This window comes from Streptomyces sp. JH34 (assembly GCF_029428875.1).
GTDB lineage: Bacteria > Actinomycetota > Actinomycetes > Streptomycetales > Streptomycetaceae > Streptomyces.
In genome coordinates this window covers 5,464,881-5,521,266 of sequence record NZ_JAJSOO010000001.1, presented here as the reverse complement: position 1 = coordinate 5,521,266, position 56,386 = coordinate 5,464,881, and the positions used below count along the sequence as shown (strand labels likewise).

Here is a 56,386-nt window from a genome sequence, read left to right as displayed (position 1 = left end):
ACGGAGAAACGCCGGTCCGGTGGAATTCGATCCCCCCGAATTCCACCGGACCGGCGTCCGGTACCGCCGCGGAGCCCTCCCCCGTGACCCCGTGTCCCCCGTGGTCCCGGAGCTCCGCGCCGTGTGCCCCCGTCACGTCGGGGGTGCCGCGCCGTTCCGCCGCCCCGTGCCGGCGGTACCGGCGCCGCGCCCCTTCCGTGGTCCCCACTCTGCCGTCCCCGCAGGTGAGGGCTCATCCGCGTCCCTACTCATCTCGCGCACTGGGTAGGGATACTCAGGACTGTGCACAAGGCCCCGGCCGGGTGCCCGCCGGACTGGTTACGATCGCGTCCGTGTCCGTACTCCCCCTGGTGTTCACGAGCGGCTGGGCCAGTGGGATCAACGCCTACGCGGTGGTCCTGCTCTTCGGTGTCTTCGGCGCGACCGGTCTCACCGACGAGGTGCCCGAGTCCCTGCAGCGCACCGACGTGCTCGTGACCGCCGGGGTGCTTTTCCTGTTCGAGGCGGTGGCCGACAAGATCCCGTACGTGGACTCCGTATGGGACACGGCGCACACGGTGATCCGGCCCGTGGCCGGCGCGGTCGTCGCCGCTTCGCTGGCCGGCGAGAGCGGGTCGCTGCCCGAGCTGGCGGCGGGAGCCGTCGGCGGGTCGACCGCGCTGGTGAGCCACCTGGTGAAGGCCGGCACCAGGATGGCGGTCAACACCTCACCCGAGCCGTTCAGCAACATCGGGGTCAGCGTCGCGGAGGATCTCGGCGTCGCGGGGGTCATCACCTTCGCCGTCTTCAACCCGGTGGCGGCGGCCGTCGTCGCCGGGGTCCTGCTCCTCCTCGGCGTGGTGACACTGCTCTTCCTGGCATCCCGGATCCGCAGGTTCCTGCGCCGCGGGGCGCAACGCCGCGAGGAGAAGCGCCTGGCCGGGACGGGCAGGCACCGGCCGCCCGAATGAGCTGTCGGCGGCACCCCTTAAGGTCACTGACATGGCACGAATTGCGGTGATCGGCGCCGGGACCGGCGCGATGGCGGCGGCCGCCCGGCTCTCCGTGGCAGGCCACCGGGTGACGGTGTACGAGCGGTCGGAGACCTACGGCGGCTCGCTCGGGCGGTTCTCCCGTGACGGCTTCGTCTTCGACACCGGCCCCGGGCTGCTGCACCTGCCCGCGGTCTACCGCGACCTGTTCGTGAAGACGGGCAAGGAGAGCCTGGAGCAGTGCGTCACTCTGACCCAGGTCGACCCGGCGAGCCGTCATCTCTTCGCCGACGGCACCGCGGTGTCGCTGCCCAACGCCTCGCGGGCCGGTGTGACCGGTGCGCTGGACCGGGCGCTCGGCGCGGGGGCCGGGGCCCGGTGGGGCGACTTCCTGGACCGGGCGGGCAGCGCCTGGAACCGGTCGCGCAGGCCCCTGCTGGAGGAGCCGCTGCCCGAGGACCCGCAGGTGCTTGCCCGTGACCCCTACCCGGCGGTGCGCACCCGGAGGCTGCTGCGCGCGGCCCGGCAGGCGGGGACGGTGGCGGAGGTCGGTGCCTGGGAGCTGGCGGACCCCCGCCTGGCGGCCCTGCTCGACGGATACGCCCTGTCGTACGGCCTGGACCCGCGCCGGGCCCCGGCGGCCGCCGCCCTCCTCCCATACATGGAGGAGACCTTCGGCAGCTGGTACGTCTCCGGGGGCATGCGCGCGCTGGCCGACGCCGTGTACGCGCGCTGTCTGGCCCGCAGGGTGGAGTTCGTCTTCGGCGCCGAGGTGGTCCGGGTGGCCGGGAAGGACGGCCGGGTGGCGGGCGTCGAGCTGGCGGACGGCGGCAGTGTGGAGGCCGATCACGTGGTCCTCGGCGCGCAGCCGGCACCCGGGCTCCTGCCGGTCCCGGACGGAGCGCGGCCCGCGGGGGGCGCCGGCCGTGCCGGGCCGCTTCCTCGTCCTGCTGTCCCTGCGCGGCGCCCGGGAGGCCGACGCCGTCCACCGGACGGTGGTGCACACCTCTGACCCGGGTGCGGAGCAGGAGGCGGTGTTCGGCGGCCGGACGGCGGATCTGCCCACGGTGACGGTCCTGCGCCCGGACGACCCCGCCACCCGCCCGGACGACGAGCACGAGGCGGTGACCCTGACGGTGACGGTGGCGCCGCACGGACCGGTCGACTGGACGGACACGACGCTCCGCGAGCGGTTCGCGGACACGGTGACCGGCCGGGCCGCCGAAGCCGTTCCCGGCCTCCGTGAGCGGATACTCCACGCGGAGGTCCGCACACCGGCCGAGACCGCGGCCGACACGGGCGCCGAGGGTGGCTCGGTGCCGGCACCGGCGCTGGCCGGAGCCGGGGGCTCGTATCTGCAGGCGGCGAACCGCACCGCGCTGCCCGGGCTGTACCGGGCCGGCGGCTGGTCGCATCCCGGCGGCGGGATGGCTCACTCCGGAATGTCGGGCGCCCTGGTCGCGGGGCTCGTCGTGGAGGGTGACGGCTTCCGCGGCTCCCGGTGACACCGCCGCCGGAGTGTCGGCGGCCCGCGTCCACCCGGCGGCCCGAACCGGCCGCCGGGTGCCGTCAGCCCGCCGGTCAGTAGCGGTACTGCTCGTTCTGACCGGTGTCGTAGCCGTTGCCGTACGGCGCGGGCCGGACGGGGGCCTCCGGCGGCAGCGGGGGGTACTGATCGCTCTCGCGCTGCTGCGGGACCCAGACCCCACCCGGCGGGGTGTCCGTGTACTGCGCGGCGTACGGGTCCTCGGGCTGCTGCTGACCGGCGGGGTAGGAGGAGGGGTCGTAGCCGGTGCCGTACGCGTCGTAGGGGGTGTACTGCCCGGTGCCCGTGGTGGTGCCGGAGCCGGTGTACGGGTCGGAGTAGGCGGGGTAGCCCGTCCGGTCGGTGCCGTGGTCGTACTGGCCCGCCGTGTAGGTGTCCTGGCCCTGGTAGGAGCTCTGGTCCTGGTAGGCGTCCTGGCCCTGGTGTGTGGTGTCCTGGCCCTGATAGGAGCCCTGGCCGCCGTAGGGGTCCTGGGAGGCCTGCTGGCCGTAGCCGTTGTACGGGTCGTAGGCGGCGTACTGGGGCTGCTGTTCGCCGTGCTGGTCCTGGTGGCCGTCGCCGCCCGCCGGGGCGGGCTCGTTGTAGACGCCGTACTGCCCGGTGTCGTCCGGCATCGGTTCCGTCGCGTAGACCGCCGCGGGGGCGGATTCCGTCTGCTGGGACGCGCCCTCGTACTCGACGCCGGAGACCTCGAGCACGGGTCCCCGGCTCTCCGCGCCGCCCGACCTGCGGCGGCGCCGGCTCTCACCGGGGCTGCCGCCGATGGCCCAGCCGGTCGAGAAGCCGCGGCGGAAGGAGAGCGTCACATAGGTCTGGCCCGTCGCGAAGGCGATGGCACCGACGACGATCACCAACACCGAGGGGATCAGCACGCCCAGGACCACGCCGAGGAAGCCCGCGAAGGCGAGCAGCCTCCAGCGCAGGCGCGCCTTGTACTGCAGGAGCACCTCGCCCAGCAGCCACAGCGCCACTATGCCGAATGCGATGTAGAGGACCGTCCAGCCCACGCCCGCCCCCTCCTACGGCCACCGCCCCGGTTGGTGGCGGGTACGGCCGGTCACGACTGCTTGTGCAGTCCGAGATTCTCGTAGATCTCGAGTGTCGCCGTCGAGTTGTTGAGCGTGATGAAGTGCAGCCCCGGGACACCCTCCGAGAGCAGTTTCGCGCAGAACTCCGTGGCGAACTCGATGCCAATGGAGCGTACAGCGGCCGGGTCGTCCTTTGCGGCGAGGATGCGCTCTTTCAGCGAGGAAGGCAGAGACGCGTTGCTGAGCTGCGCGAATCTCTCCAGCTGTCTGACGCTGGTGAGCGGCATCACCTCGGGAATGACCGGGGTGTCGCAACCCGCAGCGACGACGCGGTCACGCATCTGCAGATAGCTTTCCGGCTGGAAGAACATCTGTGTGATCGCGTAGTCGGCACCGGCGCGGCACTTGTCCACGAAATGACCGATGTCGGAGTCCCAGTCGGTGGACCGGGGATGCATTTCGGGAAAAGCCGCGACGCCGACACAGAAATCGCCGGCTTCCTTGATCAGCCGGACGAGGTCCGCCGCGTAGCGCACGCCCCGCGGGTGCTCGACCCACTCGCCCATCGGGTCCCCGGGCGGGTCGCCGCGCACCGCGAGGATGTTGCGGATCCCGGCGTCGGCGTACTGCCCGACCATGTTGCGCAGCTCGGCGACCGAGTGGTCGACGGCGGTGAGGTGAGCGACCGGCGTGAGCGTGGAGTCGGCGGCGATCTGCTGGGTGGCCCGGACCGTGCCGGCGCGGGTGGAACCACCGGCTCCGTACGTCACGGAGACGAAACTCGGCGCCACGGCCTCGACCCGGCGCAGGGCGTTCCAGAGGTTGCGCTCGCCCTTCTCGGTCTTGGGCGCCCAGAACTCGAACGAGAACGACGTCTCACCGGTCGCGAGCAGCTCACGCACGGTCCGCGCGTGATCCGTCCTGGTGGAAGGTGTGCCAAGGGCCATACTGGGAGGTTAACCAGGGCCCGGCGGTACCCCAACCAGAGAGCCTGAATTGACCGGAATGAGGTGCATTTTGTCCACCCCTCGGACAGCTCTGCCGCACACCCCGGTTCAGACGGCGCGCTCACGGACGCGCCGGGCGAGCGACGCGGCGGCCTCGGCCGGATCCGCCGCCTCGGTGATCGCCCGGACGACGACGACGCGACGGGCACCGGCGTCCAGCACCTCGTCCAGATTGCCGGCGTCGATCCCGCCGATGGCGAACCAGGGCCGGGTCGTGCCGAGCGAGGCGGCGTAGCGGACGAGGCCGAGGCCCGGGGCGTACCGGCCGGGCTTGGTCGGGGTGGGCCAGCAGGGACCCGTGCAGAAGTAGTCGACGCCCTCCTCGGCGACGGCGGCGTCGACCTCGGCCTCGGCATGGGTGGAGCGGCCGATCACCACGTCGCCGCCGATGACGGCGCGGGCGGCGGGCACCGGCAGGTCCCCCTGTCCGAGGTGCAGCACGTCGGAACCGGCGGCGTGGGCGACGTCGGCCCTGTCGTTCACCGCGAGGAGCGCGCCGTGGCGCCTGCAGGCGTCGGCGAGGACAGCGAGGTGTTCGAGCTCCTCGGCGGCCTCCATGCCCTTGTCCCTCAGCTGCACGACGTCCACGCCGTTGGCCAGCACGGCGTCGAGGAACTCGGGGAGGTCACCCTGCCGCTTGCGGGCGTCCGTGCACAGGTAGAGCCGGGCGCCGGAGAGCCGGCTGCGAGGCGTGGACATGATGAATTCCCCCCGTGGGTGCGTGGATGGATCACTGGTGCGGTGACGAATCGCCCGTACGTCGGTGGGCCGCCGCCGTGCGGCGGACCGCCGCGCCGGCAGGTCCGGTAACGGCGGAGTGCGGGCCGTGGATGCCACGGCCCGCACTCCGCTCACGGTCCTCCGGTCAGACGGCGAGCGCCTGGGCGCGGCGCTTCACCTCCGTACCGCGATTCTCGCTCAGGGCCTGCGCGGGGGTTCCGGGCAGGCTCGGGTCGGGAGTGAAGAGCCAGTCCAGCATCTCTTCGTCGTTGTAGCCGTCGTCCCTCAGGAGCGTCAGGGTCCCTACGAGGCCCTTGACCACCTTGTCGCCGTCGATGAAGGCGGCAGGCACCTGGAGCGCGCGGTTCTCACCACGTCGTACGGCGATCAGCTGGCCTTCCTTGACCAGCTGCCGTACGCGCGTCACCTCGACATCGAGCATTTCCGCGATGTCGGGAAGGTGGAGCCATGCGGGGACGAGAGCATCGATCTTTGCGTCAATCTCGGTCACAGGGACAAGCGTGCCATCCCGGACCGACAGTCGGTAGCCGGGCCGGGCGTACGGGGCCGTGCCCGCCCCTAGAGGGCCGCCGATTTCAGCGGTACGGAGGAGTCCGCCGCCCGTTCCGGATCGATCCGTGCCCCGGCCTCGACGAGCTTGCGCCCCTGCGCCAGGTCGCGCGGCCTGCTGACGGCCAGCACGGCCACCAGCACCCCCTGCCGCAGCCAGCAGACCGTCCAGGCCGGGTCCGCGGGGTCGCCGCGCCACAGCAGCGTGTCGGCGCCGGCGTGATGCCCCGCGTACTGGACGAAGCGCCCGAACTGCTCGGACCAGAAGTAGGGCACCGGGTCGTACGCCCCCTCCGCACCGCCCGCGAGGGCGGCGGCGACCGTCCGGGGCCCCTGGAGCGCGTTGTCCCAGTGGTGGACCAGGAGCCGCTCCCCGTAGCGGGCGGAGGGGAAGGACGCACAGTCGCCCACCGCGTGGACGTCGGGCAGCGAGGTGCGCAGCGAGCTGTCGGTGGTGACCGAGCCGTCCGGGCCGAGGGCGATGCCCGAGCCCGCGAGCCACGCGGTCGCGGGCCGGGCGCCGATGCCGACGACCACCGCCCCGGCGGGGATCACCCGGCCGTCGGCCAGGTGGACGGCGCCCTCCTCGACGCGTGCGACCCGGGCGCCGGTGAGCAGTTCGGCTCCGCTCTCGGCGTACCAGCCGGCCATCGGGGCGGCGACCTCGGCCGGCATCGTGCCCGCGAGCGGACGGTCGGCGGCGTCGACGACGGTGACCGCGCATCCGGCCGCGCGGGCCGCGGTGGCGAACTCGGCGCCGATCCAGCCCGCTCCCACCACGACGACGTCGTGCTGCCGTTCCAGGACGGGCCGCAGCCGCGCCGCGTCGTCGAGGGTGCGCAGCAGGTGGACTCCGGGTACTCCCCCGGCGCCCGGCAGCCCTACGGGTTCCGCGCCGGTGGCGAGGACCAGCGCGTCGTAGGCGACGGGGCCCTCGGCGGTGTCCAGTTCGTGGGCCCCGGCACGCAGCCCGGTCACGTCGAGCCCCAGGCGGAGTGTGATGTCCAGGGCCTCGAAGTCGACGTCGAAGGCGGAGTCCTCGGCCTTGCCGAGCAGGACCGCCTTGGACAGGGGCGGTCTGTCGTACGGCTGGTGCGGCTCGGCACCGATCAGGGTGACCGGGCCCGTGAAGCCCTGTTCGCGCAGGGCGACGGCCGTCTGCACACCGGCCATGCCGGCGCCCACGATCACGACGTCCCGCGGCCGTTCCCGCGCTGCCGGGTCCTGCGTCTGCTCGCTCACCGGTCCACCCTAGTCATGTGACGCGACGTCATCCGGCGACCTCCTCCACCACACTCGTCCCGCTGCCCCGCAGCGACTCCCACTCCCATGTCTCGTCCAGCCGGACACGGCCGTCGGCCAGGTCCGTGACGGTGGAGACGCAGTGCCCGGACGAGGTCGTCCCGTCCTGCTTCAACTGGACGTAGCGGAAGTCCAGGGTGTCCCCGTCCCGGGTGCCGACGAGGTGTCCGCGGACGATGTCGCCGCCCTCGTACTCGGCCCATATCCGGCTGTCCCGCTCGTGGTAGGTGAACCGGGTCCGGGTCCCGACCTGGCCGGGTGCCTGGTCGGCGACGGGTGAGAGGACGAGTCCGTCGAGCGAACGGGCCATGGCTGCTGCTCCCTTACTTGCCGCGGGGGGCGGGGTCTAGGCTGGCCACCGTAAGGCAACCGCGGGAGCCCGGACGCACCGGGCTGAGAGGGAGGCTGACCGGCCTCCGACCGTACGAACCTGATCCGGGTCATGCCGGCGAAGGGAGGGGCTGGACGCCCATGCGTATCTCCGAAGACAGTTCCGACGTCCTGGTCGTCGGAGGCGGCATCATCGGTCTGGTCACCGCCTGGCGGTCGGCCCAGCGGGGTCTGCGCACCACGCTGGCCGATCCCGAACCGGGCGGCGGGGCCGCCCAGGTGGCGGCCGGGATGCTCGCCGCCGTCACCGAGCTCCACTACGGCGAACAGACCCTGCTGGGCCTCAACGTCGCCTCGGCGGAACGCTATCCGGCGTTCGTGGCCGAGCTGGAGGAGACGAGCGGGCTGACGACCGGCTTCCGCTCCTGCGGCACCCTGTCCGTCGCGCTGGACTCCGACGACCGGGCGCATCTGCGGGAGCTCCACGCGCTGCAGCAGCGTTCGGGGCTGGAGTCCGAGTGGCTCAGCGGCCGCGAGTGCCGCCGTCTGGAGCCCATGCTCGCGCCGGGTGTGCGCGGCGGGCTGCGGGTCGACGGCGACCACCAGGTGGATCCCCGGCGACTGGCCTCGGCGCTGGTCACCGCGTGCGAGCGGGCGGGGGTCCTCCTCCGCCGTGCCCGGGTCCAGCGGCTCTCCGTGACGGGCGGCCGCGCCACGGGAGCCGTCCTGGCCGACGGTACGGAGCTCGCGGCCGGACAGGTGGTGCTCGCCGGCGGCAGCCTCAGCGGCCGTCTCGCGGGCCTGCCCGAGGCCGTCGTGCCGCCGGTGCGCCCGGTCAAGGGGCAGGTGCTGCGGCTGACCGTGCCCTCCGCGTACGCCCCCTTCCTCAGCCGGACCGTGCGGGCCGTGGTGCGCGGCAGCCACGTCTACCTGGTCCCGCGTGCCGACGGTGAGCTGGTGGTCGGTGCGACCACCGAGGAACTCGGCTGGGACACCACGGTCACCGCCGGCGGGGTGTACGAGCTGCTGCGCGACGCCCATGAGCTGATACCTGGCATCACCGAGCTGCCGCTGACCGAGACCCGGGCCGGTCTGCGGCCCGCGTCGCCGGACAACGCGCCGCTGCTGGGCCCGACCGCGCTGCCCGGTCTGCATCTCGCCACCGGGCACCACCGCAACGGGGTGCTGCTGACCCCCGTCACCGGTGACGTGATGGCCCACGTGCTGACCACGGGTGAGCTGCCCGATGTGGGCCGCCCCTTCTCACCGCGCCGGTTCGCCCCCGTCCCCTCCGGGGCCGGCCGGAGACCCTCCCCCGAAGACACCGCCCCCGCGCCGCAGGAGCAGCCCGTATGACACAGTCCGTGCCCGCCGCCGTCCCCGTCCACGTCTCCGTCAACGGGGAACGCCGCGCCCTTGCCGCCGGCACCGCCCTGGACACCCTGGTCGGGCAGCTGACCACGGCTCCCTCCGGTGTCGCAGCCGCGGTGAACGAGACGGTCGTGCCACGTTCCCGGTGGTCCGCGACCGAGCTCGCCGACGGCGACCGCGTCGAGGTCCTCACCGCGGTCCAGGGAGGCTGAGCATGTCCGACGATCTCCTCACCCTCGGGCCCGCCACGTTCGCGTCCCGGCTGATCATGGGAACGGGCGGGGCACCCAGCCTCGACGTGCTGGAACGCTCCCTGATCGCCTCGGGCACCGAACTGACCACGGTGGCGATGCGCCGGCTCGACCCGACCGTCCGGGGTTCGGTGCTCTCCGTCCTGGAACGCCTCTCCATCCAGGTCCTGCCGAACACCGCCGGCTGTTTCACGGCCGGTGAGGCCGTGCTGACGGCCCGGCTGGCCAGGGAGGCGCTGGGCACCGGCTGGATCAAGCTGGAGGTCGTGGCCGACGAGCGGACGCTGCTGCCCGACCCGGTCGAGCTGCTGGACGCCGCCGAGATCCTGGTCGACGACGGTTTCACGGTCCTGCCTTACACCAATGACGACCCGGTCCTGGCCCGCAAGCTCCAGGACGTGGGCTGCGCGGCGGTCATGCCCCTGGGCTCCCCCATCGGCTCCGGGCTCGGTATCCGCAACCCCCACAACTTCCAGCTGATCGTCGAGCAGGCCGCCGTCCCGGTGATCCTCGACGCCGGCGCCGGGACGGCGTCGGACGCGGCGCTGGCGATGGAGCTGGGGTGCGCCGCCGTGATGCTCGCCTCGGCGGTGACCCGGGCGCAGGAGCCGGAGCTCATGGCGGCGGCGATGCGGCACGCGGTGGACGGCGGACGGCTGGCGTACCGGGCGGGGCGCATCCCGCGCCGCCATTTCGCCGAGGCGTCCTCGCCGTCGGAGGGCCGCGCGGTGCTGGACCCGGAGCGCCCCGCCTTCTGAGGCCGGCCCGCCGTCGGCCGTCCGCTGGTCACAGCACGTGCATACCCGTGTCACGGCTCGGCACCGGACGGCCGCGGGGAGGCCCGGGGCCGTCCGGTGTGTCCGTGGCAGCTCGTAGACTCGCCCCGTGGACACGACCCTCCAGGACCCCCTCGTCGGGCAGCTGCTCGACGGCCGCTACCGCATCGATGCGCGCATCGCCGTCGGCGGTATGGCCACGGTCTACCGGGCCGTGGACACCCGGCTCGACCGGGTGCTCGCCCTCAAGGTGATGCACCCCGCGCTCGCGACCGACGCCGCGTTCGTCGAACGCTTCATCCGCGAGGCCAAGTCCGTCGCCCGGCTCGCGCACCCGAACGTGGTGGGCGTCTTCGACCAGGGCGCCCAGGGCGCGTACGTGTACCTGGCGATGGAGTACGTCGCCGGATGCACCCTGCGCGACGTCCTGCGGGAGCGCGGAGCCCTGCAGCCCCGGGCCGCCCTCGACATCCTGGAGCCGGTGCTGGCCGCCCTGGGCGCCGCGCACCTGGCGGGCTTCGTCCACCGCGACATGAAGCCGGAGAACGTCCTGATAGGGGACGACGGCCGGGTGAAGGTCGCCGACTTCGGTCTCGTGCGCGCGGTGGGGACCGCCACGGACACCACCGGGTCACTCCTGGGCACGGTCTCCTACCTCGCCCCCGAGCAGATCGAGCAGGGCACGGCCGACACCCGGTCCGACGTGTACGCCTGTGGCGTCGTCCTCTACGAGATGCTGACCGGCGGCAAGCCCCACGGCGGGGACACGGCCGCCCAGGTCATCTACCAGCACCTGAACGAGGACGTCCCGGCGCCGTCGGGCGCCGTGCCGGGTCTGGCCGCCGGGCTGGACGCGCTGGTGGCGGCCGCCGCCGCACGCGACCCCGACGTCCGTCCGCCCGACGCGGTGGCCCTGCTCGCCCTGTCCCGTGAGATCCGGGAGGCCCTCACCGAGGAGCAGCTCGACGCGACGCCCCCGCAGGCCGTCGCGGAGACGCACGACGCCGCCGAGGACCGTACGAGCGTGATCCCCCGGGTGATACCGGCGGGCCAGGGCACCGCCCACCACACCAGCAGGCTGGAGATGCCCCCTGCGTCGCTCCCCGAGCCGGGGCCCGGGCGGCGTGTGCCGTTCGCCGGCCGCGGCCGGCGCGGGATGCTCGCCGTGCTCGTGGCCGTCCTGCTGGCGCTGGGTGCCGGGGCGGGCGTCTGGTACATCAACTCGGGTCAGTTCACCCGGGTCCCCTCGCTCCTCGGCCAGACCCAGAGCGCCGCCGAGAAGCGGCTCGCGGACGAGGGACTCGATCTGAAGGGCGTCGAGCGCGCCTACAGCGACACGGTGAAGCGCGGCACGGTGATCAGCAGCGACCCCGGCTCCGGGGAGCGGATCCGGGGCAACGACGCGGTGAAGCTGGTGGTCTCGCGCGGACCGGAGACCGTGAAGGTCCCGGATGTCGAGGGACTCGCCCTCGCCGACGCCCGGCGCGAGCTGAAGCAGTGGGGTCTCGCACCCGGGATGGTGACCCGGGAGTTCAGCGAGGAGATCGACCGCGGCAAGGTGATCCGTACGGATCCCCGCACCGGCACCGAGCGGCACACGGACTCGGCGGTCGCCCTGGTCGTCAGCAAGGGAAGCCCCGTCGACGTACCCGACGTCACCGGCCTCTCCGTCGACGACGCCACGGCCGCACTGGACGAGGCGGGTCTGAAGGCCGAGGTGCTGACCGGGCGGGTCAACTCCGCCGAGGCCGAGGGCGAGATCGCCCGGCAGGCGCCCGGCAGCGGTGCGGAGGCCGCCGAGGGCGACACCGTGGAGCTGACGGTCTCCAAGGGCCCGCGCATGCTCCAGGTCCCCGATGTCACGGGGAAGGACGTCGACGAGGCCCGGAGCGCACTGGAGGACGCGGGGTTCGAGGTCAAGGTCGACCGCCCGTTCCTCTCCTTCAGCGACACGGTCGGCAGCCAGTCGGTCGCGGGCGGCGAGAAGGCCGCCGAAGGATCCACGATCACCATCAGGACCAAGGCCCTGTAGACCCACCGAGGACTGGCGGCACATGCGCAACCCGATAGGCGGCCACGTTCCCGTGGCCGGCGGACTCGCCAAGGTCGGACTCGGCTACGCACGGGAGCTGGCGGCGGAGACCGTGCAGGTCTTCGTCGCCAACCCGCGCGGCTGGGCGACACCGGCCGGGAACCCGGCGCAGGACGAGCTGTTCCGCTCCGAGTGCGCGGCGGACTCGGTCCCGGCGTACGTCCACGCCCCGTATCTGATCAACTTCGGCTCGCACACCGAGGCCACCGTCGAGCGGTCGGTCCTCTCGCTGCGCCACTCGCTGCGCCGGGCGAGGGAGATCGGGGCGCTGGGCGTGGTGGTGCACACGGGCTCGGCCACCGGTGGGCGTCCTCGTGAGGAGGCCCTCGCCCAGGTGCGGACGCACATGCTCCCGCTGCTGGACGAGCTGACCCACGACGACGATCCGTTCCTGCTGCTGGAGTCGACCGCCGGACAGGGCTCCTCGCTGTGCTCGCGGACCTGGGACTTCGGCCCGTACTTCGAGGCCCTGGACTCCCATCCCAGGCTGGGTGTCTGTCTGGACACCTGCCACATCTACGCGGCGGGCCACGACCTGACCGGCCCGGCGGGCATGCGGCAGACCCTGGACCTGCTGGTGGACACCGTGGGTGAGGGCCGGCTGAAGCTGATCCACGCCAACGACTCCAAGGACGTGGTGGGCGCGCACAAGGACCGGCACGAGAACATCGGCGCGGGTCACATCGGCGCCGAGCCGTTCCGTGAGCTGTTCCGGCACCCCGCGACCGAGGGCGTACCGCTGGTCATCGAGACGCCCGGCGGCAGGGACGGTCATGCCGCGGACGTGGCGCGGCTGAAGGAACTGCGCGGCCGGGCGGCCCCGTGAGGGTGGCTCCGGCCGGTCAGAGTTCGGGGCCGTCCCCGAGCTCCTCCTGGTACGAGTAGCGCTGCTCGCTCCAGGGGTCACCGATGTTGTGGTAACCCCGCTCCTCCCAGAACCCCCGTCGGTCCGCCGTCATGTACTCGATGCCCCGGACCCATTTGGGGCCCTTCCAGGCATACAGGTGCGGCACGACGAGGCGCAGCGGGAATCCGTGCTCGGCGGTGAGCAGTTCGCCGTCCTTGTGGGTCGCGAACAGCGTCCGGTCCGAGGCGAAGTCGGCGATACGGAGATTCGAGCTGAATCCGTATTCGGCCCAGACCATCACATGGGTCACCCCGGGTCCGGGCGGTGCGAGTTCCAGTACCTCACGGGCGAGGATTCCGCCCCATTCGGCTCCGAGCATGCTGAATTTGGTCACGCAGTGGAGGTCGGCGACGACGGACGAGAAAGGCAGTGCCGTGAATTCCTGGTGATTCCAGCAGTGCTTGTCGCCGTCGGCCGTGGCCCCGAAGACCCGGAACTCCCAGCGGTCCGGTTTGAACTTGGGCACCGGCCCGTAATGGGTGACCGGCCAGCCTCGCTGCAGCCGCTGCCCCGGTGGAAGCCCGGCCTGTTCTGCTGTGCCGCGTTCCCGGCTTTCCGGCTGACCCATGCCTCCATGGTGACAGACAGGCAGGGGTGGTCATGACCAGGGGAGAGCCGATTGGGGCAACTCATACTAAGCGTGCACTTACTGGACTGCCGGGTGGCTCGATGCGAGGATGCGCCGGAAACCTGCCCAGTTCACCGGTTGGAAGGAGCCTCTGCGATGCAGGGCGACCCCGAGGTCCTCGAGTTCCTCAACGAACAGCTGACCGCCGAATTGACCGCCATCAATCAGTACTTCCTGCACGCGAAGATGCAGGAGAACTTCGGCTGGACGAAGCTCGCCAAGTACACCCGGTCGGAATCGTTCGACGAGATGAAGCACGCGGAGATCCTCACCGACCGGATCCTGTTCCTGGACGGCCTGCCCAACTATCAGCGGCTCTTCCACGTCCGGGTCGGGCAGACGGTCACCGAGATGTTCCAGGCCGACCGGCAGGTCGAGGTGGAGGCGATCGACCGCCTCAGGCGGGGCATCGACGTGATGCGCGGCAAGGGCGACGTGACGTCCGCGAACATCTTCGAGTCCATCCTCGAGGACGAGGAGCACCACATCGACTATCTCGACACCCAGCTGGAGCTGATCGAGAAGCTCGGCGAGGCGCTCTACATCGCACAGTTGATCGAGCAGCCGGAAAGCTGATCCCCGCGGGCTCCGCGGTGATCCCGTGGTTCCGGCCGGGACTCTCAGGCGGCGTCGGAGAGCCTGACGTCGGGCGTGGCGCCGAGGGCGGCGGGCGCACCCGCCGGAGCGCCCGTCGGTGCCGTGCGGCCCTCGGTGAGATCACGGCGAGGGCAGTCGCCGCGGCCGAGCAGGGCCTGGATCCTGCGGACGCAGCCGCCGCAGTCGGTGCCCGCCTTGCAGGCGGAGGCGATCTGCCGCGGCGTACACGCTCCGCCGTCGGCATGCTTCTTGACCTGGTCCTCCGTGATGCCGAAGCAGGAACATACGTACACGCGGTTCACCTCCCGGCGGATCGATCGCTTGGCCGTCCCGATTTCCCGGTGAGGCTAACCTAACCTTACCTGTGCGCCGCTGGTCGCAAAAGCCCCGGTACGCCTGTGGGGCACGGATCACATCGATCCGTGCCCCACAGGTGTCGTCCGGGGTGGTTCCTACTGGTCGCGGTACATCTCGGCGACCAGGAAGGCCAGGTCGAGGGACTGGCTGCGGTTGAGGCGCGGGTCGCAGGCCGTCTCGTAGCGCTGGTGCAGGTCGTCCACGAAGATCTCGTGGCCGCCGCCGACGCACTCGGTGACGTCGTCACCGGTGAGCTCGACGTGGATGCCACCGGGGTGCGTCCCGAGCTGCTTGTGCACCTCGAAGAAGCCCTTGACCTCGTCCAGGACGTCGTCGAAGCGACGCGTCTTGTGGCCGGACGCCGCCTCGAAGGTGTTGCCGTGCATCGGGTCGGTCACCCACACGACCTGGGCACCGGACGCGGTGACCTTCTCGACCAGCTCGGGGAGCTTGTCACGGACCTTGCCGGCGCCCATGCGGACGATGAAGGTGAGCCGGCCCGGCTCGCGCTCGGGGTCGAGGCGGTCGATGTAGCCGAGCGCCTCGTCGACGGTGGTCGTCGGGCCGAGCTTGATCCCGATGGGGTTGCGGATCTTCGAGGCGAACTCGATGTGCGCGCCGTCCATCTGGCGGGTGCGCTCACCGACCCAGACCATGTGGCCCGAGGTGTCGTACAGCCGGCCGGTCCGCGAGTCGGTGCGGGTCAGCGACGACTCGTAGTCCAGCAGCAGCGCCTCGTGCGAGGCGTAGAACTCGACGGCCTTGAACTCGGCCGGGTCCGTGCCGCACGCCTTCATGAAGTTCAGCGCGTTGTCGATCTCGCGCGCCAGGGCCTCGTAACGCTGCCCGGACGGCGAGGACTTCACGAAGTCCTGGTTCCAGGCGTGCACCTGGCGCAGGTCCGCGTAACCACCGGTGGTGAAGGCGCGCACCAGGTTCAGCGTGGAAGCGGACGCGTGGTACATCTGCTTCAGCCGCTGGGGGTCCGGGATGCGGGCGGCCTCGGTGAACTCGAAGCCGTTGACGGAGTCACCGCGGTAGGTCGGCAGCGTCACGCCGTCGCGGGTCTCGGTCGGCTTGGAGCGCGGCTTGGAGTACTGCCCGGCGATACGGCCGATCTTGACGACCGGCACGGAGGCCGCGTACGTCAGGACGGCGCTCATCTGGAGCAGGGTCTTCAGCTTGGCCCGGATGTGCTCGGCGGACACGCCGTCGAAGGCCTCGGCACAGTCGCCGCCCTGCAGCAGGAACGCCTCGCCCTTGGCGACGGCTCCCAGGCGGGCGCGCAGCTGGTCGCACTCGCCCGCGAAGACGAGCGGAGGATACGACTCGAGGTCCGCGAGTACGTCGCGCAGAGCCTCGGCATCGGGGTACTCGGGCTGCTGCGCCGCGGGAAGGTCTCGCCAGGTGTGGCCACCGGCGACGGAGGTATTGGCGTTCACGGTCACCTTGACAACATTACGGGGTCGGCGGCCGCGTCCCGCCCGGCCGCTCAACACATGAGACGCGCGCTCATCCGTCCACCACGTCCGTTAAGGTACGTGGCATGTTCGCGCAGACGACCCAGAACTGGTGGTGGACCGCTCATCCGGCGGCCCGCTGACTCATCGCGCGTACAGACTTCGCGAAGGCCGCCCGAGGGGCGGCCTTCTCTGCGTTTCCGGAGCCGGGAGCCGTTCCTCCGTCAGGAAGAGGAACGCCCATGCCCGAGCCCCTGCCCCAGCCCATGTCCGAGCCCGGCCGCGCCGCGGACGTCGGGTCGGTCCTGTCCGCCCTGCTCCGTGACGACGCCCCGCCCTTCGCGCTGCTGCGCAGGCGCACGCCCGGCCGGGACCACGACACCGTCGAGGTCCTGACCGGCGAGGTGCTCGAGGTGGACCGGCTCGCCGGCATCCCGGTGGGTGAACTGCCCTCGCTGGCCCTGGTGCCCTTCCGGCAGATCGCCGAGCGCGGCTTCGACGTGCGGGACGACGGGACCCCGCTGGCCGTGCTGGTCGCCGACGAGGTGCGCGAGCTGCCGCTGGCCGAGGTTCTCGCGCGGCTGCCCGGTCACGACGTACGGGTCGAGGACGGCGCGTTCGACGTCCCCGACGAGGAGTACGGGGACATCGTCCGCCGGGTCGTCGAGGACGAGATCGGACAGGGTGAGGGCGCCAACTTCGTGATCCGGCGGACCTTCGGCGGCGAGATCCCCGGCTTCGGCCGTGCCGACGCGCTGGCGCTGTTCAGGCGGCTGCTGGCCGGTGAGCGCGGCGCGTACTGGACGTTCGTCGTCCACACGGGGAACGCGTCCGCGTCGGGGCGGCCGGGCACGGGCGGCCGCACACTGGTCGGCGCCAGCCCTGAGGTCCACGTGCGGATGTCCGGCGGGACCGTGGTGATGAACCCGATCAGCGGGACCTACCGCTACCCGGCCGAGGGGCCGACCGCCGAGGGCCTGCTGGCCTTCCTCGGCGACCGCAAGGAGACCGAGGAACTCTCCATGGTGGTCGACGAGGAGCTCAAGATGATGTGCACCGTCGGCGACATGGGCGGGGTCGTGATCGGGCCGCGGCTCAAGGAGATGGCCCATCTCGCGCACACGGAGTACGAACTGCGCGGGAGGTCCTCGCTGGATGTGCGCGAGGTCCTCAGGGAGACCATGTTCGCGGCGACGGTCACCGGCTCCCCCGTCCAGAACGCCTGCCGGGTGATCGAGCGGTACGAGCCGGGGGGCCGCGGCTACTACGCGGGCGCGCTGGCACTGGTGAGCCGGGAGCCCGGCGGCGCGCAGACGCTGGACTCGCCGATCCTGATCCGTACCGCCGACATCTCGGCGGACGGCCGGCTGCGCGTGCCGGTGGGGGCGACACTGGTGCGCCACTCCGATCCGGCGGGTGAGGTGGCCGAGACCCACGCGAAGGCGGCCGGGGTGCTCGCGGCGCTGGGCGTCCGGCCGGGCCGTCCGGAGTCGGAGGCGGACCGTCCGCGGCTGGCCTCCGATCCGCGGGTCCAGGCGGCCCTGGACGACCGGCGCGGCGGGCTGGCCCCCTTCTGGCTGCGCATGCAGGAGCGCACGCGGGACCTCTCCGGCCACGCCCTGGTGGTGGACGCCGAGGACACCTTCACGGCGATGCTCGCGCATCTGCTGCGCTCCTCGGGCCTCACCGTGTCGGTACGCCGGTACGACGAGCCCGGACTGCGCGGGACCGTGCGGGCCCACGAGGGGCCCGTGGTGCTGGGCCCCGGCCCAGGGAACCCGGCGGACACCGCTGATCCGAAGATGCGGCTGCTGCGGGAGCTGACCGCCGAGCTGGTCCGGGACCACCGGCACGGCCTGCTCGGCGTCTGCCTCGGCCATGAGCTGATCGCGGCGGAGCTGGGCCTGGAGATCGCGCGGAAGGCCGTGCCGTACCAGGGGGCGCAGACCCGGATCGATCTGTTCGGAAGGCCCGAGACCGTGGGCTTCTACAACAGCTTCACCGCGCTCTGCGACGACGCGGCGGCCACGGAACTGGGTGCGCACGGCATCGAGGTGAGCGGGGACGCGGTGTCCGGCGAACTGCACGCGCTGCGGGGCCGGGGCTTCGCGTCGGTGCAGTTCCACCCGGAGTCGGTGCTGACACTGCGCGGCGCGACGATCGTGGCCGGGCTGCTGGCGTCGCTGCCGGTGCTCGGCTGAGGGAGGCACCAGGGGTGTGGGCTCCCGCCGGGCTAGCGCGGCGGGAGCGCGGGGACCAGGAAGTTGTCGCTGCGGCGGCCCGCCAGGTAGTCGGTGACGTTCTGCACGGTGGCGTCGATGATCTGTCCCACGGCGTCCCGCGTGTAGTACGCCTGGTGTGAGGTCACGATGACGTTGGGGAAGGTGACGAGCCGGGCGAGGGTGTCGTCGTCGATGCCCTCCACGGACTTGTCGACGTAGAAGAGCCCTGCCTCCGCCTCGTAGACGTCGAGCCCGACCCCGGTGAAGCGGCCGGCCCGCAGCTCCCGGACGAGCGCGCGGGTGTCGATGAGGCCGCCCCGGCTGGAGTTGACCAGGATGGCGTCGTCCTTCATCGCGGAGAGGGCCTCCTCGCCGATGAGGTGCTGCGTGGCCGGGAGCAGTGGCACGTGGAGGCTGATCAGGTCGGCCTCGGCGAAGAGCTGCTCCTTGTCCACGTAGGTCATGCCGAGTGCGGTGCAGGCGGGGTTCTCGGCGACGTCCCAGCCGAGCAGGTCCATGCCGAAGCCGTGGGCGATCCGGGCGAACGCCTCGCCGATCTTCCCGGTGCCGAGCACACCGGCCGTGCGGCCGTGCATGTCGCGGCCGAGGAGTCCGTCGAGCCGGAAGTCGAAGTCACGGGTGCGGCTCACCGCGCGGACGATGCGGCGGTTGACGGCCATGGCCAGGGTCCAGGCGAACTCGGCGACCGAGTAGGGCGAGTAGTACGAGACGCGGGCGACGCGCAGGGCGAGCCGTTCGGCGACGTCGAGGTCGATGTTGTTGAAGCCGGTGGAGCGCTGGGCGATCATCTGCGTGCCGCCCGCGGCGAGGGTCTGCAGGACCCGGCTGCCGAGATCGGCGTTGACGCTGGTGGAGATGATCTCGTGGCCCGCGGCGATCGGGGCGGTGTCCTCGGTGAGGAAGACGTCCAGGCAGCGGACGTCGTGCAGGCCGGCGAAGGCCTTCTCGATCAGCGGCTTCTCGTCGGACTGCACGCCGAATGCCAGGATTTCCACGACGTCTCCCTGGTGAGGGGGTGGGGCCGGTCCACGCGAATATACGGCCCGCGCCCCCGGGATGCCGCCCGGCCGGGCGAACCGGACCGAGGAGCCGGCCGAAGAGGACCCCGCCTCCGCGTACGGGGGCGGGATCGACCGGGGTCAGACGTCGTCGAGACCGGCCTCGATGGCGTAGCGCACGAGCTCCACCCGATTGTGCAGCTGGAGCTTGCCCAGGGTGTTCTGGACGTGGTTCTGGACGGTGCGGTGGGAGATGACCAGGCGCTCGGCGATCTGCTTGTACGAGAGTCCCTTGGCGACCAGCCTCAGGACCTCCGTCTCGCGGTCGGTGAGCTGCGGGACCTTCGGCTGGTCGGGCGCGGCGGGGGCCGGGTCGGAGGCGAGCCTGCGGTACTCGCCGAGGACGAGTCCGGCGAGCCCCGGGGTGAAGACCGGGTCGCCCGCCGCGGTGGCGCGCACGGCGTCGGTCAGTTCGCGGGTGCTTGCCGACTTGAGCAGGTAGCCGGTGGCGCCGGACTTCACGGCCTCCAGGACATCGGCGTGCTCCCCGCTGGCGGAGAGGACGAGGACGCGCAGCCCGGGCTGCGATCCGACGAGCTCCTTGCAGACCTGGACGCCGGGCATCCCCGGCAGGTTCAGGTCGAGCACCAGGACGTCGGGCACGGCGGCGTGGGCGCGGCGGACCGCACCCGGGCCGTCCCCGGCGGTCGCGACCACGTCGAAACCGGACTCGGTCAGATCGCGGGCGACGGCGTCGCGCCACATCGGATGGTCGTCGACGACCATCACCCTGATGGCCCGCTCCTGGGACTCCTGCGTGTTCGGTGTACTCATCGGGCCGATCCTGCCTTCCCCCGTGAAACCTTCGGAACCTTCAACTCGACCTCGGTTCCCTGGCCGGGTACCGAGATCAGCTCTGCCGTGCCGCCCAGGTCGCGCAGCCGTCCGCGGATCGACAGGGCGACGCCGAGCCGGCCCTCCCCCTCCGCCTGGACCAGCCTGCCCTCCGGGATGCCCGGGCCGTCGTCCCGGACCGTGACGATCACCTCGTCCGGCTCGTCCTCCACCAGGATCCACGCCTGGGCGTCAGGCCCCGCGTGGACCCGGACGTTGTCCAGCGCGGCGCTCACCGCGGCGGCGAGCTCGCGTGCCGCCTCCGCCGCGAGCACCACCGGGGCACCGGGTTCCGCGAAGGTGACCCTGGAGCCCGCGTGCGGAGCGAGCAGGGCACGCAGGTCGCACTCGGCGCTCTCGGCCTCGTCGGTGTCCACCGCGCGGACCACCGCGCCCTCCGAGCTGTCCTCGGAGACCCTGGTCGTGGGAACCAGGCCGCTGGAGACCAGGGTCCGCAGCGCGACCTCCTGCTCCCCGGCCATCCGGCCGAGCTCGGCGGCCTCGCCGCCCAGGGCCGTGCCGCGCCGCTGGACCATGGCCAGGACCTGGAGGACGCTGTCGTGGATGTCGCGGGCGAGCCGTTCCCGCTCCCGGGTCGCGGCCTCGATCTCCAGGGCGCGGGCCAGGGTGCGCTCACTGGCGCGGGCCACCTCGACGACGTAGCCGATGGCGATGGAGGCGACCCAGACCAGGACGACGTTGTGGAAGGTGTCCCTGCTGGGCTCGCCCCGCTCGATGATGTTGGCGACGGCGACGAGGGTGGAGGCGAAGGCCGCCCAGCGCCAGCCGCCCTTGAGCGCGAAGGCGAGGACGGAGCCCGCGGTCCAGATCGACGGGAGCGTCGGGCCGTCCATGTGCTGGGCGTCGAAGTCCGCGAGCGGGGTCAGCAGGATCCCGGTGAGGGCGACCGTGAGGTCCAGGCCGAGGAAGCGCTTGGTGCAGTTCGCGGCGTTGGCCACCCTGGGCAGGGTGGCGAGCGTCCAGAGGGCGAGGAACGCCAGGAAGGCCAGGGCCACCCAGGGCCGCTCGTACTTCCCGCGGCCGAAGCCCGCCAGCAGCGCCGCGTAGAGAAGGGTCAGCACGCGGTACGCGGTCAGCGCCCGCCACAACGGCTGCTCGACCGACATCCTTACGACCCGTTCACGCCCGGCCATGTCCTCTGGGTCCCCTCCCCCGGTTTCCTCCCCCTGCCTTGCTGCCCCCGCGCCGCACTCACGCGCCGGGTTCCTCCTGGCCCTTCTTCTTCGCGTCCTCGGCGATCTGCCGCTTGGCCGCGGTGGCGTAGACGTCCACGTACTCCTGGCCGGAGAGCTTCATGATCTCGTACATGACCTCGTCGGTCACCGAACGGAGGATGAAGCGGTCGCCGTCCATGCCCTGGTAGCGGCTGAAGTCCAGCGGCTCACCGATCCTGATGCCGGGCCGCATCAGCTTGGGCACCACCTGGCCGGGAGGCTGGATCTTCTCCGTGTCGATCATCGCCACGGGGATGACCGGCGCACCGGTGGCGAGGGCCACCCGGGCGAGGCCTCCGGGCTTGCCCCGGTAGAGCCGTCCGTCGGGCGAGCGGGTGCCCTCCGGGTAGATGCCGAAGAGCCCCCCGCTCTCGATGACCTGGATGCCGGCCTTGATGGCGGCCTCCCCGGCACCGCGGCCGCCGGAGCGGTCCACCGGGAGCTGGCCGACACCCTTGAAGAACGCGGCGGTGAGCTTCCCCTTCACCCCGGGGGCGGTGAAGTACTCCGCCTTGGCGATGAAGGTCACCTTGCGGTCGAGGACGGCCGGCAGGAAGAAGGAGTCCGAGAACGACAGGTGGTTGCTCGCGAGGATCGCCGGCCCGTGTGCGGGAATGTTCTCCAGGCCCTCCACCCACGGTCTGAAGGCGAGCTTCAGGGAACCGCCGATGGAGAACTTCATTGCGCCGTAGATCAACTCTGGTGCCTCCTGTGTGCCGTGCGAATGACCTTAACCCGTGGGGCCGCGGCCTTCCCCGCCCGCTCGGGGCGGTATCCCTCACAGACGGCGCCGCGGGCGGCTGCCGCCCGGAGCGTGACGGCCCTGGTCGGTGTCGGTCCGGTCGCGTACGGTGAAGTAATCCTTTTGCACACCCCCCGCACCCCTGCCCCGCTTCATGAACAGGAGTCCCCGGTGCCGGTCCTCCCTGGAGCCGAGCCGTTCCGCCACGAGGGCGGAGAGGTCGGCGTCCTCCTCTGTCACGGATTCACGGGTTCGCCGCAGTCGCTGCGCCCCTGGGCCGACTACCTGGCGGAGCGCGGCCTCACCGTGTCCCTCCCGCTGCTGCCCGGACACGGCACGCGCTGGGAGGACATGGCGGTCACGGGCTGGCAGGACTGGTACGCCGAGGTGGACCGGGAGCTGCGGGTCCTGACGGCGCGGTGCGAGAAGGTCTTCGTCTTCGGCCTCTCCATGGGCGGGGCCCTGGCGCTGCGCCTGGCCGCGAAGCACGGTGACGAGATCGCCGGCCTGGTGCTCGTGAATCCGGCGAACAAGGTGCACGGCCTGTCGGCGTACGCCCTGCCGCTCGCCCGGCACGTGGTGCGTACGACGAAGGGGCTGACCAGCGACATCGCGCTGGAGGGCGCCGAGGAGGTCGGCTACGACCGGGTGCCGCTGCACGCCGCTCACTCCGTGCGGGCGTTCTTCCGGCTGGTCGACGCCGATCTGCCACAGGTCACCCAGCCGGTCGTGCTGCTGCACAGTCCGCAGGACCATGTCGTGCCGCCGGCCGACTCGGCGCGGATCCTCAGCCGGATCTCGTCCGCGGAGGTCGAGGAGATCCTCCTGGAACAGAGCTACCACGTGGCGACGTTGGACCACGATGCGGAGCGGATCTTCGACGAGAGCTACCGGTTCGTCGACCGCCTCGCATCCGACGCTGGCAGAAAGGGGAGCACGTCCGGTGGCTGAGCACGACGCGGAGCGCGCGGGCAGTGACGAGGAGCGCGAACCGCGCCCCACGGAGGGGACGGCCGTCCCCGAGGGTACGGAGGGGGCCCGGCCGCTCGACGAGGCCGCGGCCTGGGAGGCGATCGTCGCGGGATACGGCGAGGAGCCGCCGGACCCGCCGGGCGCCAAGCCGTTCAAGTCGATCGAGGATCTGGCGCTGCTGGAGGACGACCAGCTCAACGTCCTGGACCCGGGCCCGGAGTCCGGCGCGGGCGACGACGCGGACAAGGGCGTGGATGGGAAGACCTCCGGCGCGCCGCCGGAGAAGAAGCCCCTCGGTGGTTCGGTCGTCTTCGCCCCCGGGGTCGCGGGGCCGCGCGACTACGGCCTGGCGGAACCCGGGGACGGCGACACCGACGAGGCGGACGACAGCGAGGAGGGGCACTTCGTCCCGCCGGAGCCGCCGCCGCTCCCCGAGGCCGATGTGACGGCGAAGTTCGCATGGCTCGCGGTCGTCGGCGGCCCGGTGCTCATGCTGGTCGCGGTGCTGATGCAGTGGGAGATGACGTGGTGGCTGACCACGCTCTCCATCGGCGGCTTCCTCGGCGGCTTCGCCACCCTGGTGGCGCGCATGCCCCACGACGACGAGGAGGACGACGACCCGGGCCGCGGCGCGGTCGTCTGACGCGCGGCGGAGGCGGCCACAGCCCCGGCACGGCCCTGGCTCAGCTCCCGGCGGGCACCCTGAGGGCGGCGAGCACGGGCAGATGGTCCGTCGCCGCCCGCAGGTCCTCGCCGGTGACGCCGGGCAGGTCGGCGGGGACGCCGCAGCCGAGCACCTGGATGCCGCCGGTCGCGAACACCGCGTCGATCCGCTTGCGGGGCGAGCCGGGCGGGAAGGTGAGCTCGCCGCCCCAGGGCCGTACGGCCCGGCAGTCCTGGAGCCGCCCGGCCAGCTGCCGGAAGGCGCCCCCCTCGGGTACGTCGTTGAGGTCGCCGGCCACGACGGCGTGCGGGACACCCATCGCGTCGACCCGGTCCAGCAGCATCCCCGCCTGTGCCCGGCGCTCCTCCCGCTGCAGGCTGAGGTGGCAGCTCACGACGCCGAGCCGCGCCCCCGCGATCCGTACCACCGCCGTGGCCAGGCCCCTGCGGTGCAGCCCCGGGGTGAGCGGCAGCAGGACGTCCTCCGTGTGTTCCACGGTGGCGCGCAGGGAGCAGAGCAGCAGGGGGCCGGCCGCCGTGGCACCGCCGCTGAGGATCACCAGGTCCGTCATGGCGGCGAGCCGGGCCGCCGCCTTGCGCCAGCGGAAGAAGCGGGGGGCCTCCTGCACGCACACCAGGTCGGGTGCGCAGGCGCGGATGACACGGGCCAGCGCCTCGGTGTCGTCCTGCATCGAGCGGACGTTGTAGCTGAGCACCCGGATGACGGCTGAACCGTCCGGCTCGGTACGGGAGTCGGGCAGCGGCATCGGCGTCGTGACCATGGGACGCACGATACGACGGACGCCCGCCGCTCCCCGGAGGGCGCGACGGGCGTCGGACGGAACGGGGTGGGCTCAGCCCTGGCGCGCCAGGTCCGCAGCGCCCACCAGGCCTGCCTTGCCGCCCAGTTGGGCCGCGAGGACCTGGGCGTGCGGGCGCCACTCGCCGCCGATCAGCCAGCGCCGGAACGACTTGCGGATCGGGTCGAGGACCAGCTCGCCCTCGTCCGAGACGCCGCCGCCGACGATGAACGCGGACGGGTCGAAGAGCGAGGCGAGGTCGGCCAGACCGGCTCCGGCCCAGCGGGCCAGCTCACGGAAGGAGTCGACGGCCACCGGGCAGCCCTGCCGGGCGGCCTGGCTGATGTGCTTGCCCTCGATGCCCTCCACGGTGCCGTCACCCAGCCCCAGCAGGATCTGGGCGTTCTCCGGGGTGGCGTTGGCGCGCTGCTTCGCGTATCGCACGAGCGCGCGCCCGGAGGCGTACTGCTCCCAGCAGCCCTGGCTGCCGCAGCCGCAGAGCAGCCCGTCCGGGACGACCCGGATGTGACCGAATTCCGCCGCCACACCGAAGCGGCCGCGGCGCAGCTTGTTGCCGATGATGATGCCGCCGCCCAGGCCGGTACCGAGCGTGATGCAGATGACGTCGTCGTGCCCCTGGCCGGCGCCGAAGCGGTATTCGCCCCAGGCCGCGGCGTTGGCGTCGTTCTCGACGACGACGGGCAGGCCGACGCGCTGTTCGACCTTGTCCTTGAGCGGCTCGTGGCGCCAGTTGATGTTCGGGGCGAACAGCACGGTGGCACGCTTGTCGTCGACGTATCCGGCCGCGCCGATGCCCACCGCCTCGACGTCGTGCCCCTCGCTCGCTCCGGCCACGGCGGCGCTGATCGCGTCCACGATGCCTTCGGCGGTCGGCGGGGTCGATACCTTGAACGTCGAGAGGATCCGGCCCTCTTCGTCGACCACTCCAGCCGCGATCTTCGTGCCGCCGATATCGACGCCGATGGTGAGTCCCATGAATCCCTCAGTTTCGGTCGAGCCCCGCTACGGCCAACCGTACCCGAGCCGGGGACGGGTATTTCCTTCCCAGGGTCAGTCCAGGTCGATGTGCTCGCTGCCGCCGGTGCCCTCGTCACGCGGGTCCGAGGGGTCCTCGGCCGCCTTCTTCCCGGGTCCGGTGGTGTTTCCGGTGCCGCCCGAGGTGCCTCCGGCGCCCTCGGTGCCACGGGTCCAGCGGTTCTCCTGGCCCTCGACCGCGGTGCGGTAGGCGGCGAGGAGTTCGTTCCCCGCGGCGGCGAGATGGTCGAATACTTCCGGGTTGCGCTCGATGACGGGCTCGACGGCGGACTTCGCCTGCCGGATCACCTGCTGGACGGTGCCCTGCGCCGCCATGCCGAGCAGCGGCGACTGCAGCGAGGAGACCTTGTCGGCCACCGCGTCGATCAGTCTGCGCAGTTCCTCCGCGGCGGAGCCGGGCTGCTGTCCGTACTGCGCCCGGCGGCGGGCCTTCTCCGCCTCGAAGTCCTCGGCGCAGGCCTCCGCCCACGCGTCGTCGTCGACGGGACGATCGGTGGATTCACTCATGGCGGACTCCTGCGACGCGGTTGCCTGCGCGACCGTACGGGCCACGTACTACCGACGTTACCCGAACGGTGGTACGCCGTTCATTGTGTCCGGGGCCAGAGCGCGGGGTCAGGCGTGAACCGGACACGCAGGACGCCGTCCGCCAGCGCGGCTCCGGAGACGGTGCAGCGGCGCAGGGCGGACTCCAGGCGCACGATCCGGTGGAACGGCCCTGCGGTCAGGAGCAGTTCGTCGCCGCGCCGGACGAGCCTGAGGTCCTCCTTGACCGCCCCGGGCAGCGGCAGGCACCAGGAGATGACACCGTCCTCCGCCTTCTCCGTCCACCAGGGGCCCCCGGCGTGTCCCGGCGCGCGGTCGTCCGGTGCGCCGGCCCCGGCGAGCAGAGCCAGGTCCTCGAGGGTGCGCGGTTCGCGGCCGAGGTGCGCGCTCTCGCGCACGGAGACCCCGGGCTCCCACTCCTGGTGCCAGTGGTCCAGGCACTTCTCCTGCCGGGCGGCGAGATCGGCGAACCAGGGGTCGGCGGAGTGGCGGGGCAGGACCCGGGAGGCCACGACCGAGTCGACGCGCAGTCCGTGGAGGGCGAGTCCGGTGCGGGCGGAGCTCAGCGCTTCGCCGGCGGCCCGCCCGGGTTCGGCGACGAGCCGCACGGTCGTCGCGTCGTCCGCGACGAGGGCCTCGACGGCGGCCAGTTCGGCGTCCTTGCGGGCGGCCGCCTCGTACAGCCACTGGGCGGGCATGGGGACGCCGGCGAGCTGGGCGAGCACGGGGCGCAGGGCACGGGCGGCCTGGCGTTCCCTGGGCAGGAGGCGTCGCAGATAGCGGCGCAGCTGACCCGGCAGGGCGAGGAGTGCGAGGGCGTCGGTGAGCGGGGGCAGGTCGACGACGAGGACCTCGTGGCCGTCCTCGGCCCAGTCGCCCTCGGCGGCGCGACGCAGGGCGTGCAGATGGGCGAGCTGTGCGCTGCCCGGCAGTTCGGTGAGTTCCTCGGCGTCGAGCCGGTTGGCTCCGAGCAGGTCGAGCACCCCGGAGGCCCGGTCCTGGAGCTCGATGAGTTCGTCGCGGAAGTGCGCGGCGGAGTCGATGCGGACGCAGGCCAGCCGCTCGGTGACCTCGGTGGCCTCGGCTCCCGCGGGGAGGGCCGGCACCGCGTCGGCGGAGACCAGGAGTGTGCGGCGGCCGGCGCGCGCCGAGGCGAGCGCGGTCGCCGCGGCGACGGTGGTACGGCCTGCGCCGCCGGGGCCGGTGACGAGGACCGTACGCACGTGATCAGGCCTTCGGGACGGATTCGACGCGCTTCTTCAGCCCGGCGAGGGCCCGGTCGATGATGACCTTCTCGGCCTTGCGCTTGATCATGCCGAGCAGCGGGATCTTGACGTCGACGGCGAGCCGGTAGGTGACCTGGGTGCGGTCGCCGTCGCCGAGAGGCGCCAGGGCGTAACTGCCGTCCAGCGCGCGGAGCATCTGGGACTTGACGAGGGTCCAGTCGACCTCGTACTCGCTGTTCCAGGTGTAGGAGAGGACGTGGTCGTCCTTGATCGCTCCGGCGTCCAGGACGAGGCGGACCTGTTCGGCGCGGCCCTGGGCGTCGGTGGCCAGGATCTCGGCCTCCTTCACCTCGCCGGTCCATTCCGGATAGCGGGCGAAGTCGGCGATCACTCCCATGACGTCGGCCGGTGCCGCCTCGATCGTGATGCTCGAGCTGGTGTGTTCAGCCATCGCCGTGGCCCTCCAGTGCGGTGTACCGGTCGCGTTCGGCAGAGGCCTGCCACGTGCAGGCTATCGCGTGCCGGTGACCCTCCCGTCCGCGCCCCGGCCCGGGGCCGTTCGCCGTGTCGCTCACCACTCCAGGGCCCAGGGACGCCCGCTCGACGCGAAGTGGCCGACGTTGACGCACTCGGTGACACCGATCCGCATCCGGCGGACCAGCGGCTGGTGGACGTGACCGAAGAGCGCGTAGCGGGGGCGGGTGCGGCGGATGGCTGCCAGGAGCGCGCTGCTGCCGCGCTCGAAGCGCCGGGCCACGGTGTCGTACGTCAGCTCCGGGACCTCCGGCGGGATGTGCGAGCACAGGACGTCCACCGGGCCGAGCGCCTCGACCTTGGCGGCGTACTCCTCGTCGCTGATCTCGTACGGGGTGTTCATCGGGGTCCTGAGGCCGCCTCCGACGAATCCGAAGACCCGGCCTCCGATCTCCGCACGCTCGCCGTCCAGCACGGTCGTACCGGAACGGGCGTACTCGGGCCAGAGCGTGGGCACGTCGACGTTGCCGTAGGTGGCGTAAGTAGGGGTGGGCATCACGGCGAACAGCTCGGCGTACTGCTTGCGCACGGCGGACAGGATGGCCGCGTTGCGGTCCAGGCCGGCCCACAGTTCACGGCCGAAGGCGCGTGCCTCCTCGAAGCGGCGCGCGGTGCGCAGCTCGACGATGCGGTGGGCGTTGGCGACGCCGAACAGGTCGGGGAAGATGCCGCGCGAGTGGTCGGCGTAGTCGAGGAAGAGGACCAGGTCCCCCAGGCAGATCAGCGCGTCCGCGCCGTCCCCGGCGCGGGCCAGCGCCTCCGCGTTCCCGTGCACGTCGCTGACGACGTGCACGCGTGTCCGCCGGGTGGGGGTCGTGTGCTGATTCAGGGGTGTGCCGACTCGCATGGAGATCACCCTAGGTCGCGGCGCGCCGCTCTGGGTAGAGGGCGTCGGACCTGCGGTTACTTCCGGATCCGGACACGGGTGGACTAATGTGCGCCGAAGGACCGCGGATATGTGTGATGCATAAGACATCTGGCCGGAACCCCCTTTCCGGAACCAGTACCGGTGGGTAACGTCCCGCCAGTCCAGTCGTGCTCACCCCACCGAGCATCTGCCAGTCTTGGACCGATCCGGTACGTCGCACAGAGCCGTGGAACCGGAGCCCGATGAGGAGCAGCAGTCTTGCGCGAGTTCAGCCTTCCGGCCCTGTACGAGGTCCCTGCGGACGGCAACCTGACGGATCTCATCCGCCGCAACGCCGCTCAGCATCCCGACGTCGCGGTGATGAGCCGGAAGGTGGCCGGCGTCTGGACGGACGTCACGGCGACCCAGTTCCTCGCTGAGGTCAGAGACACCGCCAGAGGCCTGATCGCGTCGGGTGTCGAACCAGGCGACCGGGTCGCCCTCATGTCCCGCACCCGCTACGAGTGGGTCCTGCTGGACTTCGCCATCTGGTGCGCCGGCGCCGTCACGGTGCCGGTGTACGAGACCAGCTCCCCCGAGCAGGTCCAGTGGATACTCGGCGACTCCGGCGCGGTCGCGGTCGTCGTGGAGAGCGGCGCCCACGGGGAGTCCGTCGCCTCGGTGCGGGACCGGCTGCCCGGTCTGCAGCACGTGTGGGAGATCGACCGGGGCGCCGTCGGCGACCTCGTGACGGCGGGCGCCGGGGTCTCCGACGAGACGCTGGACCTGCGCATGGTGAGTGCCAAGGCCGACGACCCGGCGACGATCGTCTACACCTCGGGCACGACCGGCCGCCCCAAGGGCTGCGTGCTGACCCACCGCAGTTTCTTCGCGGAGTGCGGCAACATCGTGGAGCGGCTCAAGCCCCTCTTCCGTACGGGCGAGTGTTCCGTCCTGCTCTTCCTCCCCACCGCGCACGTCTTCGGCCGGCTGGTCGAGGTCGCCTCGGTGATGGCCCCGATCAAGCTCGGCTGCGTGCCGGACATCAAGAACCTCACCGACGAGCTGGCCTCGTTCCGGCCGACGCTGATCCTCGGCGTGCCGCGGGTGTTCGAGAAGGTCTACAACTCGGCGCGGGCCAAGGCCCAGGCCGACGGCAAGGGCAAGATCTTCGACCGTGCCGCCGACACGGCGATCGCGTACAGCCGTGCGCTCGGGACCCAGGAAGGCCCGTCGATGGGTCTGAGGGTCAAACACAAGGTCTTCGACAAGCTGGTGTTCAGCAAGCTGCGCGCGGTGCTCGGGGGCCGCGGCGAGTACGCGATCTCCGGCGGCGCTCCGCTCGGCGAGCGGCTCGGGCACTTCTTCCGCGGTATCGGCTTCACGGTGCTGGAGGGCTACGGGCTCACCGAGTCGTGCGCCGCCACGGCGTTCAACCCGTGGGACCGTCAGAAGATCGGCACGGTCGGCCAGCCTCTGCCGGGCTCGGTGGTGCGGATCGCCGACGACGGCGAGGTGCTGCTGCACGGCGAGCACCTGTTCACCGGTTACTGGAAGAACGAGGCGGCGACGGCCGAGGCGCTGGCCGACGGCTGGTTCCACACGGGTGACATCGGCACGCTCGACGAGGACGGCTATCTCGCGATCACCGGCCGCAAGAAGGAGATCATCGTCACGGCGGGCGGCAAGAACGTCGCCCCGGCCGTGATCGAGGACCGGATCCGCGCGCACGCCCTGGTCGCCGAGTGCATGGTGGTCGGCGACGGTCGGCCGTTCGTCGGCGCCCTGCTCACCCTGGACGAGGAGTTCCTCTCCCGCTGGGCCGAGGAGAACGGCAAGCCGGCCGGGTCGACGGCGTTCTCGCTGCGCGAGGACCCCGAGCTGCTGGCCGAGGTGCAGCGTGCGGTGGACGACGGCAACGCCGCGGTGTCCAAGGCGGAGTCGGTCCGCAAGTTCCGCGTGCTGGGAGCGCAGTTCACCGAGGAGGCCGGTCACATCACGCCGTCGCTGAAGCTGAAGCGCAACGTCGTGGCGAAGGACTTCGCGGACGAGGTCGAGTCGATCTACCGCGGCTGACCACGCAGGACGTACTCAGGAGGGACCCGCCCGGTCAACCGGTGCGGGTCCCTCCTCCTATGTGCTCAGAGCAGCGTCTTCAGCTGTCCGGCGAGCAGGTCCCAGCGCCACTTCTCCTCGACCCACGCCCGGCCCCGCTCCCCCATGCTCCTGCGCAGCTCCGGGTCCTGGAGCAGAGTGACGATGCGGTCGGCGGACTCCTCCGCGGAGCCGCCGCGCACCACCCACCCGGTCTCGCCGTCGAGCACGGCGTCCGGGGCGCCGCCCGAGTCCCCCGCGACGACGGGCAGCCCGGTCGCCGACGCCTCCAGGTAGACGATGCCGAGGCCCTCGACGTCGAGTCCACCGCGCCGGGTCCGGCAGGGCATGGCGAAGACGTCGCCCGCGCCGTAGTGCGCGGGCAGCTCCTCCCAGGGCACCGGGCCGGTGAAACGCACGGAGTCCTCGACACCGGTCTCGGCCGCCAGCTTCTTCAGCTGCCCGGCGTACGGACCGCCGCCCACGACGAGCAGGACGGCGTCCGGCACCCGCGCCAGGACGGCGGGCATGGCCAGGATGAGGGTGTCCTGGCCCTTGCGCGGCACGAGCCGTGACACGCACACGATGACGGGCCTGTCCGTGAGTCCCAGCCCCGCCCTGACCAGGTCTCCGCCGGAGGCCGGGTGGAAGGTCTTCTCGTCGACCCCGGGCGGCAGCCGCACCATGCGGCCGGCGGCCTCCGGGGTGAGCGCCGCGGCGATCCTGGACCGGGTGTACTCGCCGAGGTAGGTGAGGGTGTCGGTGCCCTCGCCGATACGGCGCAGCAGCTGCCTGGACGCGGGCAGCTGGGCCCAGCCGGCCTCGTGGCCGTGCGTGGTGGCGACGAGGCGGCGGGCACCGGCCCTGCGCAGCGCGGGCGCCATGAGACCCAGCGGGGCGGCGGCACCGAACCACACGGAGGAGCAGCCGTGCTCGCGCAGCAGCCGGACGGCCTGCCGGGTGACCCGCGGCGTGGGCAGGAGCATCGTCGTACGGTCGCGTACGACGGTGAACGGCTGCTCGGCGTCGAAGGCGGCGGTGGCCTCCGCGCCCTCCGCGCCACGCTTCCAGGTGGAGGCGTAGACGACGAGCCGCTCGGGGTCCATGCGGAGCGCCATGTTGTGCAGGAAGGCCTGGATACCGCCGGGCCGGGGCGGGAAGTCGTTCGTCACGATCAGCGTCTTGTCCATCGCCGCCGACAGTACCGGGCGGCCCGACGGCCCTGCCTGACGGCTCCCGCACAGCCGGGACCTGCATCATGGCGGGCATGACGGTCAGGACAGGTACGAGTGGCCGGGCGGGCCGGGGTCTGTCCCTCGCCGTGTGGGGGCTCACCCGGGCGGTGCTGCTGCTCTGCGTCTTCAAGGTGTTCACGGTGCCGGGCCCGGACGTCACGAGCGACGTCTCGGTGATCTACCGGGGCTGGTACGAGGTGCTCCGGGCCGGTTCGTATCCGCTGGACGACGTCACCTGGCAGTACCCGCCCGCCGCCGCGCTCGCCGTGCTCTCCCCGGATCTCCTGCCCTTCCTGGAGTACGCCTCCGCCTTCTTCGTTCTCGTACTGCTGTGTGACGCCCTGGTGTTCGGGCTCCTGTCGTACGCGGGAAGCCGTGCGGGGATGCGCGACGCGGGCACGTGGCTCTGGGTGGTGGGCGTGCCGCTGCTCGGGCCGACCGTGTACGCCCGCTACGACCTGATGGTGACGGCCGTCGCGGTGACGGCGCTGCTCGCCGGGGTGCGCCACCCCCGGGTGCTCGGGGCGCTGGCCGCCTTCGGGACGCTGCTGAAGGTGTGGCCGGTCCTGCTGCTGGCCGGGACGGCCCGGGGCAGGGAGACACGCCGGGCCTGGTCGGCAGCGGCGGTGACGGCCGCGGCGGCGGCCCTGGCCGCCGCCGCGGTGATGCCCGGCGCGTACGCCTTCCTGACGTTCCAGCGGGACCGGGGGCTGGAGATCGAGTCGCTGGGGGCGCTGGTCTTCCACGTGGCACGGCAGTTCGGGTGGGAGGGCCGGGTCGAGCTCCGCTACGGCTCGATGGAGTTCGCCGGGCCGCAGGTGGCGCTGGTGAGCACGCTGGCCCTGGCGTTGAGCGTGCTCGCCTTCGGATGGCTGCTGGTGTGGCGGCTCAGGGCCCGCACGTTCGCGGTGCACACCCCGGCGGACGCGGCGTTCACCGCGGTGCTGCTGTTCACGGTGACCAGCCGGGTCATCAGCCCCCAGTACATGGTGTGGCCGCTGGGAATCGCCGCGGTGTGCCTGGTGTTCCGGGGCACCCGGATGGCCCGGCCCGCGTGTCTGGTCCTGGTGGCCACGGCCGTCACGCTGCTGGAGTTCCCGCTCGGCTTCGCGCACGTGGTGGCGAGCGACGCGGAGGGCGTGGCCCTCATGGCGGTACGCAACGGTCTGCTCGTCGCGGCGACGCTGGACGCGGGCCGGCGGCTCTGGCGGGACACCGTGCCGGCGGTGCGGCGGGAGCCCGCGGCGGAGGGGCTCAGCCGAGGCGGGCGCGCAGATACTCCCGCCAGCGCGCCGTGAAGTCCTCGGGAGTGGTGCCGAGCACCGTGTGCATGGCCTGCTCCACGGCACCCTCCCGCCGCGCACGGTTCCCCACGGCCTCGTAGAAGGCGGTCAGCTCCTCCTCGCCCCAGTCCCGTGCGATCATCTCGCAGGCCAGCCAGCCGCCCTCGTAGGCCCTGGCGAGCTTCGCCGCGTCCTCGCCGAAGCCGAAGTCCTCGTCGGCCGGCAGCCGCGCGGGCAGGTCGCCGGACCGGACCGCCTCGGCGAGTTCCGGCGCGATCTCCGGGGCGGTGCGGCTCTCCTGACGGTAGGCGGCCCAGTCCGCGAAGCCTTCCGACAGCCAGACGGGGGTGGCGGCGGAGGTGTGCGCCCGGGTGGCCACATGGGCGGTCTCGTGGGTCAGGACGACCCGCTGCCCGAAGTCGCCGAGCATCGCGTACGCCTGCGGATTGACGATCACCCGGTCGGCGGGCGCCCGGCCGCTCCCGCCCACCTCACCGGTGGTGACGGCCGCTATGCCCCGGTAGCTGGCCGTGGGTGAGCCGAGGAGTCCCGCCATGTCCTCCACGGACGCGGGGACGAGGACCACGACCTTCTGCGCCCAGGGGCCGGGCCAGGAGCCGGTGACGGCCGGGACGGCCCGGTCCGCGGTGTCCGCGATCCGGCGGAGCTCGGCGGCCCTGCGGCCGACTCCGAGAACGAGGCTGTGCGTGCCCCGGACGACCTCGACGTCGCCCTGTTGCCAGAGCTGCCCGGGGGAGCCTTCGGCGGCCCGGTCGGCGGCGACGTACCAGGTGCGGTCCTCGCCGCGGCGGACCAGTTCCACGGTGCGGGAGGAGGACATGGGGGCCTTGTCGTAGCCCTTGATCCGGTAGCTCAGTTCGACCTCGGCGGTGACCCGGTCCCCGGTCCCGTCCTTCACGTCCTTCACGTCGTACGCCCAGGACTCCAGCGGTACGTCGGCGAGGTTGCGCAGTTCGGTGCGCTGGGCGGCCCGGAAGGACGTGGCGCGGGGGTCGAGCGCGGCCAGGTACGCGTCGGTGTCGTGCGCCATCAGTGCGGCGGCCCGGCGGTCCAGGGTGGCGCCGACCTCCTCGGCCGTCATGCCGGCGGGGACGTCGCGGGGTCCGGCGCAGGCGGGCGCGAGCAGCAGAGCGGCGAGCACGGCACCCGCCGTGCTCCGTCTGCGGGAGCGGTCCCGCCGCGCGTCCTGCGTCCGAACAGCCATTCAGCCGATCGTACGGTCAGACGCGGGTGACCGAGGAGACGGGCATCATGCCGACGGGGTCGTAGCGCACCGGTGCGCCGGGGTACGGGGCGTGGATGACCTGGCCGTCACCCGCGTACATCCCGATGTGGCTCGCGTCGGCGCGGTAGGCGACCAGGTCGCCGGGCCGCGCCTGCGAGAGCGGCACCACGCGGCCCGCGTACCGCTGGTCCTGCGAGGTCCGCGGCAGGGCGACACCGGCCTGGGCGTAGGCCCACTGCATCAGCCCCGAGCAGTCGAACCCGGCGGGGCCACTGGCACCCCACACGTACGGTCGGCCCAGTGCCTGCCTGGCCGCATCGAGGGCGGCCAGGCCGCGCGCGGAGCCGGGTGTCCCCCCGGTGAGCGTCCCCGGGGCGGCCGACCGCGAGGCGCGGCCGAGAGCCTCCCGGTCGGTTCCCGGCAGCGTGCGCAGCAACTGCCGGGCCCGGTCCAGCTTCGCCTCCACGGTGTTCTTGTGGCGGGCCAGCGCCGCGCGGTCGCGTTCCAGGGCGGCCAGCGCCCCGGCGGCCTCCGCGCGGCTCTGGGCGATCTTGCGCTGGGCATGCCGCAGCTTGCTCAGCGTCACGGCCCGGCGCTCGCCCGCACGGTCCAGAGCGGCGGCCCGGTCCAGGAAGGTGTCCGGGTCGGAGGAGAGCAGGAGGGCGACCGAGGGGTCGACGCCTCCCGAGCGGTACTGCGCGCCCGCCATCGCGCCGAGGGACGACCGCAGCAGGTTGATGTCCTCCTGCGTCCGGGCCGCCGCGTCCTGCGCCCTGGCGATCCGGCCGCGCAGCCGGCCGAGGCTCTCACGGGCGCCGTTGTACCGCTCGGTGGCGCGCTCGGCCTCCGCGTACAGCCGGTCGACGGCCTCCTTGGCCGTCTCGTGGGTGTCCTCGGGTGAGGCGCTCGCGGGCGCGGCGCCGAGGGCGGCCGCCGCGGTGGCCGCGGCGGCCGACAGGACGGTGGCCCGGACGCCTCGGTTGAGTCCGGGCCGGGTGGGGCGGCGATGCGACACCACAGGAAGCCGCACTCCCTTCCGCTGTACGCAGACGTGCGCGGCCCCTGCCGCCCGGGCGGGCGGAACGACGACCGGGAGCTGCGCGGCAGCGCAGACAGTAACCGGACGGCTACTCCGCGGCCAAAGGCCACGCCGGACGGGGAGAGGGGGACGAAACAACCCCGCCCCGCCGGTGACCTGGGGTCTCCGGCGGGGCGGGGCGTAGTCGGGGGGTGCCGTGATTCGCCCGTTCGGGCGTCAGACGCGCACGCCGAACTGGAAGGTTCCCATGTAGTCCATCGACTCGTAGCGGACCACGGCGCCGGGCTTCGGGGCGTGCAGGATCTGGTTGTTGCCCGCGTACAGGCCGACGTGCGAGGTGTTGTTGAAGAACACCAGGTCGCCCGGCTTCAGGGCGCTGCGGCCGATCCGGACACCGTCGTTGATCTGGGTGTACGTGGTGCGGGTGATCTGGACGCCGGCCTGGGCGTAGGCCCACTGGGTCAGACCCGAGCAGTCGTAGGCGTTGGGACCGGTGGCACCGGAGACGTACGCCTTGCCCTGCTGCGTGGAGGCGGCCTGGAGGGCGGCGGCGCCACGGGCGGACGCCGGGACCTCGTTGCCGAGATCGACCCGGTCGCCGGCTGCGCGGCTGGCGCGCTGCTCGTCCTCGGCCATCTTGGCCCGCTCGGCCGCGGTGAGGGTGTTCAGCAGCTTCTGGGCGTCGGCCAGCTTGCCCTGGTACTTCTTCTTGTTCGCGTTCAGCGACTTGCGGACGTCGTCGAGGTCGGCGAGCTTGCCCTGCGCCTCCTTGCGCTGCTGCGCGAGGGTGCGCTGCTTCGCCTGGATCTTCTGCAGCGACTCGGCCTGCTTGGCCGTCAACTGGTCCAGCGCGGAGGCCTGGTCCAGGAAGCTGTCCGGGTCGGAGGACAGCAGCAGCTGGACCGACGGGTCGAGGCCGCCGGAGCGGTACTGCGCCGTGGCGAGCGAACCGAGCTCGCCACGCAGGGCGTTGAGCTCGTCCTGACCGCGGGCGACCTTGTCCTGGAGCGCGTCGGCCTGCTTCTTGAGCTTGTCCTGCTGCTCCTTGGCGCCGTTGGCCTTCTCGGTGGCTTCCTCGGCCTCGTGGTAGAGCTTGTCGACCTTCGCCTTGACCTCGCTCTTGGTCGGCTTGGGGTCGGCGTGGGCGGCCTGGGAGGTCAGAGCCACGGCCGCGGCGGCGGTCGCGGTGAGCACGGTCACACGAGTGCGGCTCGGCTGCTTGGGACGACGGTGGGACGCCACGAAGGCGAGCTCCTTCTTCCTCGAGCCGCCTACCGGGTAGTGGGGGATGACTGACGGATCCCCGGCTCCGTGCAATCACGGACTCGGCGGTTCCTTCGCCGTCACCCCGGATGGGCAATCAACCGTGCGAAGGTTCGAGGCCTGACCCTAGTGACCATCTTGTGATCAGTTCAAATCCTCACGAGGAAAATCTCGTCACACCAGGCACTTCTTTACTTTCATCACACTGCGTGTAGCGGCGACTTGACGGTACGTTCCGTAAATTCCGACAAGTCGCACATGCCTCGTATGACGCCTCAGACGCGCGAAAGGCGCTTCAGGAGCAAGACGGACGCGACGGGCCTCGCCCCCGCCTTCGCCACCCCGTCGGCGACTTCGCGGTCGGTGGAGACCACGACGACGGGCCTGCCCGGCGGTTCGGCGCGCGCCAGCTGCCGGATCAGCTCGTCGGCGGTCACCCCGGCCTTGCTGAAGAGCACGCGGACTCCGCGCGGCGGGGCGAGCAGGACGGGGGCGGCCAGTTCGGCGCCGTCGAAGACACAGGTCATCTCGGCGCCGGTCTGCGCCGCGAGGACCGAGAGGCCGCCCAGGAGGCGCAACCGCTGCTTCTCCAGGGGCATCTGCGGATAGCCGGTCTTGGTGACGTTGTAGCCGTCGACGATCAGATGCGCCTGAGGGAGGGCCAGCAACTGGTCGAGCAGCGCCGGGTCGGTCTCCGAAAGGGCCCTGGCCGCAATGTCCTTCGGGGACATCCTTCCGGGCTCCACCGCTTCGACGCCGTCCGCGGGGCGGAGCGAGGACGGGGGCAGGGCCAGCTCGCGGCGGAGCCCCTGGGCGGCGTCGAGCACGGTGTCCAGGAGCAGCCGCAGCCGCATGTCCTCGACCGAGCGTCCTTCCCGGGCCGCCCGGCGACCGGCCTCCACGGACGCCTCCGCCTCGGCCAGCCGGGCCTTGAGCCGGCGGGTCTCGCTCTCGGCGGCGGAGACCTGGGCGGCCGCCTCGGCCCGCACGGTGTCGGTCTCGGCGCCGGCCTTGCGCAGAGCGGCTTCTCCGCGCTTCACCTCACTCAGGGCGCTGCGCAGCTTGCGGTGCAGGGAGTCGGCCTCCTTGCGGGCCGCCTCCAGCTCCGCACGGAGCCGCTCGGTGTCCGCCCGCGTCTGGCCGCGGGCGCGGTCGAGTTCCTCACGGAGCCGCTCCAGCTCGCGCCTGGTCTCCTCGTCCGCCCTCTCGGCGTGCGCGCGCTGGGCCTCCTCGCCGGCCGCGGCGACCAGCTTGACCCATCCGGCCGGCCGCAGCACGTAGGCGGCGGCGGCCACGTCGACGGGGTCCGCGGCGGCCGGCGGCGCACCGGACCCGAGGGCCTCGGCCAGCTCCGGCTGGGTCTGTCCGATCCGCTCACCGATGCGCCGGCGGAACACGGGATCGCTCTCCAGGGCGGCGGCCATCGCGTTGCCCGCGAACTTGGCCCGCCTGCTCGGGGTGAACCGGGCGTACTGCCTGAGCTGGGCGGGGAGTTCGCCGACGGTCAGCCCGCCGAACGCGTCCGAGACCAGCGCCACCACCTTGCGGCGCACGCCTTCGGGCAGCGGACGGTCGAGCGACTCCGCGGTGCCGTCGGCCGCGTCGGCCGGTCCGGCGCCGCCTGTCGGCTGCTCCACCTTCCATCACCCCTATGTGTCTGTCCGCGCGGCTCCGTCAGGAGTCGGCACCAGGCCTGTCGACCAGCTCGATCTGATCCACGGCGTTGCACCAACGGCAGCGCACCGACTCGATGGTCTCACTGACCACCTCGCGCTCCTCGACACTCGACTCCCCGGCCAGGTCGAGGTGCACGTACTCGACGACCTTCGAGGAGCGCGTGACGTCGAAACGCGTGAGGTTGCCGCAGAGCGTGCAGCGCCAGCGGGTCGCGTCCGTCGGCTGGGGAACCGTCGTCATCGTTGCGTCCTCTTTCGTCGTGCGTCGAGTCTTGTACGTGCCCAGGTCTTCGATCTCGCGGTGCGCCGTCGAACTGCGGATGTCCTGCCGCAACCCTACGGCCTTGCGCATACCCGCCGGCACGGCGAGGCGGTCTGTCCCGTTCTCGCCGGGTGCGTCATGCTCTGTACATGATCGATCTGCGCGAAGTCGGCTGGCGGGAGCGGGCCAGGGAGTTCGGGGCCGCGGCCGCGGCGGGCGGCGCCCCGGTCACGTACGGACTGATGGCGCTGTGCTGCGCCGTGTTCCTGATCAGCCCGCTCTCGGGGTTCAACCCCGCCTACGGGGACGCCGACGCGCTCCTCGCCGCGCAGGCCGGGTACTTCGAGCGCTGGGGCGTGATTCCCGCCGAGCTCCTGGACGGTTCGGTGCACGCGGCCCTCACCCCGCTGACCGCGCTCTTCGTCCACGGCAGCTGGCTGCACCTGCTGGGCAACATGCTCTTCCTCTACGTGTTCGGCGCGATGGCCGAGGAACGCATGGGCCGCGTCGAGTTCACCCTCTTCTACGTGGTGTGCGGCTACTTCGCCCTGGTCGCCTACGCGGTCGTGCACGCGGATTCCGACCAGACGCTGGTCGGCGCGTCGGGGGCGATCTCCGCGGTGCTCGGAGCCTTCCTCTACCTCTTCCCCAAGGCCCGGGTGACCAGCCTCTTCCCCTTCCTCTTCTTCCTCCCGCTGCGCTTCCCCGCCTGGATCGTGCTCGTCTTCTGGTTCGTCCTGCAGTGGCTGGCGGCACGGAGCGCGGGCAGCGGCCCGGGCGTGGCGTACCTCGCGCACGTGGCGGGTTTCGCGGCCGGGTTCCTCTACGCCTGGGTCCGGTTCCGTGGGACTAGAGTGAAGTCTCCAGCCACGGCCACCGAGGGAGAAAGCCAGCCGTGATCACCGCGATCGTGCTCATCAAGACCAGCGTGGACCGGATTCCCGAGATCGCCGAGGCCATCGCGGCGCTGGACAGCGTCAGCGAGGTCTTCTCGGTCACCGGTACGTACGACCTGATCGCCATGGTCCGGGTGGCCCGGCACGACGATCTGGCCGATGTCATCCCGGGCCGGATCAGCAAGATCCAGGGCGTCGAGGCCACGGACACCCACGTGGCATTCCGCACCTACTCCCAGCACGACCTCGAGGCGGCCTTCGCCATCGGCCTCGACGGCTGAGGCGGACCGGCGACACGGCCGGGACGGACGACGGCTCCGGCCGGGGAGGGGGCGTCTCGCCCCCTCCCCGGCCGGAGCCGTTCGCGCACCGCGCGGAATCAGACCTGGGCGGCGCCACGGTCGGGCACGCAGCGGCCCTCCTCGGTGCGGTAGGTCCAGCGGGCGCCCTCGCCCACCAGTTCCCGGACGGCGCCCAGGAACCTCTCGATGTGCTCGTCCGGGGTGCCCGCGCCGAAGCTCACCCGGATGGCGTTGAGGGACCTCTCCCCCGGCGCGGCCTCCGGAGCGCCGCACTCGCCCGGGTCCTGCGGCTCACTGCCCAGCAGGGTCCGCACCAGCGGGTGGGCGCAGAACAGTCCGTCGCGCACCCCGATGCCGTACTCGGCGGAGAGCGCGGCGGCGAAGTGCGAGCTGTTCCATCCCTCGACCACGAAGGAGAGGACGCCGACCCTCGGGGCGTCGTCACCGAACAGGGAGAGCACCTTGACCTCGGGGACGTCGGCGAGGCCCTCGCGGACCCGGGTCACCAGCTGCTGCTCCCGGGCGACAAGCCGGTCGAAGCCGGCCTCGGTCAGGGCCTTGCAGGCGGCGGCGATGGAGTAGACGCCGATGACGTTGGGCGATCCGGCCTCGTGCCGGGCCGCGGTGGTGTGCCACTGGACGTCCACACCGCCGTCGGCACGCCGGGCGACCTTGCGGGAGGCTCCGCCGCCCGCGAGGTACGGCTCCGCGTCGACCAGCCAGTCGGCCCGGCCCGCGAGGACACCGGAGCCGAAGGGTGCGTACAGCTTGTGCCCGGAGAAGGCGACCCAGTCGACGTCCAGCGCGGCGATGTCCACCGGGTGGTGGGGCGCCAGCTGCGCGGCGTCGAGCACGATCCGCGCACCGTGCGCATGGGCGGCGGCGGCCAGTTCGCGCACCGGCCACAGCTCACCCGTGACGTTGGACGCGCCGGTGACACAGACCAGCGCGGGACCGTGAGGATCACGGGCGGCGAGGGCCTCCTCCAGCGTGGCGACCGCCTGGTCCGGGGTGCGGGGGGCGTCGAGGTAGGTCACCCGGGCGTCGCGCCAGGGCAGCAGCGACGCGTGGTGCTCGGTCTCGTACACGAACACCTGGCAGTCGGCGGGCAGCGCGGCCGCGAGGAGGTTGAGGGAGTCGGTCGTCGAGCGGGTGAAGACCACCTGGTCGTCCGCACGGCAGCCGAGGAACTCCGCGACGGTCACGCGGCTGCTCTCGAACAGGTCGGTGGAGAGCTGGGAGAGGTATCCGGCACCGCGGTGGACGCTGCCGTAGTACGGGGCATAGGCGGCCACGTCGTCCCACACCCGCTGCAGGGCCGGGGAGCTGGCCGCGTAGTCGAGGGCGGCATAGGTGACGTCTCCGCCCGTCACGAGCGGAACGGTGACATCGGCGCCCAGAACCGGCAGCGGTGCACAAATGGCCTGGTCGGCGGCAGCGGTGGGGACAGACATGGCGAACTCCTGTGAGAGGCAGGCGAAATCCTCGCGCCGGCGATCGGGAAGGTGCGCGGCAACGCGGGGAGAAAGAAGAGAAAAAGGGGTGTGCGGAGGAGGGCTCGAAGCCCTATCGCATTCGCTTGCTCACAAGAGGCTCCCTGGGACCAAGGACCCCAAGGGATGGCGTCCTGGACGCCGAGGGGCCCGCGCTTGCCACAGACCTCGCTGCCTGCGGCCCGGTCTTCACCCGGGGCACCCCGCCACGGACGGAGGGTTGCCGGACAACGGGCCGGGGCCGTAGTCGCTGTCACTCATGACCTGCGCAGCATCTTGCCATATCCCCTGGCACGCGCAAGGCGCGGTCCGCGATCCGGACTGCGCCCAGGTGTCTCCCGCCGGAGCCGGGCCCGATCCCGACGGGGGCCTCAGCGCCCTCTCAGGCGTTGCTGGCCGCCACCCAGCGCTCCAGGGCACGCTTGGCCGCTCCCGAGTCGATCGACGCGGCGGCCCTCTCGATCCCGCCCGCGAGCTGCTCGTTAAGGGTGCCCGCACCCTGGTCCAGCGCGACCAGCGCGGCGGCCGAGTTCAGCAGCACTGCGTCGCGCACCGGGCCGGTCTCACCGTCGAGCAGCCGGCGGGCCACGTCCGCGTTGTACGAGGCGTCCGCCCCGCGCAGCGCCTCGACGGGCACGAGACCGAGGCCGACGTCACGCGGGTCGAACGCCTCCTCGCGGACGCCGCCGTCGCGGACGATCCAGACACGGGAGGTCGCCGTGGTGGTCAGCTCGTCGAGGCCGTCGTCGCCGCGGAAGACGAGCGCCGAGTTCCCCCGGTCGGCCAGTACCCCGGCCACGATGGGCGCCATCTTCGGGTCCGCGACTCCGATGGCCTGGGAACGGACCCGGGCCGGGTTGGTGAGCGGGCCGAGGATGTTGAAGGTGGTCTGCGTGCCGAGTTCCTTGCGCGCCCTGGCCGCGTGCCGCAGGGCGGGGTGGAACTTCACCGCGAAACAGAAGGTGATGCCCGCTTCCTCGGCCACCGCGACGACACGCTGCGGCGTCAGCTCCAGATTGACGCCGAGCTTCTCCAGCACGTCGGAGGCGCCGCTGGCCGAGGACGAGGCCCGGCTCCCGTGCTTGACGACCTTCGCGCCCGTCCCGGCGACGACGATCGCCGACATGGTGGAGATGTTGACCGTCTTGGCCATGTCGCCGCCGGTTCCCACGATGTCCACCGTGCGGCCGGGCACCTCGATGGTGTGGGCGTGCTCGTACATGGCGCGGACCAGACCGGTGACCTCGTCGACGGTCTCACCCTTGGCCCGCAGCGCGATGGCGAAGCCGGCGATCTGCACGTCCGTGGCCTCGCCGCTCATGATGCGGTCCATGGCCCACGCCGTCTGGTCCGTGCCGAGGTCCTCGCCGCGGAGGAGGGGGGTCAGCACGCCGGGCCAGGTGAAGTCCGCCGCGCTGCCGCCGCCGTCCGGGGTCACCACGTTCATGGTCCGCTCCTGGGGTCCACAGCCGGTAGAAGTACGCCTCCACCCTATCCAGCCCCGAGGACAGCGAAGAGCCCCGTCCATCGGATGGACGGGGCTCCCGCTGTGGCGGTCAGCTGAGGTGATCAGTGGTGGCCGTGGCCGCTGGTGATCTCCTTGTACTCCTCGGCGGTGGGCTTGGCGATCTGGTTGTCCTCGCCGTAGTAGCTCTTGCTGAGCCTGGCCCGCACCTTCTGCAGCGCCGAGGGCTTGCGCTCGACACCGTTCTCGTCGACCGTCGGGCCGATCTCGTACGGCTTGTACTGCTCGTGCGCGGTGAGCGTGTGCAGCTGCTCCGGGCTGAGCGGCTCGTGGATCTCGACGAACTCACCGTGCGGCAGGCGCTTGATGGTGCCGGACTCGCGCCCGTGCAGCACCTTCTCCTTGTCGCGGCGCTGGAGGCCGAGGCAGATCCGCCGGGTGACGACGAACGCCAGGACCGGGCCGACGAAGAACGCGATCCGCACGAACCAGCTGATCGCGTTGAGCGACATGTGGAAGTGGGTCGCCCAGATGTCGTTGCCGCCGCCGATCAGCATGACGAAGTAGATCGTCACCCAGGCGACACCCAGACCGGTACGGGTCGGAGCGTTGCGCGGACGGTCCAGGATGTGGTGCTCGCGCTTGTCCCCGGTGATCCAGGACTCGATGAACGGATAGAGCGCGAGAGCCGCCAGGACGACACCGAAGAGGACCAGCGGGATCAGTACGCCGAGGACCAGCGTGTGGCCCCAGAGGTTGATCTCCCAGCCCGGCATCACTCGGACGAAGCCTTCGGCGAAGCCCATGTACCAGTCCGGCTGGGCGCCCGTGGACACCTGGTCGGGACGGTAGGGGCCGAGCGCCCAGATCGGGTTGATCGTGGCGATCGCCGCGATGACCGAGATGAAACCGAAGACCAGGAAGAAGAAACCGCCGGCCTTGGCCATGTACACCGGGAGCAGCGGCATGCCGACGACGTTCTTGTTCGTCTTGCCCGGCCCGGCGAACTGCGTGTGCTTGTGGAAGAACACCAGGATGAGGTGGCCGACCACGAGGCCGAGCATGATGCCCGGCAGCAGCAGGATGTGGATCGAGTAGAACCTCGCGATGATGTCCGTACCGGGGAACTCCCCGCCGAACAGGAACATCGAGATGTACGTACCGACGATCGGCATCGACAGGATGGCGCCCTGGGTGAAGCGCACACCCGTACCGGAGAGCAGGTCGTCCGGGAGCGAGTAACCGGTGAACCCGGTGAACATGCCGAGGACGAACAGCAGGAAGCCGAACAGCCAGTTGATCTCACGCGGCTTGCGGTACGCACCGGTGAAGAACACCCGGAACATGTGCACGAACATGCCGGCGAGGAAGATCACCGCTGCCCAGTGGTGGATCTGCCGGACCAGCAGACCACCGCGGACGTCGAAGCTGATGTCCAGCGTCGAGGCGTAGGCCTCGGACATCCGGATGCCCTGCATCGGCTCGTACGAGCCGTGGTAGACGACCTCGTTCATGCTCGGGTGGAAGAACAGCGTCAGGTACACACCCGTGAGGATGATGATGATGAAGCTGTAGAGGCAGATCTCACCGAGCATGAAGGACCAGTGGTCCGGGAAGATCTTGCGCATGTTGGCCTTGGCCAGGCCGTAGATGCCCAGCCGGCCGTCCGCCCAGTCGGCCACCCGCTCACCGGCGGGCGCCTTGCGCTGTGTTTCCGTCGCAGTACTCATCCGCGCTCCCAGAAGGCAGGACCGACGGGCTCTTCGAAGTCACCGAGCGCCTCGAGGTTGCCCTCGCTGTTCACGCCGATCCGCAGCTGCGGAAGGGCGTGACCGGCCGGACCGAAGATGACGCGGGCGCCGTCGGAGAGGTCGAAGGTGGACTGGTGGCACGGGCAGAGCACGTGATGCGTCTGCTGCTCGTACAGGCTGATCGGGCAGCCGACGTGGGTGCAGATCTTGGAGAAGGCGACGATTCCCTCGTGCGCCCACTCGCGCTCACGCTTGTCCTTGATGTTGTCCGGCTCGATGCGGATGATCATCAGGGCGGCCTTGGCGATCTGCGTCTGGAAGTCGTGCGCGTCCTCCTCCAGGCCCTCGGGCATGGCGAAGGTCAGCGAACCGACGACGACGTCCTCGGGACGCAGCGGCTCCATGGTGTTCATGTTGACGAGCTGCTTGCCCTTGGCCCACAGCGTCTTGCGGAGCTTCTTCTCCGGCAGCGGACCGAGGTCGCGCAGCAGCACCACACCGGAGAGCGGCACCAGGGCCAGCGCGCCGAACATAGTGTTGCGGATCAGCTTGCGCCGTCCGAGCGCGGACTCCTGGGCACCGGCCGCGAAGTCGGCCATGACCTTGGCCTTGACCTCGGGCGTCGCCTCGATGGCGTGCCGGTCGTCGGCGACCTCCACGTCGGACATCAGGGTGCGCGCCCAGTGGACGGCGCCCGCGCCGATGAGGAAGAGCGCCAGGCCCAGGGTCAGCCCCAGGGAGAAGTTCAGCGCGCTCACATGGCCGAACGGCCAGATGTAGACGATCTGGTCGACCGGGAAGATGACGTACGAGGCGATGAAGCCGACCGTCGCCAGCATGGACAGCGTGAACATGAGCGCGACGGCCCGCTCGGAGCGGTTCGCGGCGCGTTCGTCGATGTCCTGGATGCGCGGCTTGTGGGCCGGCAGCCCCGGGTCGGCGAACGGGTCGCCCGCACCCTCTACCGCGCCGTGCGCGGTGCCCTGCTCTACCGGCAGGTTCTCTTCTGGAATCTGTTGGCTACTCATGACTTCTTGGCCTTAGCGGTGTGGGCCGCGACCCATACGGCGATGGCGATCAGGCCGCCCAGGCCGAAGATCCAGCCGAAGAGACCTTCACTGACGGGACCGAGGCCACCGAGCGAGAGCCCGCCGGGGGACTCGGACTCACTACCGTTGACGGTCTTGATGTACGCGATGATGTCTTTCTTCTCCTGCTCCGGCATGGTCGTGTCCGGGAAGGAGGGCATGCTCTGCGGGCCGGTCTGCATGGCCTCGTAGATGTGCTTCGCGCTCACGCCTTCGAGGCTCGGGGCGTACTTGCCCTTGGTCAGGGCACCGCCCTGACCGGTGAAGTTGTGGCACTGCGCGCAGTTCGTGCGGAACAGGTCACCGCCCTTGGCCACGTCGGCGCCCGAGGGGTCGACCTGGCTCTTGGTGGGCGTGATCGGACCGGCGCCCAGGGACGCGACGTATGCCGCGAGCTGGTCGATCTCGGCCTGGTTGTAGATGACCTTCTTCTTCGGGACCTGGGCACCCGGCTGCTGAGCCGGCATGCGTCCGGTACCGACCTGGAAGTCGACGGCGGCGGAGCCGACGCCCACGAGCTGCGGCCCGTCGGTGGTTCCCTGACCGCCGGATCCGTGGCAGCTGGCACAGCCCACGGAGTAGAGCTTCTTGCCCTCGTCGATGGCGAGGGACTGGGCGGTTTCGTCGGCCTGCGCCTTACCCGCAGGCGCGAACGCGGCGTACAGCCCCCCGGTAGCCGCCAGCGCGAGGAGTAGTACGACGACCGCCGCCAGCGGATGGCGTCGTCGTGCGGAGAGCTTTTTCACGGATTACCCCGGTGTCAGGATCTTCTGCGTCGATGGTGAGTGGGTGCGAGCCCGGTTACTTGATCATGTAGATCGTGGCGAACAGGCCGATCCAGACGACGTCGACGAAGTGCCAGTAGTAGGACACGACGATGGCGGCGGTGGCCTGTTCATGGGTGAATCTCGAGGCCGCGTATGTCCTGCCCAGGACGAGCAGGAAGGCGATGAGACCGCCTGTCACATGCAGACCGTGGAAGCCGGTCGTCAGGTAGAACACCGAGCCGTACGGGTCGGAGGACAGGGACAGACCCGCGTCCTTGACCAGCTCGGTGTACTCCAGGACCTGGCCGCCGATGAAGATCGCACCCATCACGAACGTGATGATGAACCAGGTGCGGAGCTTCTTCACATCGCCCCGCTCCGCGGCGAAAACGCCGAGCTGGCAGGTGAGAGAGGAAAGCACCAGGATCGTGGTGTTCGTCGCCGAGAACGGGAAGTTCAGATGGTGAGCCATCTCCTTCCAGTGATCGGGTCCCATCACCGATCGCAGGGTGAAGTACATCGCGAAGAGGGCCGCGAAGAACATCAGCTCGGAACTCAACCAGATGATGGTTCCGACGCTGGTGAGGTTCGGCCGATTGACCGACGGGTGCGCGTGCCCGGTTTCTACTGTCGTTGCTGTCGCCACGACCGACATTATGTCGGTCGCTTATCCCGCCCTCACTCCGGGGGGTGCCGTTCGGTGTGTCAGAGGTGTGTGTCCTCACCGAACGGCCCATCGAATCGCTGTCTTTACCGGTGCTGACAGGCAGTCCGCGGGAGTACGATCCGCCCATCGGTTCATGCCCACAGAGCCCCGAAGACACAGACGTCACGGAGGAACAATGCAGCCGACCGCCACGGTCCTGGTCTACAGCGACGACGCCAACACCCGCGAGCAGGTGAGGCTGGCTGCCGGGCGCAGGCCTGCGGCGGACGTGCCACCGGTGGAGTTCCTGGAGTGCGCCACCCTGCCGGCCGTCCTGAGCGCGCTGGACCGGGGCGGCGTCGACGTCTGCGTGCTGGACGGCGAGACGGCCCCCGCGGGCGGCATGGGGGTCTGCCGGCAGATCAAGGACGAGATCTTCGACTGCCCGCCGGTGCTGCTGCTGATCGGGCGCCCGCAGGACGCCTGGCTGGCCACGTGGAGCCGCGCGGACGCCGCTGTGACGCTTCCGGTCGACCCGGTCGACTTCGCGGACGCCCTGGCCTCCCTGCTGCGCCGCAGGCTGTCCGTGGGAGCCTGAGGCGGAGGGGCCCCGAACCCCTCCGCGGTGATTTTCCGCGGCGCGGCGCACTCCCCGGCCGGATCAGACCTGGGGGCGCAGCCGCGCCGTCTCGACGTCGGCGCCCGTGTCCGTGTCCGTGTCCGGGGTGCCGCCGCCGTTCAGCGCGCTGCCCTTGAGCCAGGCGGCCCAGTCCAGGTTCCAGTCGCCGAAGCCGTTGTCGAACGGGGTCATCGTCTCGCCGCCGCTCCCGACGACCTTGACGATGTCGCCCTCGCGCACGGTCTCGAAGAACCACTGGGCGTCCGCGGTGCTCATCCCCGTGCAGCCGTGGCTGACGTTGGCGTTGCCCTGTGAACCCGTCGACCAGGGCGCGGCGTGGACGTACTCACCGCTCCAGGTGACGCGTGTCGCCCAGTAGACCGGCAGGTCGTACGACTCCGAGGAGCCGGCGGCGATGCCGATGCTCTCACCGCGCATGCGTACGAACTGCTCCTTGGCCAGCACCACCTTGACGCCGTTGCGCGTGTCGAAGCCGGGCTTGCCCGTGGTGACCGGCAGGGTGTTGATCACTTCGCCGTTGCGGAGGACGGTCATGTGGTGCTCGGAGGCGTCGGTGATCGCTTCTATGCGGTCGCCGGTGGTGAGCTTGAGGGGTTTCGCGGCCGCTCCGTAGAGGGCGTTCGTGACCTTGATGCCCTTGAGGTTGCTGCGGACGTCGATGGTGGCGCCGGCGGGCCAGTACTCCTTGGGCCGGTAGTGCAGCGTCTTGTCGTCGACCCAGTACCAGGAGCCCCGGACGGCGGGCGCGGACCGGACCTGGAGCCCGCGTTCCACGGTGGCCCTGGCCGCCCTGTCGGGGACCGGAGCACTGAGTTCCGCCGTGAGGGGCTGTCCGACGCCGTAGGTGCCCGCCTGAGGGCCGAACGCGACCTTCAGGAACTTCTTCGCCGCGGTCGTGCCGAAGGCGTACGTACGGCTGCCGGGGGCGCCGTCACCGTTCTCGGTGGAGACCTTGACGGTGTATCGGGTGCCCGCGGCGAGCGAGGTGATGGAGTGCCACCGCTTCCCGTCGGCGTCGAGTTCGCCCGCCAGGTGGCGGCCCTCGGTGTCGACGGCCGTCACGTCGGTGATCTTCGCGTCGTCATCCTTGACGCTGACCTCGAGGGGCTTGCCGGGGTCGGCCTTCTCGTCCTTCGCCGGGCCGTTGAAGGAGATCAGGTCGGCGGCGTCGTAGGGCTTCAGCGACAGCGGATCGCCGTCGGGCCCTCCACAGGCGGTCGCACCCGCTACCAGGGTCACGACCAGCAGAGTGCAGCTCACTACGGTGCGGATGCGCGGCGTGTGGTTCATGAACCCACGCTAAGAAGATTCATCCGATCCAGCGCGTTCAGTGACTGCAAACGGGGGCCCGGCCCGCTCATCACTGAGCGGGCCGGGCCCCCGTACGGGTGCAACGCGTCCGGTGCGGCCGCGTCCTACTGGGTGCGGTTCTCGCCCCGGTAGTACTCGAAGACCCAGCCGAAGAGGCCGATCAGGAGCAGCGGCGCGGCGAAGTAGGCGAGCCACCAGCCGAAGACGACGCCCAGGAAGAGAAAGGCACCGCCGATGGCCAGGGAGAGCGGCTGCCAGCTGTGCGGCGAGAAGAAGCCCACCTCACCGGCCTCGTCCGCGACGTCGGCTTCCTTGTTGTCCTGGGCCATCGCGTCGACCCGGTTGGCCGTGAAGGCCAGGTAGAAGCCGATCATGATGGTCAGCCCGAAGGACAGGACCAGCGCGGTGGTACCGACCGGCTCCTTCGACCAGACGCCGTACGTGACGGCCATGATCAGCATGAAGACGCTCAGCCAGATGAAGAGCTTGCCCTGGATCTTCACTTGCCGTCCTCCTTGCCGCCGACGAGGACCTTCTCACCCTCGGAGAGGTGATCCAGCTGCTCGAGCGCCGTGATCTCCGGGTGGTGCAGGTCGAACGCCGGGGATTCGGAACGGATCCGCGGCAGGCTGAGGAAGTTGTGCCGCGGCGGCGGGCAGGACGTCGCCCATTCGAGGGAACGGCCGTAGCCCCAGGGGTCGTCGACCTCGATCTTCTTGCCGTACTTGGCGGTCTTCCAGACGTTGTACATGAACGGAAGCATCGACAGTCCGAGCACGAACGAGGAGATCGTCGAGATCGTGTTCAGGGCGGTGAAGCCGTCGGCGGCGAGGTAGTCCGCGTAACGCCGCGGCATGCCCTCGGCGCCCAGCCAGTGCTGCACCAGGAAGGTGCCGTGGAAGCCGACGAACAGCGTCCAGAAGGTCATCTTCCCGAGCCGCTCGTCCAGCATCTTGCCGGTGAACTTCGGCCACCAGAAGTGGAATCCGGCGAACATCGCGAAGACCACGGTGCCGAAGACGACGTAGTGGAAGTGCGCGACCACGAAGTACGAGTCGGAGATGTGGAAGTCCAGCGGCGGCGAGGCCAGGATGACGCCGGTCAGACCACCGAAGGCGAAGGTGATCAGGAAGCCGACGGACCAGAGCATCGGTGTCTCGAAGGACAACGACCCCTTCCACATCGTGCCGATCCAGTTGAAGAACTTCACCCCGGTCGGCACCGCGATGAGGAACGTCATGAAGGAGAAGAACGGCAACAGCACGCCACCGGTGACATACATGTGGTGCGCCCACACCGTCACCGAAAGGCCGGCGATGGCGATCGTCGCGCTGATCAGGCCGATGTAGCCGAACATCGGCTTGCGGCTGAATACCGGAATGATCTCGGAAATGATTCCGAAGAACGGTAGAGCGATGATGTACACCTCTGGATGGCCGAAGAACCAGAAGAGGTGTTGCCACAGCAAGGCGCCGCCGTTGGAGGCGTCGAAGATATGTGCGCCGAATTTCCGGTCGACCTCCAGCGCGAAGAGCGCGGCGGCGAGCACGGGGAAGGCCAGCAGGACCAGGACACCGGTCAGCAGGACGTTCCAGGTGAAGATCGGCATGCGGAACATCGTCATGCCGGGCGCGCGCATGCAGATGATCGTGGTGATGAAGTTGACCGAACCGAGGATCGTGCCGAAGCCGGAGAAGGCCAGACCCATGATCCACATGTCGGCACCGACACCCGGCGAACGGACCGCGTCCGACAGCGGGGAGTAGGCGAACCAGCCGAAGTCGGCCGCACCCTGCGGGGTGAGGAAGCCGGCCACGGCGATCAGCGAACCGAAGAGGTACAGCCAGTACGCGAACATGTTCAGCCGCGGGAACGCCACGTCGGGCGCGCCGATCTGCAGCGGCATGATCCAGTTCGCGAATCCTGCGAACAGCGGCGTCGCGAACATCAGCAGCATGATCGTGCCGTGCATCGTGAACGCCTGGTTGAACTGCTCGTTCGACATGATCTGCGTACCCGGACGGGCCAGCTCGGCGCGCATGAAGAGCGCGAGGAGGCCACCGATGCAGAAGAAGGCGAACGATGTGACCAGGTACATCGTGCCGATCGTCTTGTGGTCAGTGGTGGTCAGCCACTTGACGACGACACTCCCCGGCTGCTTGCGCCGCACCGGCAGCTCGTCCTCGAACGAGTCGTCTGCTGCCGCGGCACCCTGGGATTCGTTGAGGATGCTCACAGTTTGTTCGTCTCCGCATTCCTGGCCGGGTCCGTCTGCTCGATGCCTGCCGGCACGTAGCCCGTCTGACCCTTCGCCGCCAGCTCCTTGAGGTGCTGCTGGTAACGCTCCGGAGAGACGATCTTGACGTTGAAGAGCATCCGGGAGTGGTCGACGCCGCAGAGCTCGGCGCACTTACCCATGTAGGTGCCCTCCTTCTTCGGCGTGACCTCGAAGGAGTTGGTGTGGCCCGGAATGACGTCCTGCTTCATGAGGAACGGCACCACCCAGAAGGAGTGGATGACGTCACGCGAAGTCAGGACGAAGCGGACCTTCTCGCCCTTCGGCAGCCACAGGGTCGGACCCGGGTTGCCGTTCTGCGGGTTACGCGTCCCGGGGATGCCCACGTCGTAGACGCCGCCGGCGTCCGCGGGGAAGTCCTTGCGGAACTTGTCGGGGATGGCGTCGAGCTCCTTGGGGACCTCGCCGCCGGTGGAGGGCGAGCCCTCCACGTTCTCGATGTAGTTGAAGCCCCAGCTCCACTGGTAGCCGACCACGTTGATGGTGTGGGCCGGCTTGGGGCTGAGCTCGAGGAGCTTCGATTCATCGCGCGCGGTGAAGTAGAAGAACACCGAGACGATGATCAGGGGGACCACTGTGTACAGCGCCTCGATGGGCATGTTGTACCTGGTCTGCTGAGGTACCTCCACCTTGGTCCTGCTTCGCCGGTGGAAGATGACGCTCCACAGGATCAGCCCCCAGACGAGGACACCCGTGGCGAGCGCAGCCGCCCACGAGCCCTGCCAGAGGGAGAGGATCCGAGGGGCCTCTTCCGTTACCGGGGTGGGCATACCGAGGCGGGGGAAATCCTCCCAGTTGTATGAACAACCGGAGGCCGTCGCCAGGACCAGGCCCGCAGTCAGCACCTGCGGCAGCTTCCGCCGCATCGGGCGCCGCGACGAGCGGTCGGAGCCGTTGGGACTCACGTAGCGCCTTCCCGAGAGTCTCGCCCGCACGGTTCGGCGCGGCCGTCTCACTTGGTCGGTCGCCGGCCCTGACGCGGGCAGGGGTTTGGATGTTTATGCGGACCAAACCCTACTGGACGCTATTTGGGGCCGCGCGGGGAGGGTGCCCAACGCGCCGCACGACACCCCGAAGGGATGGAGTGCGGGCCTCGGGCCGCCATCTGACGCCCCCTCTCCCCACCGCTCCCCCTGCCACGACGGCGGCCGGTCACCCGGTCACGCCCGTGCGGGCTAGCGTGACGGCGTGCCCTACTTCGACGCGGCTTCCTCCGCCCCCCTGCATCCCGTCGCCCGCCAGGCGCTGCTTGCCTCCCTGGACGAGGGCTGGGCCGATCCGGCCCGCCTCTACCGTGAGGGGCGGCGGGCCGCGCTGCTGCTGGACGCGGCCAGGGAAGCCGCCGCCGAGGCAGTCGGCTGCCGCCCGGACGAGCTGGTCTTCACGTCGTCCGGCACCCGCGCTGTGCACTCGGCGGTCGCCGGCGCACTTTCCGGGCGTCGGCGTGTCGGCCGCCATCTGGCGCTCTCCGCCGTCGAGCACTCGTCGGTGCTCCACGCGGCCGCGGCGCTGGAGGCGGCCGGCGGATCGTTCACCGAGGTACCGGTGGACCGGACCGGCGCGGTGGACCCCTCGGCCTACGGGCTGGCTCTTCGCGCGGACACCGCGCTGGCGTGTCTGCAGTCCGCCAACCACGAGGTGGGGACCGAGCAGCCGGTCGCGGAGACCGCCGAGATCTGCGCCGACGCGGGCGTGCCCCTGCTGGTGGACGCCGCGCAGTCACTGGGCTGGGGCCCGGTCCCCGGCCGCTGGTCACTGCTGACGGCGAGCGCGCACAAGTGGGGCGGGCCGGCCGGGGTCGGTCTGCTGGCCGTGCGCAAGGGCGTCCGTTTCGCAGCCCAAGGCCCGGCCGACGAGAGGGAGTCGGGCCGCGCCGCGGGCTTCGAGAACATCCCGGCGATCGTGGCGGCGGCGGCCTCGCTGCGGGCGGTGCGCGCGGAGGCCGCGGCGGAGGCCGCACGGCTGCGCGCCCTGGTGGACCGGGTCAGGGCCGCGGTGGGGACCCTGGTGCCTGATGTGGAGGTGGTCGGCGATCCGGTGCGGCGACTGCCGCATCTGGTCACCTTCTCCTGTCTCTATGTCGACGGAGAGACGTTGCTCCATGAGCTGGACCGGGCCGGATTCTCCGTTTCGTCCGGATCGTCCTGCACGAGCAGCACCCTGACGCCGAGCCATGTCCTCAAGGCGATGGGCGTGCTCACGGAGGGGAACATCCGCGTGTCCCTTCCCGCCGGGACCACGGAGGAGGACGTCGACGGCTTCCTCGGCGTACTGCCGGGCGTGGTGGCCGAGGTGCGGCAGAGGCTCGGCGCCCCCGCCTCGGCGGCCCCCTCCCCCACGCCACGGACCTCGCTGGTGATCGACGCACTGGGCAGGCGCTGCCCCGTTCCGGTGATCGAACTCGCAAAGGTGATCGGAGAGGTACCCGTGGGCGGCACGGTGACGGTGCTCTCCGACGACGAGGCCGCCCGCCTCGACATTCCGGCCTGGTGCGCGATGCGTGAACAGGAGTACGTGGGCGAGGAGCCGGCGGACCACGGCTCGGCCTACGTGGTCCGCCGCCTCCTCTGACCCACGGAAACCGGAGGTGTCAGGAGAGGTGCTGACGGACCTCGGAGGCCGCCTCGTCGCCGTAGGCCTTGGTGAAGCGGTCCATGAAGTGGGTGCGGCGCAGGGTGTACTCCTGGGTGCCCACCGTCTCGATGACCAGGGTCGCGAGCATGCAGCCGACCTGGGCGGCGCGCTCCAGACCCACGCCCCAGGCGAGACCGGAGAGGAAACCGGCCCGGAAGGCGTCGCCGACGCCGGTCGGGTCCGCCTTCTGCTCCTCCTCGGCGCAGCCGACCTCGATGGGGTCCTGGCCGGCCCGCTCGATGCGGACGCCACGGGAACCGAGGGTGGTGACGCGGTGGCCGACCTTGGACAGGATCTCCTCGTCGCTCCAGCCGGTCTTGGACTCGATGAGCCCCTTCTCGTACTCGTTGGAGAAGAGGTACGTCGCACCGTCGAGGAGGATCCGGATCTCCTCGCCGCCCATCCGGGCGATCTGCTGCGAGAAGTCCGCGGCGAACGGGATGCCCCGCGAGCGGCACTCCTCCGTGTGGCGGAGCATCGCCTCGGGATCGTCGGCGCCGATCGAGACGAGGTCGAGGCCGCCGACGCGGTCGGCGACGCTCTTGAGCTCGATCAGCCGGGCCTCGCTCATGGCGCCCGTGTAGAAGGAGCCGATCTGGTTGTGGTCGGCGTCCGTCGTGCACACGAAGCGCGCCGTGTGCAGGACCTCGGAGATCCGGATGGAGTCGGTGTCGACGCCGTGCCGGTCGAGCCAGGCGCGGTAGTCGTCGAAGTCCGCGCCGGCGGCACCGACCAGGATCGGCTGCGTGCCGAGCACGCCCATGCCGAAGGCGATGTTCGCGCCCACTCCCCCGCGGCGCACGTCGAGGTTGTCGACGAGGAAGGAGAGCGAGACCGTGTGCAGCTGATCGGCGACCAACTGGTCGGCGAATCGGCCGGGGAAGGTCATGAGGTGGTCTGTGGCGATGGAGCCGGTGACTGCGATGCGCACGGGGAGGCTGCTCCTGCGGGAGGCGGAGGGAACGCGTGAGCGCGCCCTCCGGGACGGCGTGACAGTTCACGCTACCCGGTGCCGCCACCGTGCCCGAAGGGTGAAAACTACCCGATAGTAGGTCTTTCTACCTGGGCGCTGCCCTGCGTACGGTGCCGTTATGTCGAACACCATCGTTCCGCGCGAGTCCGAGATGAGCCTGGCCGAGCTGCGCGGTGACTGCGCACGGATGGCGCCGCACTGGGCCGTGCCCGAGAAGACCACGACGAAGCCGGTGGAGCCGTCCCGGATCCACGGCGTCACGGTGCCGCCGGCCTCGGCCCGGATGGTGGACGCCATGTCCGACTACGGGGACTGATCCGACGGCACCGGGCCGCTCCCCGCACCGGCCGGGGGAACCGCGCGCTTCCTCGCTCCGTCACACCGTCGTCCCCACTCGGGGCACTGGCGACGAGCCAGTGACGGCTACGCAGTCGAAGGAGCGATCCGGTGAGCACCGAGCGACCCGAGAACGATGTGACCGGCACCCGGCGACGGCGTTCGCCCCTCGTCGCGGCCTCGGTGGCGGCAGCGGTGCTGCTCGCCGGTGGCGGCGGCGCGTACTGGGCATCGAACACCTCGGGCGAGACGACGCCCGGCCTTCTCTCCGACCCCGGGGCCGGATCACCCCCGCCGCTCTCTCTCGACGCGCCGGCGGACGGTGACCCGACCGGGCCCCCGCAAGGCATCGCCCCCGGGGAACCCGATCCGCACGGCGGCGGAGTCGTCTACCGCGCGTCCGGGGAACTGCCGGACGGCCCCGGCAGCGCCGCCGTGCACCGTGCCGAGGGCGCGGTGACCTCGGCCGAGGTGGCACGGCTGGCGAAGGCGCTCGGAGTGCGGGGCACACCGCACACGGACGGCACCGCGTGGAGGGTGGGCAGCGACGACGACGGTTCCGGACCCGTGCTGAAGGTGGTCAAGCAGGCGCCCGGGACCTGGACGTTCGCCCGGTACGGATCCGGCGGCCCGGACGCGTGCGACCCCGGCCCGAGCTGTGCGAAGCAGGACCGGACGCCGCCGTCCGGCTCGCCCGTCGGCGAGAGGGCCGCGAAGGCGGCTGCGGTTCCGGTGCTCGAGGCCGTGGGGCAGGACGACGCCGCGCTCGACGCCGGCCGGCTGATGGGTTCCGTCCGGGTGGTGAACGCCGACCCCGTGGTGGGCGGGCTTCCCACGTACGGCTGGTCGACCGGGATCCAGGTGGGCGCCGGGGGCGAGATCGTGGGCGGCAGCGGGCACCTGAAGGGGCTGTCGAAGGGCGACAGCTATCCGGTGACCGGTGCGGACGAGGCGCTCGAGCAGCTGAACGCGGACAGCCGGCGGGTGGCCCGGCCCGACATCGGCGGCTGCGCGACGCCCG

Annotated in this window: 55 protein-coding genes, 1 pseudogene and 2 riboswitches (1 of these 58 running past the window's edge); of the genes and pseudogenes, 20 read left to right on the top strand and 36 right to left on the bottom strand. The window is 71.2% G+C overall.

All coding sequences use genetic code 11. The features are described 5' to 3' along the window. Positions 1-332: 332 nt before the first annotated feature. On the top strand, positions 333-950 hold the full coding sequence (locus LWJ43_RS24785) for a DUF4126 domain-containing protein (RefSeq protein WP_277334415.1): 618 nt from the start codon (positions 333-335) through the stop codon (positions 948-950). A gap of 31 nt (positions 951-981) precedes the next feature. Beyond that, positions 982-2,476, top strand: a pseudogene (locus tag LWJ43_RS24780) (phytoene desaturase family protein). 76 nt (positions 2,477-2,552) lie between these two features. Here LWJ43_RS24780 and LWJ43_RS24775 read toward each other — a convergent pair. The 6 genes from LWJ43_RS24775 to LWJ43_RS24750 all read right to left on the bottom strand — a co-directional run bounded on the left by LWJ43_RS24775 (position 2,553) and on the right by LWJ43_RS24750 (position 7,454). After that, a complete protein-coding gene (locus LWJ43_RS24775; RefSeq protein WP_277334414.1) occupies positions 2,553-3,524 on the bottom strand; it encodes a chromosomal replication initiator protein DnaA in 972 nt (323 codons plus the stop codon). 50 nt (positions 3,525-3,574) lie between these two features. Continuing rightward, complete coding sequence (gene metF / locus LWJ43_RS24770; RefSeq protein WP_277334413.1) at positions 3,575-4,492, bottom strand: methylenetetrahydrofolate reductase [NAD(P)H]; 918 nt, start codon at positions 4,490-4,492, stop codon at positions 3,575-3,577. 108 nt (positions 4,493-4,600) lie between these two features. Continuing rightward, the gene (gene thiE / locus LWJ43_RS24765; RefSeq protein WP_277334412.1) at positions 4,601-5,251 is read right to left on the bottom strand and encodes a thiamine phosphate synthase; all 651 of its coding nucleotides are present in this window, start codon (positions 5,249-5,251) and stop codon (positions 4,601-4,603) included. A 166-nt stretch (positions 5,252-5,417) separates the two neighbouring features. Next, a complete protein-coding gene (locus LWJ43_RS24760) occupies positions 5,418-5,783 on the bottom strand; it encodes an Rv2175c family DNA-binding protein (RefSeq protein WP_147963009.1) in 366 nt (121 codons plus the stop codon). Positions 5,784-5,851: 68 nt separating this feature from the next. Next, positions 5,852-7,084 (bottom strand): NAD(P)/FAD-dependent oxidoreductase, encoded by a 1,233-nt coding sequence (locus LWJ43_RS24755; RefSeq protein ID WP_277334411.1) that lies wholly within the window; start codon positions 7,082-7,084, stop codon positions 5,852-5,854. Positions 7,085-7,112: 28 nt separating this feature from the next. Next, on the bottom strand, positions 7,113-7,454 hold the full coding sequence (locus LWJ43_RS24750) for a hypothetical protein (RefSeq protein WP_277334410.1): 342 nt from the start codon (positions 7,452-7,454) through the stop codon (positions 7,113-7,115). A gap of 51 nt (positions 7,455-7,505) precedes the next feature. Further along, positions 7,506-7,618, top strand: a riboswitch (TPP riboswitch). Here LWJ43_RS24750 and thiO point away from each other — a divergent pair. The 5 genes from thiO (at position 7,616) to LWJ43_RS24725 (ending at position 12,790) form a co-directional block, all read left to right on the top strand. Next, complete coding sequence (gene thiO, locus LWJ43_RS24745) at positions 7,616-8,830, top strand: glycine oxidase ThiO (RefSeq protein ID WP_277334409.1); 1,215 nt, start codon at positions 7,616-7,618, stop codon at positions 8,828-8,830. (Overlaps the previous riboswitch by 3 nt.) After that, positions 8,827-9,057, top strand: a complete 231-nt coding sequence (gene thiS / locus LWJ43_RS24740; RefSeq protein ID WP_277334408.1) for a sulfur carrier protein ThiS — start codon at positions 8,827-8,829, stop codon at positions 9,055-9,057. Before thiO ends, thiS begins: the two co-directional genes overlap by 4 nt. 2 nt (positions 9,058-9,059) lie before the next feature. After that, complete coding sequence (locus LWJ43_RS24735) at positions 9,060-9,854, top strand: thiazole synthase (RefSeq protein ID WP_277334407.1); 795 nt, start codon at positions 9,060-9,062, stop codon at positions 9,852-9,854. A 127-nt stretch (positions 9,855-9,981) separates the two neighbouring features. Then, on the top strand, positions 9,982-11,904 hold the full coding sequence (gene pknB / locus LWJ43_RS24730) for a Stk1 family PASTA domain-containing Ser/Thr kinase (RefSeq protein WP_277334406.1): 1,923 nt from the start codon (positions 9,982-9,984) through the stop codon (positions 11,902-11,904). Between the two features lie 22 nt (positions 11,905-11,926). Next, positions 11,927-12,790, top strand: a complete 864-nt coding sequence (locus LWJ43_RS24725; RefSeq protein ID WP_277334405.1) for a deoxyribonuclease IV — start codon at positions 11,927-11,929, stop codon at positions 12,788-12,790. A 16-nt stretch (positions 12,791-12,806) separates the two neighbouring features. Here LWJ43_RS24725 and LWJ43_RS24720 read toward each other — a convergent pair whose 3' ends face one another. Continuing rightward, positions 12,807-13,439, bottom strand: a complete 633-nt coding sequence (locus tag LWJ43_RS24720; RefSeq protein WP_277334404.1) for a sulfite oxidase-like oxidoreductase — start codon at positions 13,437-13,439, stop codon at positions 12,807-12,809. Positions 13,440-13,595: 156 nt separating this feature from the next. On the opposite strand from LWJ43_RS24720, the gene bfr reads away from it, so the two are divergent. Next, entirely contained in the window at positions 13,596-14,075 is a 480-nt protein-coding gene (gene bfr, locus LWJ43_RS24715) for a bacterioferritin (protein ID WP_277334403.1), read from the top strand. Positions 14,076-14,119: 44 nt separating this feature from the next. Here bfr and LWJ43_RS24710 read toward each other — a convergent pair whose 3' ends face one another. Both LWJ43_RS24710 and LWJ43_RS24705 read right to left on the bottom strand, forming a co-directional pair. Continuing rightward, positions 14,120-14,389, bottom strand: a complete 270-nt coding sequence (locus LWJ43_RS24710; RefSeq protein ID WP_277334402.1) for a (2Fe-2S)-binding protein — start codon at positions 14,387-14,389, stop codon at positions 14,120-14,122. Positions 14,390-14,548: 159 nt separating this feature from the next. After that, the gene (locus LWJ43_RS24705; protein ID WP_277334401.1) at positions 14,549-15,895 is read right to left on the bottom strand and encodes a class II 3-deoxy-7-phosphoheptulonate synthase; all 1,347 of its coding nucleotides are present in this window, start codon (positions 15,893-15,895) and stop codon (positions 14,549-14,551) included. Between the two features lie 104 nt (positions 15,896-15,999). Between LWJ43_RS24705 and LWJ43_RS33120 the strand changes: the two genes are divergently transcribed. Together LWJ43_RS33120 and LWJ43_RS24700 are read left to right on the top strand one after the other, a co-directional pair. Further along, complete coding sequence (locus LWJ43_RS33120) at positions 16,000-16,056, top strand: trp operon leader peptide (RefSeq protein WP_124277238.1); 57 nt, start codon at positions 16,000-16,002, stop codon at positions 16,054-16,056. 123 nt (positions 16,057-16,179) lie between these two features. After that, positions 16,180-18,114, top strand: a complete 1,935-nt coding sequence (locus LWJ43_RS24700) for an anthranilate synthase family protein (RefSeq protein WP_277335980.1) — start codon at positions 16,180-16,182, stop codon at positions 18,112-18,114. 32 nt (positions 18,115-18,146) lie between these two features. Here LWJ43_RS24700 and LWJ43_RS24695 read toward each other — a convergent pair whose 3' ends face one another. The 4 genes from LWJ43_RS24695 to LWJ43_RS24680 all read right to left on the bottom strand — a co-directional run bounded on the left by LWJ43_RS24695 (position 18,147) and on the right by LWJ43_RS24680 (position 21,980). Continuing rightward, complete coding sequence (locus tag LWJ43_RS24695) at positions 18,147-19,151, bottom strand: 2-hydroxyacid dehydrogenase (RefSeq protein ID WP_277334400.1); 1,005 nt, start codon at positions 19,149-19,151, stop codon at positions 18,147-18,149. A 144-nt stretch (positions 19,152-19,295) separates the two neighbouring features. Then, complete coding sequence (locus LWJ43_RS24690; protein ID WP_277334399.1) at positions 19,296-19,988, bottom strand: response regulator; 693 nt, start codon at positions 19,986-19,988, stop codon at positions 19,296-19,298. After that, entirely contained in the window at positions 19,985-21,202 is a 1,218-nt protein-coding gene (macS, locus tag LWJ43_RS24685) for a MacS family sensor histidine kinase (protein ID WP_277334398.1), read from the bottom strand. The genes LWJ43_RS24690 and macS overlap by 4 nt, the downstream gene beginning before the upstream one ends. 58 nt (positions 21,203-21,260) lie before the next feature. Continuing rightward, on the bottom strand, positions 21,261-21,980 hold the full coding sequence (locus LWJ43_RS24680; protein ID WP_277334397.1) for a lysophospholipid acyltransferase family protein: 720 nt from the start codon (positions 21,978-21,980) through the stop codon (positions 21,261-21,263). A gap of 216 nt (positions 21,981-22,196) precedes the next feature. Here LWJ43_RS24680 and LWJ43_RS24675 point away from each other — a divergent pair, with 216 nt between their 5' ends. Beyond that, positions 22,197-22,976, top strand: coding sequence for an alpha/beta hydrolase (locus tag LWJ43_RS24675; RefSeq protein ID WP_277334396.1), 780 nt, complete (start codon positions 22,197-22,199; stop codon positions 22,974-22,976). After that, positions 22,969-23,640 (top strand): ICP22 family protein, encoded by a 672-nt coding sequence (locus LWJ43_RS24670; RefSeq protein WP_277334395.1) that lies wholly within the window; start codon positions 22,969-22,971, stop codon positions 23,638-23,640. The genes LWJ43_RS24675 and LWJ43_RS24670 overlap by 8 nt, the downstream gene beginning before the upstream one ends. A 40-nt stretch (positions 23,641-23,680) precedes the next feature. Here the strand turns inward: LWJ43_RS24670 and LWJ43_RS24665 are convergent, their stop codons facing one another. From LWJ43_RS24665 to LWJ43_RS24640, 6 genes are all read right to left on the bottom strand, one after another. Further along, positions 23,681-24,442 carry an endonuclease/exonuclease/phosphatase family protein gene (locus tag LWJ43_RS24665; RefSeq protein ID WP_277334394.1) on the bottom strand — a complete coding sequence of 254 codons (762 nt, stop codon included), beginning with the start codon at positions 24,440-24,442 and terminating at the stop codon, positions 23,681-23,683. Positions 24,443-24,514: 72 nt separating this feature from the next. Further along, positions 24,515-25,456, bottom strand: a complete 942-nt coding sequence (locus tag LWJ43_RS24660; RefSeq protein WP_277334393.1) for an ROK family glucokinase — start codon at positions 25,454-25,456, stop codon at positions 24,515-24,517. Between the two features lie 75 nt (positions 25,457-25,531). After that, positions 25,532-26,023 carry a DUF5304 domain-containing protein gene (locus LWJ43_RS24655; protein ID WP_277334392.1) on the bottom strand — a complete coding sequence of 164 codons (492 nt, stop codon included), beginning with the start codon at positions 26,021-26,023 and terminating at the stop codon, positions 25,532-25,534. An 80-nt stretch (positions 26,024-26,103) separates the two neighbouring features. Further along, on the bottom strand, positions 26,104-27,285 hold the full coding sequence (locus LWJ43_RS24650) for an ArsA family ATPase (RefSeq protein WP_277334391.1): 1,182 nt from the start codon (positions 27,283-27,285) through the stop codon (positions 26,104-26,106). A gap of 4 nt (positions 27,286-27,289) precedes the next feature. Next, a complete protein-coding gene (locus LWJ43_RS24645) occupies positions 27,290-27,739 on the bottom strand; it encodes an SRPBCC family protein (RefSeq protein ID WP_277334390.1) in 450 nt (149 codons plus the stop codon). A gap of 120 nt (positions 27,740-27,859) precedes the next feature. Continuing rightward, positions 27,860-28,669 (bottom strand): metallophosphoesterase family protein, encoded by an 810-nt coding sequence (locus LWJ43_RS24640; protein WP_277334389.1) that lies wholly within the window; start codon positions 28,667-28,669, stop codon positions 27,860-27,862. Positions 28,670-28,948: 279 nt separating this feature from the next. Between LWJ43_RS24640 and LWJ43_RS24635 the strand changes: the two genes are divergently transcribed. Then, the gene (locus LWJ43_RS24635) at positions 28,949-30,745 is read left to right on the top strand and encodes an AMP-dependent synthetase/ligase (RefSeq protein ID WP_277334388.1); all 1,797 of its coding nucleotides are present in this window, start codon (positions 28,949-28,951) and stop codon (positions 30,743-30,745) included. Positions 30,746-30,810: 65 nt separating this feature from the next. Here LWJ43_RS24635 and LWJ43_RS24630 read toward each other — a convergent pair whose 3' ends face one another. Next, positions 30,811-31,953: a glycosyltransferase family 4 protein gene (locus LWJ43_RS24630; RefSeq protein ID WP_277334387.1), complete on the bottom strand. Its 1,143-nt coding sequence runs from the start codon at positions 31,951-31,953 to the stop codon at positions 30,811-30,813. A gap of 77 nt (positions 31,954-32,030) precedes the next feature. Here LWJ43_RS24630 and LWJ43_RS24625 point away from each other — a divergent pair, with 77 nt between their 5' ends. Continuing rightward, a complete protein-coding gene (locus LWJ43_RS24625) occupies positions 32,031-33,296 on the top strand; it encodes a glycosyltransferase family 87 protein (protein ID WP_277334386.1) in 1,266 nt (421 codons plus the stop codon). Here LWJ43_RS24625 and LWJ43_RS24620 read toward each other — a convergent pair. From LWJ43_RS24620 to LWJ43_RS24600, 5 genes are all read right to left on the bottom strand, one after another. After that, positions 33,253-34,506, bottom strand: coding sequence for a hypothetical protein (locus LWJ43_RS24620; RefSeq protein WP_277334385.1), 1,254 nt, complete (start codon positions 34,504-34,506; stop codon positions 33,253-33,255). The genes LWJ43_RS24625 and LWJ43_RS24620 overlap by 44 nt on opposite strands. A 16-nt stretch (positions 34,507-34,522) precedes the next feature. Beyond that, a complete protein-coding gene (locus LWJ43_RS24615) occupies positions 34,523-35,545 on the bottom strand; it encodes a C40 family peptidase (RefSeq protein WP_277334384.1) in 1,023 nt (340 codons plus the stop codon). A 237-nt stretch (positions 35,546-35,782) separates the two neighbouring features. Then, complete coding sequence (locus LWJ43_RS24610; protein WP_277334383.1) at positions 35,783-36,808, bottom strand: C40 family peptidase; 1,026 nt, start codon at positions 36,806-36,808, stop codon at positions 35,783-35,785. A 296-nt stretch (positions 36,809-37,104) separates the two neighbouring features. After that, on the bottom strand, positions 37,105-38,466 hold the full coding sequence (locus LWJ43_RS24605) for an NYN domain-containing protein (RefSeq protein ID WP_277334382.1): 1,362 nt from the start codon (positions 38,464-38,466) through the stop codon (positions 37,105-37,107). Positions 38,467-38,503: 37 nt separating this feature from the next. Then, on the bottom strand, positions 38,504-38,746 hold the full coding sequence (locus LWJ43_RS24600) for a hypothetical protein (protein ID WP_018555472.1): 243 nt from the start codon (positions 38,744-38,746) through the stop codon (positions 38,504-38,506). A gap of 170 nt (positions 38,747-38,916) precedes the next feature. Between LWJ43_RS24600 and LWJ43_RS24595 the strand changes: the two genes are divergently transcribed. Further along, positions 38,917-39,666, top strand: coding sequence for a rhomboid family intramembrane serine protease (locus tag LWJ43_RS24595; protein WP_277334381.1), 750 nt, complete (start codon positions 38,917-38,919; stop codon positions 39,664-39,666). Beyond that, positions 39,663-39,944 carry an Lrp/AsnC family transcriptional regulator gene (locus LWJ43_RS24590; protein WP_014156690.1) on the top strand — a complete coding sequence of 94 codons (282 nt, stop codon included), beginning with the start codon at positions 39,663-39,665 and terminating at the stop codon, positions 39,942-39,944. The genes LWJ43_RS24595 and LWJ43_RS24590 overlap by 4 nt, the downstream gene beginning before the upstream one ends. Before the next feature lie 98 nt (positions 39,945-40,042). Here the strand turns inward: LWJ43_RS24590 and LWJ43_RS24585 are convergent, their stop codons facing one another. The 6 genes from LWJ43_RS24585 to ctaE form a co-directional block, all read right to left on the bottom strand. Then, positions 40,043-41,419, bottom strand: coding sequence for an aminotransferase class V-fold PLP-dependent enzyme (locus LWJ43_RS24585; protein ID WP_277334380.1), 1,377 nt, complete (start codon positions 41,417-41,419; stop codon positions 40,043-40,045). A gap of 186 nt (positions 41,420-41,605) precedes the next feature. Next, positions 41,606-41,723, bottom strand: a riboswitch (SAM riboswitch). 117 nt (positions 41,724-41,840) lie between these two features. Then, positions 41,841-42,905: an anthranilate phosphoribosyltransferase gene (trpD, locus tag LWJ43_RS24580; RefSeq protein WP_277334379.1), complete on the bottom strand. Its 1,065-nt coding sequence runs from the start codon at positions 42,903-42,905 to the stop codon at positions 41,841-41,843. A gap of 122 nt (positions 42,906-43,027) precedes the next feature. Next, entirely contained in the window at positions 43,028-44,653 is a 1,626-nt protein-coding gene (gene qcrB / locus LWJ43_RS24575) for a cytochrome bc1 complex cytochrome b subunit (RefSeq protein WP_277334378.1), read from the bottom strand. After that, positions 44,650-45,702: a cytochrome bc1 complex Rieske iron-sulfur subunit gene (qcrA, locus tag LWJ43_RS24570; RefSeq protein ID WP_277334377.1), complete on the bottom strand. Its 1,053-nt coding sequence runs from the start codon at positions 45,700-45,702 to the stop codon at positions 44,650-44,652. Before qcrA ends, qcrB begins: the two co-directional genes overlap by 4 nt. Then, positions 45,699-46,508: a cytochrome bc1 complex diheme cytochrome c subunit gene (gene qcrC / locus LWJ43_RS24565; protein WP_277334376.1), complete on the bottom strand. Its 810-nt coding sequence runs from the start codon at positions 46,506-46,508 to the stop codon at positions 45,699-45,701. Before qcrC ends, qcrA begins: the two co-directional genes overlap by 4 nt. Before the next feature lie 55 nt (positions 46,509-46,563). Beyond that, positions 46,564-47,184: an aa3-type cytochrome oxidase subunit III gene (gene ctaE, locus LWJ43_RS24560; RefSeq protein ID WP_014156684.1), complete on the bottom strand. Its 621-nt coding sequence runs from the start codon at positions 47,182-47,184 to the stop codon at positions 46,564-46,566. A 187-nt stretch (positions 47,185-47,371) separates the two neighbouring features. On the opposite strand from ctaE, the gene LWJ43_RS24555 reads away from it, so the two are divergent. After that, entirely contained in the window at positions 47,372-47,773 is a 402-nt protein-coding gene (locus tag LWJ43_RS24555) for a DNA-binding transcriptional response regulator (protein WP_277334375.1), read from the top strand. Between the two features lie 63 nt (positions 47,774-47,836). Here LWJ43_RS24555 and LWJ43_RS24550 read toward each other — a convergent pair whose 3' ends face one another. The 4 genes from LWJ43_RS24550 to ctaC all read right to left on the bottom strand — a co-directional run bounded on the left by LWJ43_RS24550 (position 47,837) and on the right by ctaC (position 52,327). Next, the gene (locus tag LWJ43_RS24550; RefSeq protein WP_277334374.1) at positions 47,837-49,105 is read right to left on the bottom strand and encodes a L,D-transpeptidase; all 1,269 of its coding nucleotides are present in this window, start codon (positions 49,103-49,105) and stop codon (positions 47,837-47,839) included. Positions 49,106-49,230: 125 nt separating this feature from the next. After that, entirely contained in the window at positions 49,231-49,629 is a 399-nt protein-coding gene (locus tag LWJ43_RS24545) for a cytochrome c oxidase subunit 4 (protein ID WP_014156681.1), read from the bottom strand. Next, positions 49,626-51,362, bottom strand: coding sequence for an aa3-type cytochrome oxidase subunit I (ctaD, locus tag LWJ43_RS24540; protein ID WP_277334373.1), 1,737 nt, complete (start codon positions 51,360-51,362; stop codon positions 49,626-49,628). Before ctaD ends, LWJ43_RS24545 begins: the two co-directional genes overlap by 4 nt. Continuing rightward, a complete protein-coding gene (gene ctaC, locus LWJ43_RS24535; RefSeq protein ID WP_277334372.1) occupies positions 51,359-52,327 on the bottom strand; it encodes an aa3-type cytochrome oxidase subunit II in 969 nt (322 codons plus the stop codon). The genes ctaD and ctaC overlap by 4 nt, the downstream gene beginning before the upstream one ends. 283 nt (positions 52,328-52,610) lie before the next feature. Between ctaC and LWJ43_RS24530 the strand changes: the two genes are divergently transcribed. Continuing rightward, positions 52,611-53,993, top strand: coding sequence for a cysteine desulfurase/sulfurtransferase TusA family protein (locus LWJ43_RS24530; protein ID WP_277334371.1), 1,383 nt, complete (start codon positions 52,611-52,613; stop codon positions 53,991-53,993). Positions 53,994-54,012: 19 nt separating this feature from the next. On the opposite strand, the gene LWJ43_RS24525 is transcribed toward LWJ43_RS24530, so the two are convergent. Continuing rightward, entirely contained in the window at positions 54,013-54,987 is a 975-nt protein-coding gene (locus LWJ43_RS24525; RefSeq protein WP_277334370.1) for a carbohydrate kinase family protein, read from the bottom strand. Positions 54,988-55,147: 160 nt separating this feature from the next. Between LWJ43_RS24525 and LWJ43_RS24520 the strand changes: the two genes are divergently transcribed. Together LWJ43_RS24520 and LWJ43_RS24515 are read left to right on the top strand one after the other, a co-directional pair. Then, positions 55,148-55,345, top strand: coding sequence for a hypothetical protein (locus LWJ43_RS24520; protein WP_277334369.1), 198 nt, complete (start codon positions 55,148-55,150; stop codon positions 55,343-55,345). 131 nt (positions 55,346-55,476) lie between these two features. Next, positions 55,477-56,386, top strand: partial view of a hypothetical protein gene (locus tag LWJ43_RS24515; protein WP_277334368.1) — the 5' portion only. Its footprint extends 539 nt past the window's final position; only the first 910 of its 1,449 coding nucleotides appear in the window; it begins with the start codon at positions 55,477-55,479; its stop codon lies beyond the right edge, outside the window.

Coding starts and splice junctions, on each gene's coding strand:
- metF (WP_277334413.1), bottom strand. CDS start 4,492: ATGGCCCTTGGCACACCTTCCACCAGGACGGATCACGCGCGGACCGTG.
- thiE (WP_277334412.1), bottom strand. CDS start 5,251: ATGTCCACGCCTCGCAGCCGGCTCTCCGGCGCCCGGCTCTACCTGTGC.
- LWJ43_RS24750 (WP_277334410.1), bottom strand. CDS start 7,454: ATGGCCCGTTCGCTCGACGGACTCGTCCTCTCACCCGTCGCCGACCAG.
- thiO (WP_277334409.1), top strand. CDS start 7,616: ATGCGTATCTCCGAAGACAGTTCCGACGTCCTGGTCGTCGGAGGCGGC.
- thiS (WP_277334408.1), top strand. CDS start 8,827: ATGACACAGTCCGTGCCCGCCGCCGTCCCCGTCCACGTCTCCGTCAAC.
- LWJ43_RS24735 (WP_277334407.1), top strand. CDS start 9,060: ATGTCCGACGATCTCCTCACCCTCGGGCCCGCCACGTTCGCGTCCCGG.
- LWJ43_RS24725 (WP_277334405.1), top strand. CDS start 11,927: ATGCGCAACCCGATAGGCGGCCACGTTCCCGTGGCCGGCGGACTCGCC.
- LWJ43_RS24720 (WP_277334404.1), bottom strand. CDS start 13,439: ATGGGTCAGCCGGAAAGCCGGGAACGCGGCACAGCAGAACAGGCCGGG.
- bfr (WP_277334403.1), top strand. CDS start 13,596: ATGCAGGGCGACCCCGAGGTCCTCGAGTTCCTCAACGAACAGCTGACC.
- LWJ43_RS24700 (WP_277335980.1), top strand. CDS start 16,180: ATGTCCGAGCCCGGCCGCGCCGCGGACGTCGGGTCGGTCCTGTCCGCC.
- LWJ43_RS24690 (WP_277334399.1), bottom strand. CDS start 19,988: ATGAGTACACCGAACACGCAGGAGTCCCAGGAGCGGGCCATCAGGGTG.
- macS (WP_277334398.1), bottom strand. CDS start 21,202: ATGGCCGGGCGTGAACGGGTCGTAAGGATGTCGGTCGAGCAGCCGTTG.
- LWJ43_RS24665 (WP_277334394.1), bottom strand. CDS start 24,442: ATGGTCACGACGCCGATGCCGCTGCCCGACTCCCGTACCGAGCCGGAC.
- LWJ43_RS24660 (WP_277334393.1), bottom strand. CDS start 25,456: ATGGGACTCACCATCGGCGTCGATATCGGCGGCACGAAGATCGCGGCT.
- LWJ43_RS24655 (WP_277334392.1), bottom strand. CDS start 26,023: ATGAGTGAATCCACCGATCGTCCCGTCGACGACGACGCGTGGGCGGAG.
- LWJ43_RS24645 (WP_277334390.1), bottom strand. CDS start 27,739: ATGGCTGAACACACCAGCTCGAGCATCACGATCGAGGCGGCACCGGCC.
- LWJ43_RS24640 (WP_277334389.1), bottom strand. CDS start 28,669: ATGCGAGTCGGCACACCCCTGAATCAGCACACGACCCCCACCCGGCGG.
- LWJ43_RS24630 (WP_277334387.1), bottom strand. CDS start 31,953: ATGGACAAGACGCTGATCGTGACGAACGACTTCCCGCCCCGGCCCGGC.
- LWJ43_RS24625 (WP_277334386.1), top strand. CDS start 32,031: ATGACGGTCAGGACAGGTACGAGTGGCCGGGCGGGCCGGGGTCTGTCC.
- LWJ43_RS24620 (WP_277334385.1), bottom strand. CDS start 34,506: ATGGCTGTTCGGACGCAGGACGCGCGGCGGGACCGCTCCCGCAGACGG.
- LWJ43_RS24600 (WP_018555472.1), bottom strand. CDS start 38,746: ATGACGACGGTTCCCCAGCCGACGGACGCGACCCGCTGGCGCTGCACG.
- LWJ43_RS24595 (WP_277334381.1), top strand. CDS start 38,917: ATGATCGATCTGCGCGAAGTCGGCTGGCGGGAGCGGGCCAGGGAGTTC.
- LWJ43_RS24585 (WP_277334380.1), bottom strand. CDS start 41,419: ATGTCTGTCCCCACCGCTGCCGCCGACCAGGCCATTTGTGCACCGCTG.
- trpD (WP_277334379.1), bottom strand. CDS start 42,905: ATGAACGTGGTGACCCCGGACGGCGGCGGCAGCGCGGCGGACTTCACC.
- qcrB (WP_277334378.1), bottom strand. CDS start 44,653: ATGAGTACTGCGACGGAAACACAGCGCAAGGCGCCCGCCGGTGAGCGG.
- qcrA (WP_277334377.1), bottom strand. CDS start 45,702: ATGAGTAGCCAACAGATTCCAGAAGAGAACCTGCCGGTAGAGCAGGGC.
- ctaE (WP_014156684.1), bottom strand. CDS start 47,184: ATGTCGGTCGTGGCGACAGCAACGACAGTAGAAACCGGGCACGCGCAC.
- LWJ43_RS24555 (WP_277334375.1), top strand. CDS start 47,372: ATGCAGCCGACCGCCACGGTCCTGGTCTACAGCGACGACGCCAACACC.
- LWJ43_RS24550 (WP_277334374.1), bottom strand. CDS start 49,105: ATGAACCACACGCCGCGCATCCGCACCGTAGTGAGCTGCACTCTGCTG.
- LWJ43_RS24520 (WP_277334369.1), top strand. CDS start 55,148: ATGTCGAACACCATCGTTCCGCGCGAGTCCGAGATGAGCCTGGCCGAG.